50 protein-coding genes (2 of these 50 cut by a window edge) are annotated in these 57671 nt (G+C 54.6%); 8 read left to right on the top strand and 42 right to left on the bottom strand.

Annotated elements, in window-relative coordinates; genetic code table 11:
- The 4 genes in view from mltG to HCQ99_RS00530 are tightly spaced (at most 34 nt apart) and all read right to left on the bottom strand, a layout consistent with a single transcriptional unit that may run on beyond the window.
- Positions 1-806, bottom strand: partial view of an endolytic transglycosylase MltG gene (gene mltG, locus HCQ99_RS00545; RefSeq protein ID WP_166984632.1) — the 5' portion only. Its footprint begins 346 nt before the window's first position; 806 of the gene's 1152 nt are visible here — the first part of the coding sequence; the start codon lies at positions 804-806; its stop codon lies off the left edge, out of view.
- 34 nt (positions 807-840) lie between these two features.
- Positions 841-1344, bottom strand: coding sequence for a Holliday junction resolvase RuvX (gene ruvX / locus HCQ99_RS00540; RefSeq protein ID WP_166984631.1), 504 nt, complete (start codon positions 1342-1344; stop codon positions 841-843).
- 19 nt (positions 1345-1363) lie between these two features.
- A complete protein-coding gene (gene alaS / locus HCQ99_RS00535) occupies positions 1364-4021 on the bottom strand; it encodes an alanine--tRNA ligase (RefSeq protein ID WP_166984630.1) in 2658 nt (885 codons plus the stop codon).
- 31 nt (positions 4022-4052) lie between these two features.
- A complete protein-coding gene (locus tag HCQ99_RS00530; protein ID WP_166984629.1) occupies positions 4053-4226 on the bottom strand; it encodes a Na+ dependent nucleoside transporter N-terminal domain-containing protein in 174 nt (57 codons plus the stop codon).
- A gap of 69 nt (positions 4227-4295) precedes the next feature.
- On the opposite strand from HCQ99_RS00530, the gene thrC reads away from it, so the two are divergent.
- Positions 4296-5717, top strand: coding sequence for a threonine synthase (gene thrC, locus HCQ99_RS00525; RefSeq protein WP_166984628.1), 1422 nt, complete (start codon positions 4296-4298; stop codon positions 5715-5717).
- Positions 5718-5825: 108 nt separating this feature from the next.
- On the opposite strand, the gene rpsD is transcribed toward thrC, so the two are convergent.
- Positions 5826-6455, bottom strand: a complete 630-nt coding sequence (gene rpsD, locus HCQ99_RS00520) for a 30S ribosomal protein S4 (protein WP_166984627.1) — start codon at positions 6453-6455, stop codon at positions 5826-5828.
- Positions 6456-6667: 212 nt separating this feature from the next.
- Positions 6668-7960: a replication-associated recombination protein A gene (locus HCQ99_RS00515; RefSeq protein ID WP_166984626.1), complete on the bottom strand. Its 1293-nt coding sequence runs from the start codon at positions 7958-7960 to the stop codon at positions 6668-6670.
- 138 nt (positions 7961-8098) lie between these two features.
- Between HCQ99_RS00515 and HCQ99_RS00510 the strand changes: the two genes are divergently transcribed.
- Positions 8099-9313, top strand: coding sequence for a DUF349 domain-containing protein (locus HCQ99_RS00510; RefSeq protein WP_243854508.1), 1215 nt, complete (start codon positions 8099-8101; stop codon positions 9311-9313).
- 87 nt (positions 9314-9400) lie between these two features.
- Entirely contained in the window at positions 9401-9982 is a 582-nt protein-coding gene (locus HCQ99_RS00505; RefSeq protein ID WP_166984625.1) for a hypothetical protein, read from the top strand.
- Here the strand turns inward: HCQ99_RS00505 and HCQ99_RS00500 are convergent.
- The 27 genes from HCQ99_RS00500 to cydD all read right to left on the bottom strand — a co-directional run bounded on the left by HCQ99_RS00500 (position 9979) and on the right by cydD (position 43944).
- Positions 9979-12237 carry a RelA/SpoT family protein gene (locus HCQ99_RS00500; protein WP_166984624.1) on the bottom strand — a complete coding sequence of 753 codons (2259 nt, stop codon included), beginning with the start codon at positions 12235-12237 and terminating at the stop codon, positions 9979-9981. The two genes, HCQ99_RS00505 and HCQ99_RS00500, sit on opposite strands and share 4 nt — an antisense overlap.
- 55 nt (positions 12238-12292) lie before the next feature.
- Positions 12293-13366, bottom strand: a complete 1074-nt coding sequence (gene secF / locus HCQ99_RS00495; protein ID WP_166984623.1) for a protein translocase subunit SecF — start codon at positions 13364-13366, stop codon at positions 12293-12295.
- A 2-nt stretch (positions 13367-13368) separates the two neighbouring features.
- On the bottom strand, positions 13369-15159 hold the full coding sequence (gene secD, locus HCQ99_RS00490; protein WP_166984622.1) for a protein translocase subunit SecD: 1791 nt from the start codon (positions 15157-15159) through the stop codon (positions 13369-13371).
- A gap of 72 nt (positions 15160-15231) precedes the next feature.
- Complete coding sequence (locus HCQ99_RS00485) at positions 15232-15606, bottom strand: preprotein translocase subunit YajC (protein ID WP_166984621.1); 375 nt, start codon at positions 15604-15606, stop codon at positions 15232-15234.
- A gap of 42 nt (positions 15607-15648) precedes the next feature.
- Complete coding sequence (gene ruvB, locus HCQ99_RS00480) at positions 15649-16647, bottom strand: Holliday junction branch migration DNA helicase RuvB (protein ID WP_166984620.1); 999 nt, start codon at positions 16645-16647, stop codon at positions 15649-15651.
- 9 nt (positions 16648-16656) lie between these two features.
- Entirely contained in the window at positions 16657-17268 is a 612-nt protein-coding gene (ruvA, locus tag HCQ99_RS00475; protein ID WP_166984619.1) for a Holliday junction branch migration protein RuvA, read from the bottom strand.
- Between the two features lie 5 nt (positions 17269-17273).
- Entirely contained in the window at positions 17274-19016 is a 1743-nt protein-coding gene (leuA, locus tag HCQ99_RS00470; RefSeq protein ID WP_166984618.1) for a 2-isopropylmalate synthase, read from the bottom strand.
- Positions 19017-19248: 232 nt separating this feature from the next.
- The gene (era, locus tag HCQ99_RS00465) at positions 19249-20142 is read right to left on the bottom strand and encodes a GTPase Era (protein ID WP_166984617.1); all 894 of its coding nucleotides are present in this window, start codon (positions 20140-20142) and stop codon (positions 19249-19251) included.
- Positions 20132-21439, bottom strand: coding sequence for a hemolysin family protein (locus tag HCQ99_RS00460; protein WP_166984616.1), 1308 nt, complete (start codon positions 21437-21439; stop codon positions 20132-20134). The genes era and HCQ99_RS00460 overlap by 11 nt, the downstream gene beginning before the upstream one ends.
- Positions 21436-21861 (bottom strand): rRNA maturation RNase YbeY, encoded by a 426-nt coding sequence (gene ybeY, locus HCQ99_RS00455; protein WP_279586794.1) that lies wholly within the window; start codon positions 21859-21861, stop codon positions 21436-21438. Before ybeY ends, HCQ99_RS00460 begins: the two co-directional genes overlap by 4 nt.
- Positions 21862-21897: 36 nt before the next feature.
- Positions 21898-22851, bottom strand: coding sequence for a PhoH family protein (locus tag HCQ99_RS00450; RefSeq protein WP_208317131.1), 954 nt, complete (start codon positions 22849-22851; stop codon positions 21898-21900).
- A complete protein-coding gene (locus tag HCQ99_RS00445; protein ID WP_166984614.1) occupies positions 22841-23188 on the bottom strand; it encodes a histidine triad nucleotide-binding protein in 348 nt (115 codons plus the stop codon). The genes HCQ99_RS00450 and HCQ99_RS00445 overlap by 11 nt, the downstream gene beginning before the upstream one ends.
- Positions 23189-23205: 17 nt before the next feature.
- Entirely contained in the window at positions 23206-23982 is a 777-nt protein-coding gene (locus HCQ99_RS00440; protein ID WP_166984613.1) for a 16S rRNA (uracil(1498)-N(3))-methyltransferase, read from the bottom strand.
- 5 nt (positions 23983-23987) lie between these two features.
- Positions 23988-25106 carry a molecular chaperone DnaJ gene (gene dnaJ, locus HCQ99_RS00435; protein ID WP_166984612.1) on the bottom strand — a complete coding sequence of 373 codons (1119 nt, stop codon included), beginning with the start codon at positions 25104-25106 and terminating at the stop codon, positions 23988-23990.
- A gap of 49 nt (positions 25107-25155) precedes the next feature.
- Entirely contained in the window at positions 25156-26184 is a 1029-nt protein-coding gene (gene hrcA / locus HCQ99_RS00430; protein ID WP_166984611.1) for a heat-inducible transcriptional repressor HrcA, read from the bottom strand.
- A 75-nt stretch (positions 26185-26259) separates the two neighbouring features.
- A complete protein-coding gene (hemW, locus tag HCQ99_RS00425; protein WP_166984610.1) occupies positions 26260-27489 on the bottom strand; it encodes a radical SAM family heme chaperone HemW in 1230 nt (409 codons plus the stop codon).
- A 4-nt stretch (positions 27490-27493) separates the two neighbouring features.
- Positions 27494-28141 (bottom strand): DUF1990 family protein, encoded by a 648-nt coding sequence (locus HCQ99_RS00420; RefSeq protein WP_166984609.1) that lies wholly within the window; start codon positions 28139-28141, stop codon positions 27494-27496.
- Positions 28138-29991, bottom strand: coding sequence for a translation elongation factor 4 (lepA, locus tag HCQ99_RS00415; RefSeq protein ID WP_166984608.1), 1854 nt, complete (start codon positions 29989-29991; stop codon positions 28138-28140). The genes HCQ99_RS00420 and lepA overlap by 4 nt, the downstream gene beginning before the upstream one ends.
- Positions 29992-30111: 120 nt before the next feature.
- Positions 30112-30372: a 30S ribosomal protein S20 gene (gene rpsT, locus HCQ99_RS00410; protein ID WP_166984607.1), complete on the bottom strand. Its 261-nt coding sequence runs from the start codon at positions 30370-30372 to the stop codon at positions 30112-30114.
- A 143-nt stretch (positions 30373-30515) separates the two neighbouring features.
- Entirely contained in the window at positions 30516-32336 is a 1821-nt protein-coding gene (locus HCQ99_RS00405) for an ABC transporter ATP-binding protein (protein ID WP_166984606.1), read from the bottom strand.
- 51 nt (positions 32337-32387) lie between these two features.
- Positions 32388-33395 carry a DNA polymerase III subunit delta gene (gene holA, locus HCQ99_RS00400; protein ID WP_166984605.1) on the bottom strand — a complete coding sequence of 336 codons (1008 nt, stop codon included), beginning with the start codon at positions 33393-33395 and terminating at the stop codon, positions 32388-32390.
- An 8-nt stretch (positions 33396-33403) separates the two neighbouring features.
- Positions 33404-34627: a mannose-6-phosphate isomerase, class I gene (manA, locus tag HCQ99_RS00395; protein ID WP_166984604.1), complete on the bottom strand. Its 1224-nt coding sequence runs from the start codon at positions 34625-34627 to the stop codon at positions 33404-33406.
- A 5-nt stretch (positions 34628-34632) separates the two neighbouring features.
- The gene (locus HCQ99_RS00390) at positions 34633-37086 is read right to left on the bottom strand and encodes a ComEC/Rec2 family competence protein (protein WP_166984603.1); all 2454 of its coding nucleotides are present in this window, start codon (positions 37084-37086) and stop codon (positions 34633-34635) included.
- A complete protein-coding gene (locus HCQ99_RS00385; protein ID WP_166984602.1) occupies positions 37083-37838 on the bottom strand; it encodes a ComEA family DNA-binding protein in 756 nt (251 codons plus the stop codon). Before HCQ99_RS00385 ends, HCQ99_RS00390 begins: the two co-directional genes overlap by 4 nt.
- A gap of 180 nt (positions 37839-38018) precedes the next feature.
- Positions 38019-40526: a leucine--tRNA ligase gene (leuS, locus tag HCQ99_RS00380; protein WP_166984601.1), complete on the bottom strand. Its 2508-nt coding sequence runs from the start codon at positions 40524-40526 to the stop codon at positions 38019-38021.
- Positions 40527-40598: 72 nt separating this feature from the next.
- Positions 40599-42284 (bottom strand): thiol reductant ABC exporter subunit CydC, encoded by a 1686-nt coding sequence (gene cydC, locus HCQ99_RS00375; RefSeq protein WP_166984600.1) that lies wholly within the window; start codon positions 42282-42284, stop codon positions 40599-40601.
- Complete coding sequence (gene cydD / locus HCQ99_RS00370) at positions 42277-43944, bottom strand: thiol reductant ABC exporter subunit CydD (RefSeq protein ID WP_243854750.1); 1668 nt, start codon at positions 43942-43944, stop codon at positions 42277-42279. The genes cydC and cydD overlap by 8 nt, the downstream gene beginning before the upstream one ends.
- A gap of 192 nt (positions 43945-44136) precedes the next feature.
- On the opposite strand from cydD, the gene HCQ99_RS00365 reads away from it, so the two are divergent.
- Positions 44137-44346, top strand: coding sequence for a hypothetical protein (locus HCQ99_RS00365; protein WP_166984599.1), 210 nt, complete (start codon positions 44137-44139; stop codon positions 44344-44346).
- 129 nt (positions 44347-44475) lie between these two features.
- On the opposite strand, the gene cydB is transcribed toward HCQ99_RS00365, so the two are convergent.
- Complete coding sequence (cydB, locus tag HCQ99_RS00360; RefSeq protein WP_166984598.1) at positions 44476-45504, bottom strand: cytochrome d ubiquinol oxidase subunit II; 1029 nt, start codon at positions 45502-45504, stop codon at positions 44476-44478.
- Between the two features lie 12 nt (positions 45505-45516).
- Positions 45517-46971 carry a cytochrome ubiquinol oxidase subunit I gene (locus tag HCQ99_RS00355; protein ID WP_166984597.1) on the bottom strand — a complete coding sequence of 485 codons (1455 nt, stop codon included), beginning with the start codon at positions 46969-46971 and terminating at the stop codon, positions 45517-45519.
- 189 nt (positions 46972-47160) lie between these two features.
- Between HCQ99_RS00355 and HCQ99_RS00350 the strand changes: the two genes are divergently transcribed.
- Positions 47161-48207 (top strand): App1 family protein, encoded by a 1047-nt coding sequence (locus HCQ99_RS00350; RefSeq protein WP_166984596.1) that lies wholly within the window; start codon positions 47161-47163, stop codon positions 48205-48207.
- A 118-nt stretch (positions 48208-48325) separates the two neighbouring features.
- Here the strand turns inward: HCQ99_RS00350 and HCQ99_RS00345 are convergent, their stop codons facing one another.
- From HCQ99_RS00345 to HCQ99_RS00320, 6 genes are all read right to left on the bottom strand, one after another.
- Positions 48326-48886: a YceI family protein gene (locus HCQ99_RS00345; protein ID WP_166984595.1), complete on the bottom strand. Its 561-nt coding sequence runs from the start codon at positions 48884-48886 to the stop codon at positions 48326-48328.
- Positions 48887-49015: 129 nt separating this feature from the next.
- Entirely contained in the window at positions 49016-49744 is a 729-nt protein-coding gene (locus tag HCQ99_RS00340; RefSeq protein ID WP_166984594.1) for a type 1 glutamine amidotransferase, read from the bottom strand.
- The gene (locus HCQ99_RS00335) at positions 49738-51036 is read right to left on the bottom strand and encodes a Mur ligase family protein (RefSeq protein ID WP_166984593.1); all 1299 of its coding nucleotides are present in this window, start codon (positions 51034-51036) and stop codon (positions 49738-49740) included. Before HCQ99_RS00335 ends, HCQ99_RS00340 begins: the two co-directional genes overlap by 7 nt.
- A gap of 9 nt (positions 51037-51045) precedes the next feature.
- On the bottom strand, positions 51046-52065 hold the full coding sequence (locus HCQ99_RS00330) for an Fpg/Nei family DNA glycosylase (protein WP_166984592.1): 1020 nt from the start codon (positions 52063-52065) through the stop codon (positions 51046-51048).
- Positions 52066-52073: 8 nt separating this feature from the next.
- Complete coding sequence (locus HCQ99_RS00325) at positions 52074-52574, bottom strand: ribose-5-phosphate isomerase (protein WP_166984591.1); 501 nt, start codon at positions 52572-52574, stop codon at positions 52074-52076.
- 41 nt (positions 52575-52615) lie between these two features.
- Positions 52616-53254, bottom strand: coding sequence for a mycothiol-dependent nitroreductase Rv2466c family protein (locus tag HCQ99_RS00320; protein WP_166984590.1), 639 nt, complete (start codon positions 53252-53254; stop codon positions 52616-52618).
- A gap of 74 nt (positions 53255-53328) precedes the next feature.
- Between HCQ99_RS00320 and pepN the strand changes: the two genes are divergently transcribed.
- Genes pepN through HCQ99_RS00305 form a run of 3 tightly spaced genes read left to right on the top strand, consistent with a single transcriptional unit; the run spans position 53329 to position 57270 of the window.
- Positions 53329-55905 carry an aminopeptidase N gene (gene pepN, locus HCQ99_RS00315; protein WP_166984589.1) on the top strand — a complete coding sequence of 859 codons (2577 nt, stop codon included), beginning with the start codon at positions 53329-53331 and terminating at the stop codon, positions 55903-55905.
- A gap of 41 nt (positions 55906-55946) precedes the next feature.
- Positions 55947-56843: a mechanosensitive ion channel family protein gene (locus HCQ99_RS00310; RefSeq protein ID WP_166984588.1), complete on the top strand. Its 897-nt coding sequence runs from the start codon at positions 55947-55949 to the stop codon at positions 56841-56843.
- The gene (locus HCQ99_RS00305; RefSeq protein ID WP_166984587.1) at positions 56836-57270 is read left to right on the top strand and encodes a globin; all 435 of its coding nucleotides are present in this window, start codon (positions 56836-56838) and stop codon (positions 57268-57270) included. Before HCQ99_RS00310 ends, HCQ99_RS00305 begins: the two co-directional genes overlap by 8 nt.
- Before the next feature lie 28 nt (positions 57271-57298).
- Here the strand turns inward: HCQ99_RS00305 and HCQ99_RS00300 are convergent, their stop codons facing one another.
- Positions 57299-57671, bottom strand: partial view of a Trp biosynthesis-associated membrane protein gene (locus HCQ99_RS00300; protein ID WP_166984586.1) — the 3' portion only. The gene runs 266 nt beyond the window's last position; the window shows 373 of its 639 coding nt (coding positions 267-639); the start codon falls outside the window, past its right edge; its stop codon occupies positions 57299-57301.

Below are 57671 nucleotides of genomic sequence, written 5' to 3'. Positions count from 1 at the left end.
CGGTTGTAGAACACACGGGCAATCTTCGGGTAGTCGTCGGCATTTGCGCCAGCCTCACGCTGCACAAGCGCGGCCATAGTAAGAATCCGGAAGGTATCCTGCTCAGAGACCCCATGCTCGTTTAGCGCGACCCGCATTCGCTCAACCATTTTCCGAAGGATGGTTTCGGCGGTATCGTTCGGCTCAAATTCATAAGTTGCTGGGAATAGGAAGCCTTCAACAGTTGGAAATTCCGCTGGAATACCCAAAGCTTGCGGATCAGCTGCCGCAGTCTCAAACTCGGCAAGCGGAATCTCCGTCGCCCCTGAAAGCAGCTCCAAAACCGTCTGGTAGGTGTAACCCTCTGGGATGGTCACCCGCCCAGTTAGTTTATTACTGTGATCCTGCAGCGCCTCATACGCAGCCTCTGAGCTCATTTCGAGCCGCAACTTATATGTTCCAACATCAAAAACAGCTTCCGGGTAGCGCTGCACGAGCATCTGAGTAAAGAATTCAGCGCTCTTAATCACGCCGGCCTCTTCGAGTTTGACACCGATCGCAGCTCCCGTGTCACCGGGCTGCACCAAAATTTGGGCTTCGTCGTGCCCCTCCCCCTCATAGTCTTGCGGTTCCTGCCCGAAACCGAAAATGTTTGCGAGAGGCGCACCGTAGTGCCCAAACAGTGCCGTTGCTGTGCCACCGATAGCCAAAAAAATTGCAAGACTAACGGTTATCGCAATAATTATGCGACGACGTTTCTGCTTTTTTTTGCGCTGCGCTGCACGCACCTGGCGTGGCGTCAGTTGGGGTGTCGGTGTTGCGTTCAATATCTTTCGGCCTTCGTGAATTTCAGGAGTGAAATTAGTTCACCACTGTTCCCACCGGTTTACCGGCGAAGCGATCTGAGTCAAGCGCCTGCTGCAAGATCACAACAGCCGCCGCCTGGTCAATTACTTTACGGGAATTTTTTACGTTTTTGCCGGATTGATGCAGGTGTGCCTGAGCTGTCACAGTTGATAATCTCTCATCAACCAACCGCACCGGAATTTCTGCCCCAAGGTTTTTGAGATGTTGCTGCAGGGCCGAGGCGAACTTTTCAGCGTCATCGGTTGAGGGGGTGCGCTCCCCCTGCAAATTAAGCGGTAATCCAACAACAATATCAACTGCGCTATATTCTTCGGCGAGTGTTCTAATGCGCTCAAGATCGCTTAACTCGGTCTGTGCTGCGGCAATATCCGGATGTGTGTCAGCGTCGTAAATACGCGCAACAGTCTCGACGGGCACGGCGAGCATGCGCAGCGCATCACAGCGGGCAACGCCAATTCTGGCTCTGCCCACATCAATACCGAGTCGCGCTCCCAGCATTTTCAATACCGCCGAGCGATTATCGCTGACTTATCTGCTGCCGCAAGACAGAGATAGCCTCGTCGATGCGACTGGCGTCTTGCCCGCCGCCCTGTGCGATATCCGGTTTACCGCCGCCACCGCCGCCGAGAGTTTGGGCGGCAGCGCGCACGAGAGCACCAGCAGCAACACCCAAATCGCGAGCATTTTGGGTGGTTGCCGCAACAACCACAGGCTTCCCAGAGAGCGTTGCGAAAAGAACCGCAACTGCTGGGCGATCCGCAAAACGATCACGTATCTGAATTGCAAGCGAACGCACATCGTCAGCGCTTGCGGCCTCACCGATGTTTGTGAGCACCGCGCTAACACCGTTGAGATCCTCAGCGGCAGCAACCAGGGCCGGAATTTTTTCCTGTAGTTTTGCGGCCTGCAACTGCTGAATATTCTTTTCTGCGGCACGCAGATTTGCGCTGAGCTCTTGCACCTTCTGCACAATCTCACCACGCGGGGCTTTCAAGCTCGCCGCAAGCTCAGAAACCAGCGCCCGCTCAGCCGCAAACTGTTTAAAGCCCTCAAACCCGACAACCGACTCAACACGACGGTTGGTCGATCCAATCGAGCTTTCAGAAATAAGGTTGATAACACCCACCTGTGCGGAGTTGCCAACGTGGGTGCCGGCGCACAGCTCACGCGACCAGGGGCCGCCGATGTCGACAACGCGCACCCTGTCACCGTATTTCTCACCAAACAGCGCCATTGCGCCAAGTTCTTTAGCGGCGTCTAGCGACATTTCGCGTGTCACGACTTCAAAGGAGTTGCGAATTGCGCGGTTGGCGATATCTTCGATCTCGGTGCGCGTTTCAAGACTTAGCGCCTCGGGGTGCGCAAAATCTAAACGCATATATCCCGCTTTATTGTAGGAACCGCTCTGATGCGCCTGCTCCCCAAGCACCTGCCGCAGAGCTGCGTGCACAATATGGGTGGCTGAGTGCGCCTGCTGCGCTCCAAACCGATACTCCGCATCAACCTTAGTAACAACACGATCATCAACAGCAATGGTGCCGGTGTTAACGCGCACAGTGTGCACAATTAGACCCGGAACCGTCTTCTGCACATCAAGCACCTCAGCGCTAAAGCCGCTACCTGTAATGAAGCCCTGATCGGCATCCTGACCGCCTGATTCGGCCCAGAGCGTTGTTTCACGGGTTACGATCTCAACAGTCTGCCCTTCAGAAGCGGTAGAAACAGGCTTACCGTCTATCAGGATGCCAAGCACACGGGTTTCGGTTTCAAGCTCGTCATACCCTAGAAAGACCGTCTCACCCTGCGCACGCAACTCTTGATAGATCGAAAGGTCTGCGCGCTGTCCCTTCTTTTGCTTCGCGTCTGCTTTTGCGCGCTCACGCTGCTCCTGCAGAAGTTTCTGGAAAACCTGCTGATCAACCTTCAGCCCCGCTTCTTCAGCTATTTCACTTGTCAGCTCAATCGGGAATCCGTGCGTATCGTGCAGCATAAAAGCTGCGTCACCGGCGATAGCTTCGCCGCTCTGCTTTGCAATGCCAACAGCTTCATCAAGAATTTGCATGCCGCTGTTGAGCGTGCGCAAGAAGGTTTGCTCCTCTGCGTAGGCGGTGCGTGAGATGAAGTCAAACTTCTCTCGCACCTCTGGATACCCCTCCTGCATTGCGTCGCGCGAGACCGGGAACAGTTCCGGGAAGCACGGCTTGTCATAGCCGAGCAGACGCATAGAGAGAATCACACGGCGCAAAAGGCGGCGCAGAATATAGCCTCTGCCGTCTTTGCCGGGGGTGACACCGTCTGAAATCAGCATTAAACCTGAGCGCACATGATCGGCGATAACCCTGAGACGCACATCGGCAACCGGATCCGCACCGTAAGTAATCCCTACGAGCGCGGCTGCAGCATCAAGGACTGGGCGCACCTGATCGGTTTCATACATGTTATTAACGCCCTGCTTAATAAAAGCAACACGCTCAATGCCGAGACCTGTGTCGATATTTTTTCTGGGTAGCTCGCCAGAAATTTCAAAGTCAGTTTTCGACTTCACATCTTTAATCTGGTACTGCATGAAGACAAGGTTCCAGATTTCGACGTAGCGGTCGTCATCGGTTGCCGGGCCACCGTCAACACCGTATTCAGGCCCCATGTCATAAAAGATCTCAGAGCAGGGCCCTGCTGGGCCTGGCTGCCCGGTTGACCAGAAGTTGGTGTCTTTTCCTAGTTTTTGTATGCGCTCTTCTGGAAGAGTTGAGTGCTTGAGCCAGAAGTTTCGAGCTTCGTCGTCCTCTTCATAGACGGTAACCCACAGATCTTCTGCTTTGAAACCTAAACCGCCCTCATCTTCAGAGGTCGTGAGCAGCTCCCACGCCATCTGAATAGCTTCCTCTTTGAAGTAGTCGCCGAACGAGAAGTTACCGCACATTTGGAAGAAAGTCCCGTGCCGTGGGGTTTTTCCAACTTCTTCAATATCGTTTGTGCGAATACACTTTTGCACGCTCACAGCACTCGGAAACGGTGCAGGCACAATCCCCGTGAAGTATGGGATAAACGGCACCATACCCGCCACGGTGAACATCAACGCCGGGTCGTCGCTCACAAGCGAAGCCGAAGGCACCACTGTGTGCCCCTTCTTCTCGAAGAAGTTAAGCCAACGGCGCTGAATTTCTGCGGTCTTCATTCCGATCCTTTATTGCTTATTTTGAATGTGCTTAGTCGCGAGTTTCTTCTGCTTCTTTATAACCATTAACCGCGGCATCGACCAGCTCATCTACCGCCTGGTTAACGCGTTCAAAGAAACGCCGGCCGGTCGGATTTTTGTTCACCAGGTGAGCCAGAACAAAGCCTAGAACAATTCCACTAAGTAGCGCACGAATTTTTGCCACAGCTATTCCCCTCTCAGAGTTTCTTGTTTTATAGCCTACCGTTAGACACCTTGATGGCAGAATAGAACCATGGATTTTGTTTCAACCCGCGGCGGTATGCAACCGGCAAGTTTTGGTGAGATTTTAATTGAGGGCTTAGCTCCCGATGGCGGTTTAACGGTGCCTGTTGATCTGCCACGAATTGCGCTCTGGGATATTGAAGCTTGGCGCGGTCTTTCCTATTCTGAGCTTGCAGCCCAGGTAATAATGAAGTTCTGGACGGATATAGACCCGGGCGACCTCGAGGAAATAACCTACAACGCCTACCGCAATAGTTTTAACTCACCTGAGGTGGTGCCGGTCACAGAGCTGACAAGCGGTTTCGGTCTTGTCGGTCTCTCAGAAGGCCCGACTCTTGCCTTTAAAGATATGGCCATGCAGTTTCTCGGTGAGGCTATCCCCTACGTTCTGAAGCAGACCAATAGCCGCCTCAATATTGTCGGCGCAACATCTGGCGATACCGGATCAGCAGCTGAATACGCCTTCCGCTCGAAGCCGAATGTGTCCGTTATCATGCTCTCTCCAAAGGGGCGCATGAGCGATTTTCAGCGTGCGCAGATGTATTCACTCGATGATGACAATATTCATAACATTGTCATTGACGGTGTTTTTGACGACTGCCAGAATCTGATGAAGCAACTCAATGCCGACCTTGATTTCAAGAAGCAGGTTGCACTTGGTGCAGTCAACTCAGTTAATCTCGGTCGTGTAGTAGCCCAAAGCGTTTACTACTTCTGGGCGTGGCTGCGCATCACCGACAAAATGACAGAGCAGAAGCGTGCACAAACAAAGGTGTCGTTTGCTGTGCCGAGCGGCAACTTCGGCAACGTGCTCTCAGGCTTAGTTGCAAAGCAGATGGGCGTTCCGATTAACAAACTTGTGGTTGCGACGAACGAAAACAACGTGCTCCACGAGTTCTTCTCAACCGGCGTTTACCGCCCCCGCAGCGCTGCCGACACGCACATCACATCCAGCCCCTCGATGGATATATCAAAAGCTTCCAACGTGGAACGGTTAATTTATGACGTGCTCGGGCGCGATCCAGAAAAACTCTTGGCTGCGTTTAAAGAGCTCGATGAAACAGGTGTGATAGACCTCTCTCACGAGGTGTCACGTTTTAAAGATGAGTTCGGCATTTATTCAGCTACCTCAACGCACGCGGATCGCTTGCGCACTATTAAAGAGGTGTTTGAAAATACCGGAGTCATCATTGATCCGCACACCGCTGATGGGGTAAACGCCGCACTCGCGCATCGGGACGACGATGAAATTATGTACGTTCTGGAGACAGCTAAACCGCAGAAATTCGCAGAGACCGTGATCGAGGCAGTTGGAAAGCCCGCCGAGCTCACCGCCGCTATGGAAGAAATGCTCACCAAACCACAAAAGACTGTGGATATGGGTGTAGATATCGATGCACTGCGCGATTTTGTGTTAGAAAACGCGGTCTAGTTATATCCCGCGCTGCCAGCGCGAAAAATATTTGCACGAAAAACGGCGCCCACCCCAAACCGGGGCGGGCGCCGTTTCTGTAGGCGTGTCTAAGCACGCCGGGAAGTCTTAGCGACCTGAGTAGTACTCAACAACCAGCTGCTCTTCGCAGATGATTGGAACCTCAGCGCGCTTCGGACGACGCACGAGCTTTGCCTGGAGCTTATCCAGCTCAACCTCAAGGTAGCCCGGGGTCGGAGGCAGAACCTCAGCGTGTGCACCGGTTGCCGCAACCTGGAATGGCTCAAGAGCCTCTGAGCGTGGCTTGACGTGCACGAGTTGACCCGGCTTCACACGGAATGAAGGGCGGTCAACAATCTTGCCGTCTACAAGAATGTGACGGTGCACAACGAGCTGACGTGCCTGAGCCTGGGTGCGTGCGAAACCTGCGCGCAGCACCAGTGCATCAAGACGCATTTCGAGCAGCTCTACGAGGTTTTCACCTGTTAGGCCTGCCTGGCGGCGAGCCTCAGCGAAAACAATCCGCAGCTGCTTCTCGCGGATACCGTACTGTGCGCGCAGACGCTGCTTCTCACGCAGACGAACAGCGTAGTCGCTGTCGCTCTTACGCTTGGTGCGGCCGTGCTGCCCTGGCGCGTATGGACGCTTCTCGAGGTACTTAGCTGCCTTTGGTGTGAGTGCAATACCGAGGGCACGTGACTGACGTACCTTTGCACGGCTGCGAGTGGTCTTTGACATCGCATTCCTTTCTATTGTTTCTGCATTTCGATGCGCGTTAGGGTGTCGCGCCCCTGTCTCCTCGGCCTTTAGCCCTGTCCGCACGAGCTATCGTGCACGCAACAGAACCGAACCACCTAAGTGGTAAGGAAACGACCAGTTGCAGAAACTTTGAAAAGCTCTGCCACTGCGCTGGCAAGCCAGCATAAGATAGCCAGAAGCAAGCTTAGCAGTTATTCGCCTGTAATTTCGCGGATTGCATCTAAATTTGCGCCAATCTGCCCCTCGAAGCCGTGCGCAGATGGGTTGTAATAGCGCTTTCCTCTGAGCGTCTCTGGTAAATACTGCTGTTTTAGCACTCCGCGCGCATCACTGTGCGGATATTTATAACCTTTGCCATGCCCCAAAGCTTTTGCGCCCGGATAGTGCGCATCACGCAGGTGCGGCGGCACAACCCCACCACGACCGGTCTTAACATCTGCTATCGCAGCGTCAATGGCAGTAATAACAGCATTTGATTTAGGTGCGGTCGCCAAGTAAATAGTGGCTTCAGCAAGCGGTATGCGCGCCTCCGGCAGGCCAATTAGTTGAGTTGCCTGCGCCGCAGCAGTTGCAATAACAAGCGCCTGCGGATCCGCAAGTCCGATATCTTCTGCGGCGTGCACCATCAATCGTCGTGCAATAAATCGCGGATCCTCCCCCGCCTCAATCATGCGCGCTAAGTAGTGCAGTGCTGCATCTGGGTTCGAACCGCGGATGGATTTAATAAAAGCACTGATCACGTCATAGTGCTGATCCCCATTTTTGTCATAGCGCAAAATTGCCCGATCCACGGCTTGTGAGACCAATTCAGCGGTGATTTCAGGGGTGTCATTCTGGTCTGCAGCTGTCAGCGCAGTTGCTGCAACAGCTTCCAGAGTTGTCAGTGCCCGCCGCGCATCTCCGCTGGCCAATTGGATGATTGCCTGCAGGGCTTCGGGCGTCAGTTCCACACTCGCGTTAAGACCCTGCGGTGCGGCGATAGCGCGCGTAACAAGCTGTTGCAGGTCTGCATCTGTTAGCGGCTGCAGGGTCAGTAGCAGGGAACGAGATAGCAGCGGACTAATCACCGAGAATGACGGATTTTCCGTGGTTGCCGCCACCAGTGTCACCCAGCCGTTTTCAACACCCGGCAGCAGCGCATCCTGCTGCGCCTTCGAGAAACGGTGGATTTCGTCTAAAAAGAGCACTGTTTGCACACCATACAGGTCGCGATCATTAAGCGCTTTATCCATCACCGCACGCACATCTTTAATACCCGCTGTGACAGCTGACAGCTCTACGAAGCGGCGGCCACTCGACTGCGCAAGGGCCTGCGCGATAGTGGTTTTGCCAACGCCGGGTGGCCCCCAGAGAATGACCGACACAGCGCCGCTCTCCTCAGCGGCCAACTGACGCAGCGGTGAACCGGGGTGCAAAAGATGCTGCTGCCCGACCACTTCATCAAGGGTGCGTGGGCGCATACGCACAGCAAGTGGCTGCTGCATAGGCCCGCGCCGATCTTGATATTTGGAAGAGAGCATAGGCCTCCATAGTAGCGCTCATACTCCTAATGTAAGCTTGAAGAGTATTGTCAAACACGTGCGCACAAGGATCGTGCGCACCCCGAGCGAAAGATCGAAACGGTGACTGCAGAAAACACCTGGGGCCGCGTAGACGAAACCGGAAATGTATTCGTAAAGGACAGTGACAGCGAACGCCTTGTCGGCCAGTTCCAAGACGGCACCTCAGAAGAGGCACTGGCGTACTTTACCCGTAAATACGATGATCTCGCTTACCAGGTAACTCTTTTGGAGGCGCGCATTGCGCGCGGCACGGCTAACGCCAACGTCACCCAGTCTGTTGAAAAACTCGAGCAGCAGGTGGCAGAGCCGCACGCTGTGGGAGATCTGCAAGCGTTACGCGACCGTGTTGCCACTCTAAAGCAAAAGGCTAACGATTTCGCCGCCGCAGAAAAGGCGCGCAAAGAAGCAGCGCGTAAGGCAACGCTCGCCGAGCGTGACGCAATCGCAACTGAGGCTGAAAGACTCGCTGCCCAGCCGGCCGGCAACACCAATTGGAAGAAAACAGCCGCACAGTTTGAAGAGCTGTTTGCAAAATGGCAGCACTCGCAGCGCAACTCTGCGCCAATCTCAAAATCACAGTCTGATGCCCAGTGGCGTCGCTTCCGTGCAGCGCGCAGCACGTTTGAAACCACCCGCCGTCAGTATTTTCTGAAGATTGACGCAGAAAATAAAGAAGTGCGCCAAATAAAAGAGAAGCTAATCACAAAGGCTGAGGCGCTCGCTCCAAAGGGTGCAGAGGGTGTTGACGAATACCGGCTACTGCTCGATGAGTGGAAGACAGTCAAGCGCGCCAGCCGAAAGCTTGAAGACAGTCTGTGGGCCAGGTTTAAGGCCGCTGGCGATACACTTTTTGCAGCTCGCGCAGAAGAGCTGGCCGCGGTTGATGAGGAGTACAAGGCAAACCAGGAAAAGAAGGAAGCGTTGCTCGCAGATCTGGGCAGCCAAATAAAGTCTGAACCAAACTATCAAGAAGCACGCAAGCTGCTGGCAAACTTACAAGAGCAGTGGGCGGAAATTGGCCGCGTTCCGCGCGATCAAAAGCGCAAAATCGAGGATCAACTGCGTCAGCTACAGGATCATGTTGCAGATCTCGAGGCAAAGCACTGGGAAGAGACGGATCCAGAGCCGGAGGCGCGTGCGTCTGGTTTGCGAGAGCAGCTTGAGCAGTCGATAGCCCAGCTAGAGGCGGAGCTTACTACAGCTAACCCAAGCCAAAAAGTTGCGATCGAAGAAAAGCTCGCAACGCAGAAGGCTTGGCTTACCGCGCTCGGCTAACAGCACGATCCAACAAAATTACGGGAGTTTTCCACAGATTGAAAGCTCCCGTAATTTTTTGTTTCTTGCAGCGGGAATAATGTGTGTATGCGAAACGCTATCCCCCTTCCAAATATCCCGATTGCACAGTTGCAGGAGGCAATTGAGCGGCTTCCTGCAACACTGCTTAGCGCGCATCGAATGCACGGCGCACTTGAACACTGCGGCCTTGGCTACAGGCCGACCTGCGTAAAAGAATCAGCGGAGATTAGAGCTCGCTCACTTGCTTCATTTCTACCGCCGCACACAGTTATTTGTGGTGTAACAGCAGCTTGGGTTTGGGGAGCCATAGGCAAATTTCGCAGTCCGATTGAAGTGAACAATTTTGGTGGCTCCTGTCGCATTCCTGCAGGGGTGCACAATCGCACTGTAATCAGACACGCACGCATCACAGCTGATGAGGTCGTCTCGTTAGGCGGTGTTAGGGTCACCACCACCAGGCGCACTGTTTTTGATCTTCTATACTTCTACGAAGCGGCAAATACAGCACCCTTACAGTTAATGCTGCTGGGGCTCATGCGGCTCTCGCAGCTTACTCCCGATGATATTCTCGAAAGCCTATTAACACGCCAACATCCGCGCAAACAGCACGCACTACGCCTCGCACAGCAGGTGTTTAAACAGTCTTAAACCATGTTGACGCGATAAACGTCGTACACTCCTTCTAGACGGCGCACAGCATTAAGCACCCGCTCCAAGTGGGTGGTATTGACCATTTCAAAAGAGAAGCGACTAATCGCCAACCGTGAACTGCTCGTTTGCACAGATGCCTGCAGAATATTCACATGATGCTCAGAGAGCGTGCGAGTCACATCAGACAGCAGTCGCGAGCGATCAAGCGCCTCAACCTGAATATTAACGAGGAACACATTACGCGGATTTGCCGCCCACTCAACTTCAATCAGACGCTCTGACTGAGATTTTAGTGCAGCATAGTTCGAACAGTCTGCACGATGCACAGAGACTCCCGAACCTTTCGTAATAAACCCGCAAATCTCATCTCCCGGCACCGGCGTGCAGCACTTCGCCAGTTTCACCAGAACATCGCCAGCACCCCTGACAAGCACACCGCACTCAGATGATGCTTTAGCGTTAAGAGAGCGCGCAGTGTAAAGCGATTCCGCTATCGGACTGTCAACATCCGATTGCTCTTCTCGGGCGATTGCAGCAACAATCTTTTCCACCACAGAGTGGGCGGAAACATGACCCTCGCCGATCCCGACATAAAGCCCTGCGATATCCTCATAGTGCAGCTGCAGCACAACCTGCTGCAGCGCCTCAGACTGCATCAGCTTATGAATTGGCAGCTGCCTCCGACGCATTTCCTTAACAAGATCTTCTTTGCCCTGTTCTTCAGCGTCGGCGCGGCGTTCCTTCGTGAACCACTGGCGGATTTTATTCTGCGCGCGCTTACTCTTAACAAAGCTCAACCACCCCTGTTTCGGGCCGGCAGATTGATCGTTTGAGGTGAGCACCTCAACCACGTCACCGTTCTTCAGCTCTGTTTCCAAAGCCACCATTCGCCCGTTTACACGAGCTCCCATGGTGCGGTGACCGATCTCAGTGTGCACTGCATAAGCAAAATCAACCGGGGTGCCACCAGCGGGCAGACCGATCACTCGCCCCTTTGGGGTGAACACATAAACTTCCTTAGCGCCGATTTCAAAACGTAAGGCGTCAAGAAACTCACTCGGATCTTCGGTCTCGGCCTGCCAATCGTTAATGTGCGAGAGCCACGCCATCTCTTCGGTAGCGGTGCCCTTTTCAACGTCAGCAGCACTCTGCCCGGCCTTATACTTCCAGTGCGCAGCAACACCGTATTCGGCACGGTGGTGCATGTCTACTGTGCGCACCTGAATCTCAACGGCACGACCGTCAGGGCCAATAACCGTTGTGTGCAGTGACTGATAGAGATTGAATTTTGGCGTGGCGATGTAGTCTTTAAAGCGCCCCGGAATTGGCGTCCACCGTGCATGCACCGCACCGAGCACGGCATAGCAGTCACGGATAGTTTCAACGATGACTCGAATTCCCACCAGGTCGTAAATGTCGTCGAAATCTCGACCGCGCACAACCATTTTCTGGTAGATCGAATAGAGCTCTTTCGGGCGCCCGGCTACCTTACCGCGGATACGCGATTCACGCAGATCCTGCTGAATCGCATCAGTCACCTTTTTCACCAACTCTTCACGCTTCGGGTTGCGCTGCGTAACAAGATTCTCAATCTCGTTGTAAAGCTTTGGTTTTAGGGTTGCGAAAGACAGGTCTTCAAGCTCAGTCTTCAAGCCTTGAATACCGAGACGGTGCGCAAGCGGTGCGTAAATCTCAAGTGTTTCGGTTGCTTTTGCACGCGCCTTCTCAACGGGCATAAAACCCCATGTGCGCGCGTTGTGCAAGCGGTCAGCGAGCTTTATTAAGAGCACGCGAATATCGCGGGTCATAGCGACAATCATTTTTCGCACGGTTTCTGCCTGTGCGGCCTCCCCGTACTTCACCTTATCTAACTTCGTCACGCCATCAACAAGAAGAGCGATCCGATCGCCAAAATCGGCCGTCAGCTGTTCAAGACTGTAATCAGTATCTTCTACTGTGTCATGCAGCAGTGCGGCTGCAACAACGGTGGGCGCAACACCAAGATCTGCGAGAATCTGGGCGACCGCAACTGGATGCGTGAAATACGGCTCCCCGCTTCTGCGCGTCTGCCCCTCATGCGCTTTCTCACCGACTTTATAGGCGCGTTGGATCACGCTCACATCAGCACGCGGATGTTGCGATTTTACGGTTTTAATCAGCTGATCGAGACCGTCGGGGGTCTGCGAACGCGCGAAAACCCGCGGCACAAAACGGCGCAGCGAGTTACCAGAATGCTGCTGAGTGTTATTCATCACAGAACCACCTTTCTAATAGCCCTACGATACACCCGCACAACCGGGTTACACGCTAGCCGACGTTTGCGTATGGATCAACAGAGGTATCAGCCTTCTTTTTAACCACCCGCCGTGGTTTGCGTGCGAGAGTATCAACACCCCTCGCACGCGCCTTACGCACCTCGTCATCGTTTTCTACGATTGCGCTCTCCCGTTCACGCAGGTGCGAGTAGACGGGAGCGGCTATAAAGATTGTGGAGTATGCACCGACGAGAATGCCGATGAAAAGCGCCAATGCGATATCACGTAGCGTGCCCGCGCCGAGCACAGCAGCACCAATGAAAAGGATAGATGCAACCGGCAAAAGAGCCACAACTGAGGTGTTTATAGAGCGCACTAGGGTCTGGTTAACCCCAAGATTCACAGCCTCAGCAAAAGTGCGACGCCCGTTCATCTCTTCGGGTGCGGTGTTTTCACGGATTTTGTCGAACACCACGACGGTGTCGTAGAGTGAGTAGCCCAAGATTGTCAAGAACCCGATCACCGCTGCCGGTGTAATTTCGAAGCCTGACAGGCCGTAAACTCCCGCGGTAAGCACGAGGTCGTGACCCAGCGCAATAAGAGCTGCCAATGACATCTTCCAGGTGCGGAAGTAAACCGCCATCACAATTGCGGCGAAGATAAGGAAAACAACAAGCGCAATCAGCGCCTGCCTAGTCACATCCTGACCCCAAACAGCGCCAATAAATGAGGAGGTTACTTCGTCATTTGTAACTCCGTAGGCTGCTGCAAGTTCGTCAGCCAAGGCGATTGACTGCGAGGGCTCAAGCTGTTCAGTCTGCACCTGAATATCAGAGGCACCAACGAGGAGCACCCGTGGTTCGGTGCCCGGCAGCTGCTGCTGCACAACCTCAGTTGCTACCGCTGGATCACGATCCGCTCCCTCAGGCAAATGCACCTGGAACTGGCTGCCGCCCGTAAATTCGATACCGAGCTGGTAGCCACCGCGGATGAACGGACCGACCAGCGCAACAACGATGAGACCGAGAGCAATGAGATACCACAGCTTCCGGCGGCCAACAATGTTGAACGATTTTTTACCGCTGTACAGATCATTGCCGAGCTGACTTAAGGATTGTTTCGCCATGATTAGTTCTCCTCCTTAGCAGCAGCCGCAAGAGCTTTCCGTTCGGCAATAGTCATTTGATTTTTCACGCGCGAGCGGCCGCGACCGCGCTTCGCAACGCGCCGCCCCGGCGCATCCGCCAGTGAGCGAGGTTGTTTCTCTGTCTCTTCGGGTGTCTCTGCAGACTCCGCTGCAACCGCCTTCTCAGCAAAACGGCCGCGACCGCGATAGCTGGCTCCGTGCCTGCGCGGATCAAGACCGGAAGCCGGATGCCCATCACCGAAGAATCTAGTGCGTGCAAGCAGGGTCAGCACAGGGTGAGTGAAGAGTGAAACAACAACCAGGTCGATAAGGGTTGTAAGCCCCAGGGTGAAAGCAAAACCGCGCACGTTACCAACGGCGAGAGCGAAGAGGATCGCAGCCGCTAAGAAGTTGATCGTGTCTGAGGCCAGAATGGTTCTAAACGCCTTGCGCCAACCGGATGCCACAGCCTCCTGCAGTTGCAGGCCGTCACGTAGCGCATCACGCACTCGTTCGAAGTACACGATAAATGAGTCTGCGGTGATACCAATTGCCACGATAATACCCGTCACACCGGCGAGTGAGAGCCGGTAACCCTGTCGCCACGAGAGGTAGGTTAAGAGCAGGTAGGTCAGAAGGCCTGCTACCAGCAACGAAGCGACGGTGAGCAGACCAAGCGCGCGGTACTGGAAGATTGAGTAGATGACGACTATAGCAAGACCGATGAGACCGGCGATCAGACCGGCGGCTAGCTGGCTGCTACCGAGGGTTGCTGAAATATCTTCCTGACTCTGCACAGTAAAACTGATTGGCAGAGCGCCATACTTCAGCTGGTCTGCCAGAGTCTGCGCTGATTCCTGAGTGAATGAACCCGAGATCTGCGGGCGACCGTCAAGAATTAGGCCGTTCATTGCGGGCGCTGAAATCACCTGACCGTCAACAACAAAGGCAAACATGTTCAACGGCGCCTGCTTGTTTAGAAGACGCTGACTGACCTCACCAAAAATGCGAGTTCCCTCTTCATTGAACCTGATGTTTACACCCCATTTACCGGTGCTCGCACCGGAAGAGGTTGCAATAAGCCCGGCGCTAGCATCACTAATGGAATCGCCTGTTAGCTCAACAGGGCCGAGGATGAACTTGGTGCGGCGCAGGTCGTCACAGGTAAACACAGGCAGTTCTGGTTTAGCTGCGCTAACGGTTGCAAGGTTAGCCGCGGTGCAATCAAATTTTTCGAAGGCAGCGAGCAGTTCTTGAGAGACCCAGTCAGTTGAGCCGGGCTCGGGTGGCTGCGGCGAGGGCAAAAGTGCTGCATCCTGAGCTGGGTTTTGCCCGGCTTCCTCCGGTAGCTCAGGCGCAGTTTCGGATCGCAGCTCATTCACAACCGCTTCAGTAAGCCCGTTGCCCTCCATCAACACAGGGCGCAGATCTAGGCGGGCAGAGGCTTCGATACGCGCTAGTGTTGCCTCATCTACACGCCCTGGAATCGACACCAGAATATTGGTGCCACCCATGGTGCTAACCTCGGCTTCTGAAACACCTGAGGCATCGACTCGCTGCCGGATAATTGCAACTGCCTGCTGCACCTGTTCGGCAGACACAGTGCCGCCATCGTCGGTGCGCGGTGCGAGTAGAATTTGTGTTCCGCCCTGCAAGTCGAGCGCTAGCTTGGGGGTAATGGTCGCATCACTGCGTGTCAGGCCAAGACCTAATAGTCCGGCTAGCGCAACTAAGATCACGAGCAGACCGATTAATGACCGTCGCGCATTCTTAATAATTGGGGTTGCAGCCAACGTTGTTTCGCTTTCTTCTGGACGCAACAAACGCCCGACACAAAGGTGTGGGGCGTTTGCTGATTTAAGTTGCTAAATCTGTCGATTACCGTTTTCGTCGCTTGGATTGATGTCGTCTGTCACAGCAGGATCGCTAGCTTCTGTCTCTGTCAGACGCTCTGCCGCAGGAATATCAGCGGGGGCGGCCTCAGGAACAATCTCGCGGATTGCTTGAATATGAATCTCGATCGCAGCATCACCGCTTGCAATAGTCGCGCGATTGCTGTCACGGTCTACAGTTATGATTCGGCCGTAGATACCCGATGTGGTCATGATTTCCACACCCGGCTGCAAACCGCTGTTCATCTGTTCACGCTGTGCTTTAACACGTCGACTGTTGCGAAACATCATGAACACCATCAGGGCTAACAGGCCGAGCATGATTATCATAACTGGATCAAATGGCATTGGTTCTCCTGACGGCTTTACAGATAATACTTAACTATTCGACTATACGGCATCGGGCTGTGGAAGCCCTAAGATTGTGTATGCTTTAGCGGTTGCGATGCGCCCGCGAGAGCTCCGTGTCATAAGCCCTGCCCGGACGAGAAACGGTTCCACAACTGATTCAACGGTTTCCGCTTCTTCACCAACTGAGACCGCAAGTGTCTGCAGGCCTACAGGGCCACCGTTAAAGCGTTCAACAACAGCGCGCAAGACTTCGCGATCGAGGCGATCAAGCCCGAGTGCGTCAACATCGTAGAGCGCTAACGCTGCACGCACGCTCTGTTCATCAGCGGGTTTATCATGCACGAGCGCATAGTCGCGGGCCCGGCGTAATAGTCGGTTAGCGATACGCGGTGTGCCACGCGACCGCGAGGCAATTTCAGCTACCGCTTCCGCAGTGATCGGGAAGTTTAGGAGGTTAGCCGCGCGCGCAACCACCTGCTCTAATTCGCTGTCATCATAAAACTCCAGGTGAGCAGTAAAACCAAAGCGATCACGCAGGGGGTTCGGCAGCAGCCCGGCTCGAGTTGTTGCACCAACGAGAGTGAACGGAGCAATTTCTAAAGGAATCGATGTTGCGCCGGCGCCCTTTCCGACCATAATGTCGATGCGGAAATCCTCCATCGCGAGGTACAGCATCTCCTCCGCCGAGCGTGCCATGCGATGTATTTCATCAATAAAAAGCACCTCGCCCGGCGTGAGCGCAGACAACACTGCCGCCAAATCACCCGCGTGCTGAATTGCCGGCCCTGAGGTTTGGTGCAGTGGTTTATTAAGTTCCTGCGCCACAATCATAGACAGTGTGGTTTTACCCAATCCCGGCGGCCCGGCAAGCAAAATATGGTCGGGTGCTCTCCCCTGTATCTGTGCCGCCTGCAAAAGTAAGCGCAACTGCTCTCGCACTTTTGTTTGCCCGACAAACTCATCAAGGTTACCGGGGCGCAGCGCACCCTCGATCGCTAGTTCAGCGCTGCTTGCCTGTGGAGAAAGTTCGTTCGACATTGCGACCACCTATCGGTTCTGCAACAGCACCAGAGCCGCTTTTAACACTGCAGCGGTATCTTTCGCTACACCGGTTTGTAAAGCGTCGTCAACAGCGGTTAGGGCGGCGGTTTCATTAAAGCCCATTCCAGTGAGCGCGGCGACCACCTGATCGCGCATAGCTGGCGTTAAGCCGTTTTCAGCCACACCAGATGTTTGCGGATCGGCCGCAGCGCTCGCAAAGGAAGCGACTTTACCGGCGAGCGATACCATGATCATTTTTGCTGATTTCGGCCCGATTCCGCTAACTGCTTGAAACGGTTTCGGATCCTCGTGCGCGACCGCTGTGGCGATCTGCTGCGGGGTCAGGGCTGAGAGCACCCCGAGTGCGCTCCGCGGCCCCACACCGTTCACACTCAACAGCAGGTTAAACACCTCGAGCTGCTCTCGATCCGCAAACCCGAACAGTGTTTGCGCATCCTCCCGCACAATAAGCTGCGTGTGCCAAAACACTTTGTCGCCTGTGTGCGTGGTTGCAGCAAGGGGAGCCGGCAGCTCAACTCGATAGCCGAGCGCGCCGGTGTCTACCACAGCATGATCTGCAGCGCGGTGGGTGACCTCTCCCCTAATTGATGCAATCACAGCTGTTATTCACCCGCACGCACTGCGCGATTCACTGCGCTAATAATCGCCTTTAACGTAGACCGTGTTGTTGATGAGTCAAGCCCCACACCCCAGATGCGCTGCCCTGCGACTTTAAGATCAACGTACGCAGCCGCTACCGCATCGGATCCCTGCCCGAGAGCGTGCTCTGCATAGTCGAAGACGGTTGCTTCTAAGCTCGAATCGAGGGCGTTTAGCGCATGCAGGAAAGCATCTACTGGGCCGTTACCAATTCCGCTTAGTTCCACTTCTTCAGCACCGACGCGCATTTTTGCGATGAGTTGGGTGTCTCCCTCGTCAACGCTGGTAGTGCTCTGCTGCAGCAGCTCATAACGGCCCCAGCGCTCGGTAGCAACCGTGCTCGGCAGATATTCATCCTGGAAAATCTGCCAAATCTGCTCGCTGGTGAACTCGCCACCCTCAGCATCGGTGCGAGCCTGCACGACCTGGCTAAACTCGATCTGCAGTTGCCGCGGTAGATCGAGCTGATGGTCGGCCTTCAAAAGATAGGCCACCCCACCCTTGCCAGACTGTGAGTTCACACGAATAACGGCTTCGTAGTTGCGCCCCAGATCCTTCGGATCGATCGGGAGATACGGCACCGCCCACTCGATCTCGTCCACAGTCTTACCGGCGGCCAGAGCGTTCCGCTCCATGCGCTCGAAGCCCTTCTTGATAGCATCCTGGTGGGAACCGGAGAATGCTGTGTAAACAAGGTCTCCCGCCCAAGGGCTGCGCTCGTGCACCTTCATCTGGTTGCAGTACTCCGCGATGCGGCGAATCTCGTCAAGGTCTGAAAAGTCGATTTCAGGGTCTATGCCCTGCGAGAAAAGATTTACACCCAGTGCAACCAGGTCAACGTTGCCGGTGCGTTCCCCGTTACCGAAAAGGCAGCCTTCGATGCGGTCAGCGCCGGCCATGTAACCGAGCTCTGCCGCAGCCACAGCGGTGCCGCGATCGTTGTGCGGATGCAGCGACAGAATGACGTTCTCGCGGTGATTTAAATGACGCCCCATCCACTCGATTGAGTCGGCGTAGACATTCGGGGTTGCCATCTCAACTGTTGCTGGCAGGTTGATAATCACCTTGCGCTCAGGTGTTGGGCAAAAAACCTCAAGCACGGCGTTGCAGACTTCAACAGCATACTCAAGCTCGGTGCCGGTGTAAGACTCTGGTGAGTACTCGTAGTAGATCTCGGTATCTGGGCAGATTGATTCAAACTGCTTGCAGAGTTTGGCGCCGGCAACAGCGATCTCTTTTATGCCCTCTTTATCTTTGTTAAACACAACATCGCGCTGCAGCACACTTGTTGAGTTGTAGATGTGCACAATTGCCTGCTTGGCACCTATCAACGACTCGTAGGTGCGTTTAATAAGATGCTCACGCGCCTGGGTTAGCACCTGGATCGTGACATCATCCGGGATCAGATCCTCTTCAATAAGCTGACGCACAAAGTCAAAGTCTGTTTGGCTCGCAGACGGAAACCCAACCTCGATCTGCTTGTATCCCATCTTCACCAGCAGCTCAAACATCTTTCGTTTGCGCTCAGGGCTCATCGGGTCGATCAGCGCCTGGTTGCCGTCTCTGAGGTCAACCGCGCACCACAGGGGTGCCTTCTCGATACGTTTTGTCGGCCAGGTGCGATCCGGCAGCTCTACTTTGATCTGCTCATGAAACGGGCGGTAGCGATGAATCGGCATGCCTGAAGGGTTTTGCGTGTTTTGCACTGTTTTCTCCTGATATCTACAAAGAAAGTCAGACCGGAAATGAGAAACTCCGCGACGAGGGAGGTCTTATTGTCTAAGACTCGTCGCGGCGACTAAGCAGAAGAAATTTATGCACGCCTCTAGCCTAACAGAATTTGCTTCAGGATCAGCCCGTAAGCAACAGGCAGGCACCCGGCGCGTGCTGTTTACGGATCGCTCCGCAGGTCACAAACAGCAGATACTGAGGCGAAATTTAGAACCCAAGACGGTTCAAATGCTTCGGATCGCTCTGCCACTCTTTAAGAACTTTTACCCGCAGCGACAGGTACACTTTACGCCCGAGGAGCTGTTCAATCTGTTTCCGGGCAGCCTGCCCAATATTTTTGAGCTGCTGGCCTCCCCGGCCAATCACGATCCCTTTTTGACTGTCACGTTCGACGATCAAACTCGCATAAATTCGCAATTTACCCGTCTCTTCGTCTTCTTCATAATCGTCAACTGTGGCCGCCAGCGAGTGCGGCAGTTCTTCACGCGCACCGTAGATGGCAGCTTCACGAATGAGCTCCGCGATCCGATCGTCTTGTGATTCATCTGTCAGGTGCGTCTCTTCATAGAGCTGCGACGACAGCGGCATCTGCTCTATCAGGAGATCTGCGAGCTCGTCGACCTGGGTGCCGGCCACAGCGCTTGTGGGAATTACCGCCTCCCAATCACCGAGCGCATCAACCTCTGCCAATCGTTCAATTACCGTGTTCGGATTGGTTTCATCAATTTTTGTGATGATCGCGATTTTCTTTGCCTGTGTGAAGCGTTGCACCTGATCATAGATAAATTTATCGCCCGGACCAATTTTTTCGCCCGCCGGGAAGCACTGCGCGATTACATCCACCTCTCCGAGAGTGCTCTCAACAAGAGCGTTAAGACGTTTGCCGAGCAACTTCCGCGGCCGGTGTATGCCGGGGGTGTCAACAATGATTAGCTGGCCAGACTGCCGATGCACGATGCCGCGAATTGCCCGTCGCGTCGTTTGTGGCTTTGGGCTGGTAATGGCAATCTTCTGCCCCACAAGCGCATTGGTTAAAGTTGATTTACCGACGTTGGGGCGGCCAACAAAACTTACAAACCCGGCTCTAAATTCAGTCGTCATTAGATTCCTCAGTTTCCTCATCCACTTCCGGCTCGCCCACCCAGACAGCGCTCATTTGCAGAATACGATTGCGGCGATCAACCTGGGTTACTGTCAGTTCAATGCCGGCAACTGTAGCGGTGTCACCATCCTCGGCGAGGCGGTCCAACTCTTTCACCATGAGGCCAGCAACGGTATCAACGTCCTCATCTTCGAGTTCAATTTCAAAGAGTTCACCAAGCTCCTGCACGGTGAGACGCGGATTAATCATAAAGCTACCGTCGTGCTGCTCAGCGACTTCCTGCAGCTCACGGTCGTGTTCATCGTAGATGTCACCCACAAGCTCCTCAATCAGATCTTCTAGCGTGACCAGACCGGAAACACCGCCGTATTCATCCACTGTCAGAGCCAAATGGTTGTTTTCTAACTGCATCTGCTGCAGCAGTGCATCAGCACGCATCAGATCCGGCACAAACAGCGCTGGTTTCATCATTCGCGTTACCGGCGCCGTTAATGCTTCATCGCTGTGACGCAGCACAAATCCGCTTGCGTCACGCAAATGGATCACTCCGAGCACATCATCCGCGTCTTCGTTTATGACCGGCATCCGGCTGCGACGACTTGCAAGCAGCATCTCTAAGGCCGCCGCCATCGAAGTCTCAGCGTCGACAGTCATCATGTCGGTGCGCGGCACCATCAGTTCGCGCACGCGGGTATCACCGAAGCGTAACAGCGAGTGAATATAGTCTCGGTCTTCCTCTTCCAAAACATCGCGCTCAGCGGCACGATCAACAAGTGAGAGCAGCGCGCGATCCGCATCCAATTCCTGCTCTGTCTGCTGTGCGCGCTCACCGACAGCCGTATTGATTCGCAACATCCCAATTGCTACTGGCCCCACCAGTATGCGCACGGCACGCATCAACGGGGTTGCAAAACGCAGCACCTTGTCGGCGCGGTTTATGCCGTAGAGGCGTGGGCTTGCGCCAACCAAAATAAATGTCGAAATAATGAGGAACAGCGTGGCTGTGGCCAGTGACAGCCAAAGACTGTCTGTGAATTCAAAAATCACCAGTGTGATTAACACCGCTGCAAGGCTTTCGGCGCTGATGCGCGCAAACGACATAGCCGTTTGGTGTGCGGCCTCGTCTTCGGCAATTTTGCGCAGCGCACGATCCACACGAGACGAACCGACAGCGAGTTTAAAAATATCGGCGCGCGACCTGGCCGTCAGCGCAGCATCAGCTGCAGCGAGCAGCGCCCCCACCGACAGCAGCACAATCGCCGCACCAATAAACGCTAACGCTAACCCCAGACTCATGCTGCAAAACTCTCCAGCAGTGACCGTTGCAGCTTAAACATTTCCGCCTCCTCTAGGGGAGTGTGATGATCGAACCCGAGCAGATGCAGCAGACTGTGTGTGACAAGCATTGCAACCTCAGAGGCGAGACTGTGACCGGCCGCATCAGCCTGTTCTGCTGCAACCGGCAGACACACAACAACGTCTCCCAATACTCCTGGCCCCGCCGGCTGCGCCGGGCTGCCGGGTGTCAGCTCATCCATCGGAAAACTCATCACATCGGTTGCACCAGGAAGATCCATCCACTCTAAATGGAGGCGTTCCATCTCTGTTTCGTCAACAAAACTAATGCTAACCTCGCTGTCACTGTGCACATGCATCTCACGGAATACAAGCTCTACCAAAGCTGTCAAAGATTTTTCGCTTAAACCATTTTGTGACAGTTCTTTAGCGCTGAGAGAAAATTCAACAGCCAAAAATTATTCACCCACCCCGTATGCATCAACGATCCGACTAACAAGTTCGTTGCGCACAACATCGTCAGAGGTGAGACGGGCAAAGCCGATCCCTTCAACACCCTGCAGCACCTGCTGCGCGTGCGCTAAGCCGCTCCGCTTGCTAGGAAGATCCACCTGACTGCTGTCACCGGTAATCACCATGTGGGAGTCAAAACCGAGCCTAGTTAAAAACATTTTCATCTGCTCAGGAGTTGTGTTTTGGGCCTCATCAAGGATGATAAAAGACTCGTTTAAGGTTCGCCCACGCATGTAAGCCAGCGGCGCAACCTCAACGGTGCCGGTTTCTAACAGGCGGGGAACGGTTTCAGCGTCGAGCATTGTTGTGAGAGCATCAAACAGCGGGCGCAGATAGGGATCAATTTTTTCTTCAAGAGAGCCCGGCAGGTAGCCAAGACGCTCACCCGCTTCAACCGCGGGGCGCGTCAGCACAATCTTTGAAACTTCGCGACGCTGCAGGGCACGCACCGCCAGCGCAACTGCCAGATACGTCTTCCCGGTGCCCGCAGGCCCCGTCCCAAATGTGACGGCGTGCTCTTCGATTGCACGCACATACTCACGCTGCCCAGCTGTTTGTGGACGAATAGCCCTGCCGCGCACGGTCAGAATGGGTTCGGCAAGCTTACGCCCCTCTCCCGCTGCCGCACCCAAACGACTAAGGTGCGCAACATCGCGGCTGCCAGGCTGCGCCCGCAACCGAGCAATCTCCAACAGCTCAAGTATCACTCTCTCAGCAGCAGCAACAGCCTCCTGAGACCCCTCAAGGGTCAGCAGATAATCCCTGAGGTGAAAACTGACCGCCGGATGCTCAGTTTCGAGCTGCCGAATCAGTTTTTCATTGGGGCCCAAAAAATCGGGGAGGTGCACACCCGTTAAAAGAACCGAACGTTTGCTCAGCGCGGCATCGCTACCCGACAAGCGAACTCTCCCCAAGATCACCGGCTAGCACATGCGCGTGCACGTGAAAAACAGTTTGCCCAGCATTTGCGCCGTTATTGAAGATCAGGCGATAGTCACCGTCTGCGTATTTGTCAGCCAGTTCTTTTGCTGTCGCAACAATTTCAGAGAGCAAACTGGCATCTCCCGCCGCTAACTCAGTGACATTCTCATACTCACTAGTCTTTGGAATAACCAGAATATGCACTTTTGCTTGTGGGTTCATATCGGGAAACGCGAGCACACGCTCGGTCTCAGCGAGCTTCTCCACAGGAATTTCACCCGACACGATCTTGCTGAATACAGTTTCTTGCGCCATACGTCTATGTTAGCGACCTACCATCGGCCGAGACTGGTCTGAATCACAGCTAGCGCGGCAGCACCCGCGCTCGAGGTGCGCAAAACCTCTTCCCCCAGCCTGACGGAGGTTGCGCCGGATCCTAGCAGCAGGTCAATTTCAAAATCGCTAATTCCGCCCTCAGGGCCAACGATTAAGTAGATGCGCTGCAGCTCACCCAGCGCTAAAGAATCTTCTGCAACCTCCCGAACAACAGTGCTCAACTTCTCACTCGCCCAGGGATGCAAGATCAGCACCAGATTCTGCGAATCAGCCGCCCAAGCCGCAATTGCTTTAGCGTCAACCGGCTGCTGCACCGCAGGGATGCGGCTGCGCAGTGACTGTTTCGCAGCTTCTCGAGCGATTTTCTGCCATTTCTCAACCCCTCGCTGAATCTTTTGTGATCCCTCCCAGCGGCTCACCGAACGCTCAGCCTGCCATGGGATTACCGTTGAGACGCCAAACTCGGTGCTCTGCTCGACCGCGCGCTCATCGCGCCCCTGTTTTGCGAGCGCTTGTACGAGCACCAGCTCCACTTCTAACCCTTGCTGGTTTCTTACCTCAGAAACGGTTGCGGTGAAACTCGCCTCGCGGCCTGTTGTAATGGCCGTGACTGTTGCAGTAACAAGCGTGCTCACGCCGTCACCGAGCATTATTTCTTCACCCTGACGCAGGCGCGACACGGTCACGGCGTGGTGTGCCTCAGTGCCACGCACAATCAGTGTGTCACCGACTTGTGCACCAGCTACCGCAGGGTCGTAGTAGAGGTGGGCCATACCGGTTAGCCGTTACCGAAGAAACGATTGCGCAGCTTATCAAAGAAGCCCTGTTTGAACTCACCAAGTTGTGGCTGTGTGCCGGTGTTAAGCTCACGCAGCTCCTTATAGAGCTCCCGCTCACGCTTCGAGAGTTTAGTTGGGGTGAGCACTTGCAGGGCTATCTTCAGGTCTCCGCGACGGTTTCCGTGCAGCTCAGTGATTCCGCGGTCGCGCACAGTAATTATTTCACCCGATTGGGCACCCTCTGGCACGGTAACGAGCACCTCGCCGTCCAAGGCGTTAAGCGTCACCTCGGTGCCAAACACAGCGTCTGCCACCCCGAGGTCGAGCGTTGCCAGAAGATCGTTACCGTTCCGGCTAAAAACATCGTGGTGTTTCACACTGAACTCAATAAAGAGATCACCATTTGGGCCTGCGCCAGGGCCCACCTCACCGGCGCCCCGCATCTGCATACGCATGCCGTCTTCAACTCCGGAAGGAACATCAACGGTTATTGAACGCTTCTCACGCACCCGACCGCGACCGCCGCAATCGTGGCAGGGGCTGTCAATGACATCGCCGTATCCGTGACAGTTTGCGCAGGGGTGGTTGGTGACAACGGTGCCGAGGATTGACCGCACCTGGCGCTGCTGATGGCCACTGCCACCGCAGTGCTCGCAGGTGCGCGGCGAGGTGCCGGGCTGACTGCAGCTGCCGTTACAGGTCGGACAAACCGCAGCTGTGTTTATTGAAACCTCTTTTTGGGTGCCAAAAATAATCTCGTCAAGGGAGACACGCAACTGGATCAGGGCATCCTCACCGCGCTGGGTGCGACTCTTCGGCCGTCCCTGACCGCCGCCAAAGCCAAAACCGCCGCCGAACATGTTGCCCAGGAAGTCACCTAGATCTGTGAAGTCTCCCCCACCAAAGCCGTTCTCCGAACCGCCCATGTCGTAGTTGCGGCGCGCCTCAGGATCGCTCAAAACATCATAGGCGTGCGTCACCAGCTTAAACTGTTCAGCCGCTTCCGGGCTCGGGTTGCGATCCGGGTGCAGCTGCATCGCGAGTTTGCGATACGCCTTCTTGATCTCCTGCTCAGTTGCATCCCGGCCCACACCGAGTGTTTCGTAGTGGTCAGCCACCTAATAATCTCCTTGGATTCAAAATAAAAACTTGCGCTACACCGTCTAACTAGGTGCCCAAAATCTTGCTCAGATAGCGGGCGACTGCGCGCACCGCCACCATGTTTCCGGCATAGTCCATATTTACCGGCCCTAAAACTCCAAGTCTAGAGTCGGCGTTCTCACCAACCCCAAATTTAGTCGCAACAATCGCCGTCCCGGCAAGACCGTAGGGTTCGTTCTCAGATCCGATAGATGCGCGCACAGTTCCCTGCTCAGCCGCCAACTCGTTGAAGAGCTGCAGCAGCACAACCTGCTCTTCAAGCGCATCAAGCACCGCGGCGGCGTTCTCTCCCGGCAACTGCTGCCGCGAGAGGTTGGCAGTGCCAGCAATCGCCAACTTTGCACTACGATTTTGCCGCATCTGCTGTGCAGCGCCATCAAGCAGCGGGGCAAGAGACTCCCACTCCTTAAGCGATGACTGCTTTTCTAACTCTGCTCGCAGTTTCTGAACTGCCAGAAGTGCGGTGTCAGTATCTTTTCCGACAACAGCTGCCGCGATCCGCCCCTTTACCCCCGCAACGAACTCCTCGCTCACAGCGTGTGGCAAAACAAGCAGCTGCTGCTCTACTGCGCCAGAGCCGGTGATCACAACGCACAAAACTTTGTTGTCTGTGAGCGCCACCAAATCAAGATGGTGCACGAAAACATTCTGCTCTGACGGATACTGCACGAGCGCAACCTGTTTTGTCAGCTGCGCCAGAAGTCGCACAGTGCGCCCCAGCACCTCATCCAGGTCTTGCGCCTCCCCTAGAAAACGCTCGATAGCAGCGCGTCTTGCGCCTCCCAAGGGTTGCAGTTTTGAGAGGGTGTCGACATACAGGCGAAAACCTTTATCCGTCGGCACCCGGCCGCTCGAAGTGTAGGGCGCTGCAATTAGTTCAGCCTCTTCAAGCGCCACCATATCGTTGCGGATGGTGGCGGCGCTCACGCCGAAGGAGTATCTGGTAGCGAGGGTTTTAGAGCCCACGGGTTCACCTGCTGCGACATAGTCTGTCACGATAGCGTGCAAGATTTTTAGTCCACGCTCTGAAACCACAAGTCCACCTCCAATACCGCTTAGCACTCTAGTTGATAGAGTGCCAGTTTAGTCGATGAATATGGGTGCTTCCTCTCAACTCGCTAACAGCGTAGCAACCACGGTATCGGCCAATAAACGCCCGCGCAGAGTCGGCACAATGCGCTTGTGCTGCAGCGCGCTGACAGGATCCACAAGCCCGTTTGCAATCAGCTCCGCAACCCGCCGCGATTCGCTTGCAGTAAGTCGTGACTGCGGCAGACCGTCTGCGATGCGTGTCTCCAACAGCACCTGCTCTACCCGCCTAGTTTCAGCGTCTAACACCTCTCTGGCAAACCCGGGGCTAATACCCTGTGCAATGCGATCGGCGTAAGCGCGGGGGTGTTTCACATTCCACCAGCGCACTCCGCCAACATGACTGTGTGCGCCCGGCCCGTAACCCCACCAATCGTGCCCCTGCCAGTATGCGAGGTTGTGGCGCGACCTGGTGTCTAAAGTTTTGCTCCAGTTTGAAATTTCATACCAGGAGTATCCAGCAGCCGCAAACTCTTGATCGGCCAGCTCATACATTTCAGCGTGCAAGTCATCGTCGGGCTGCTGATACTCCCCCCGCGCTATTTGAGCAGCTAGCTTGGTGCCGGGTTCAACGATCAAAGCATACGCAGAAATATGGTGCGGATCGCAGGCTAACGCCGCTTTAACAGAACGGCGCCACTGCTCTAAAGTCTCGCCCGGAGCTCCGTAAATAAGATCAACACTCGTCTCAAGCCCCGCTTCTTTCGCCCACGCGACAACCTGCGGCACTCGCTCCGGTGTGTGCGTGCGATCGAGCACCTGAAGCACTTCGGGCACAGCAGACTGCATCCCGAAACTCACCCTGGTAAATCCGGCATCTTTAAGCGTCTGCAGATACTCCCTATCAACCGAATCAGGGTTAGCTTCGGTGGTTACTTCAGCTCCCGCAACAATTCCGAATGTTTCACGAAGTTTCGCCAGCATCTGCGCTAAATCTGTTGCCGGCAGAATTGTCGGGGTGCCACCCCCAAAGAAAACGGTGCTGAGCTGCCGCGGTTTGATGCCGCTGTCATCCAACGCCCTGGCAGAGAAGCTAATTTCATCGCACACCTCACTCGCATAGTGACTGCGACTGGTGTTCCCGAGTTCCTTAGCTGTATAGGTATTGAAATCGCAATAGCCGCAGCGCACACGACAGTACGGGACGTGCACGTATGCACCAAAATTGCGTGTGCCCTGCGCTACGGCAGCCTGTTGTGGCAGTCTGCCGTCTGCGGGCACCGGGTCACCCGGCAGCAGAGCGCTTGGCACTGTCTCACTCCCCGGTCGGCTGCAGTGTTTTAAGCACGCGCTTTAACGCGGTTGTCGCCCGGTCGGCTGTCTGCTGCTTACCGAGCCCAAGAAAACCTGTGGCGTGCACATGCCAAAATCCGCGGGTTAGTGCCCAGACGGTTTCATCTTCACGCAGCTCAACAGATAGCGCGACTTCGCCGGTTGTATCGCCCTCATCTGCGGTGCCCAAGATCATCCCACCGCGCTCAACAACCTGACGCTCCTGTTCGAGCTGCTCCAATTGCGCGCCCTCAAGCACACGCACAACTTCAAATCGGCGCGCCGAATTATTATCGTCCGGTGTCAACAGCACCCGTGCCCCGCGTCTGAGAAACGATTCGCCCTGCGCTGAATACACCGCTTCCCCGCCTCTGACACTCGGGCTCTCACCGGCAGACTCTTCTGTTACCACATAGCCTGCTGCACGGTGCGCTTCCCAAGTCATCAACTGCTCTAACGCTGAGTTGAAGCGATCCACACCCTGCCCTATTTGCACCTGCTCGAAAAAGGGCACCGCATCATTCGGCGGGAACTGAAGCAGATCTGGCGCCTGACTAACACCAACTTCGATGTATGACAGTCTTGCCGGCTGGAAACTATCGCGCCTCGCTGCCTGCTCAACGCCGCTCACTTTTTAGCTTCCTTACCCTCAACATCTCCTGACAGCGCTGCGATGAATGCTTCCTGCGGCACCTCGACCCGGCCTACCATCTTCATGCGCTTCTTGCCTTCTTTCTGCTTTTCCAGCAGTTTGCGCTTGCGGCTAATATCGCCGCCGTAACATTTAGCGAGCACATCTTTCCGAATCGCACGAATAGTCTCTCGTGCAATTACTCGAGCCCCGATCGCCGCTTGAATAGGCACCTCAAACTGCTGCCGCGGAATCAACTTACGCAGTCGTTCAGCCATCATCGTGCCGTAGCTGTAGGCACTGTCTCGGTGCACAATGGCGCTGAAGGCGTCCACCTTATCGCCCTGCAGGAGGATATCCACCTTCACCAGATCTGCGGTCTGCTCACCATCTGGTTCGTAGTCGAGGGAGGCATAACCCTGCGTGCGACTCTTCAGCTGATCAAAGAAGTCAAACACAATTTCACCCAGCGGAATACGATAGCGCAGTTCAACGCGGTCGGTGCCGAGATACTCCATCCCGAGCAGGTTGCCGCGCCGCCCCTGGCACAGCTCCATGATCGCACCGACATAGCCCTTCGGAGCAAGAATTGCCGCCTTCACCATAGGCTCGTAAACGTCGCGAATTTTTCCCTCTGGATATTCGCTCGGGTTGGTCACAACGACCTCGCCGCCATCTTCTTTTACAACGCGATATATAACACTCGGCGCGGTAGCTATAAGATCAAGATCAAACTCACGGCGCAGACGCTCACTAATAATTTCTAGGTGCAACAGCCCCAGGAAACCGCATCGGAAACCAAAGCCCAAAGCGACTGATGTCTCCGGCTCATACTGTAGCGCAGCATCCGACAGTTTCAGCTTGTCGAGCGCTTCGCGCAGCACCGGGTAATCACTGCCGTCAATCGGATAAAGACCAGAGAACACCATCGGTTTTGGATCGGTGTATCCGGCAAGCGGTTCAGCAGCTGGGGCGCGTTTCGTGGTCACCGTGTCACCAACCTTTGATTGGCGCACATCTTTCACACCGGTAATTAGATAGCCCACCTCACCCACTGCGAGACCCTTGGTGAGCTTAGGTTCTGGAGCGGAAACACCAATCTCCAAAGCTTCGTGCTCGGCGCCAGTGGACATCATCTGAATACGCTCACGCGGGGTGAGCTTGCCGTCTACCATACGGACATAGGTGACAACGCCCCGGTATGGATCATAAACAGAATCAAAAATCATTGCCCGAGCAGGTGCTTCAGTGTCACCCACCGGAGGTGGCACCTTGCGCACAACACGATCAAGCAGTTCTGCAACACCGGCGCCCGTCTTCCCTGAGACGGCAAGGATCTCTAAAGGGTCTATGCCGATTAGTTCAGAGATTTCTTGCGCCCGGGCTTCCGGATCTGCGGCGGGCAGGTCAATTTTGTTGAGCACCGGGATAATTTCAAGATCGTGTTCCATCGCCAGGTAGAGGTTGGCGAGTGTCTGCGCCTCAATTCCCTGTGCCGCATCCACCAGCAGGATCGCCCCCTCGCACGCCGCAAGCGAACGAGACACCTCATAGCTAAAGTCGACGTGGCCGGGGGTGTCGATCATGTTTAGTGCATAGGCCTGCCCGTCCACCTCCCAGTGCATGCGCACAGCCTGTGACTTAATAGTGATCCCGCGCTCGCGCTCAATATCCATGCGGTCAAGGTACTGTGCGCGCATCTCACGCTCCGGCACCGTGCCCGTGATTTGGAGCATCCGGTCAGCAAGAGTTGATTTACCGTGATCGATATGCGCGATGATACAAAAATTACGGATAATTTCCGGATCGGTGCTCGCCGGGATCGGTGGATTCGAAGCGCGTGGTGCCATAGTGCTGTTAATTATTCCAGAGGTTAGAATGCGCCGAGCTCAGGCGCTTGCATAAACAACGCACGCACGCCCCAAAAATGTGAGCGTGCGTGCGCAGGGTACCGCATATGCGGTAAAGCTTTAGAGAGCTGCAACCTTCTTAGCAAGCTTTGACTTGCGGTTAGCAGCCTGGTTCTTGTGGATTACACCCTTGCTCACAGCCTTGTCGAGCTTCCGGCTAGCAACTGCGAGAGCAGCAACAGCTGCGTTCTTGTCTCCTGCAGCAATTGCTTCACGGGTCTTGCGAACAAAAGTCTTCAACTCGCTCTTGTAAGCACGGTTGCGTTCCTGTGCCTTACGGTTTGTGCGAATGCGCTTAATCTGCGACTTAATATTTGCCACGTTTGTGTCCCTTAAAAATTTGGTGTCGAACTTCTTGTTCCGCGTGGCGGGAGAGGGCTGCCAACACGGTAGGTGTGGTTATTAAAAACTCACACGCAAGCCAATAGATAACTTTAGCAGAATCTCAAGCGATTTGCCGGCACCTATTCATGGATTCCGAATTTCTCGCGCAGCAGCTCCTTACTGCGCGCTGAGCCCTCGGTTTGCAGTGTTAATAATTCAGCATATATGCCGCCGCTCGCGGCTAGCTCTTGCGGAGTTCCAACTTCTGCAATACGCCCATTTTCCAGTGTGATAATGCGATCAACATTCTCGATGGTTGATAGACGGTGCGCAATAATCAGGCTGGATCTGCCCTCCATCAAAGCTTCAAGACTGCGCTGCACCTGACGCTCACTCTTCGTATCAAGAGCGCTCGTAGCCTCATCGAGGATCAGCACAGGTGCATCCTTCAACATTGCGCGCGCCACTGCGACACGCTGTTTTTGCCCTCCAGAGAGCTTCAAACCACGCTCGCCAATAACGGTGTCGAGCCCGTCGGGGAAAGCATCAATAAAGTTCCAAGCCTTTGCACGCTTAGCTGCGGCAATAATCTCAGCTTCGGTCGCATCCGGGCGACCGTATGCGATGTTCTCACGAATAGATCCACTAAAAAGTGATGGGTCTTGAAAAACAACACCAATCTGCGCCCTGAGCTCAGGCATCTGCAAATTCGCAATATCCTGCCCAAAGAGTTCGATTTTGCCCTTATGCAAACTGTAGAAACCGAGCAGTGTGTTCACAATCGTTGACTTGCCACCGCCGGAGGTTGACACAAGGGCCAGCTTTTCGCCGGGTTCAATTGTGAAGTTGATATCTTGCAAAACAGGATTTCCCGGATTGTATTCAAATGTCACATCAGTGAACCTAACCGGTGTGCGACTCGTATCAACCGGCTTTGGTTCTGCCGCGGCACGTGGATTGCGCAGAGCTATGCCCTCCCGCTGATCCGACCTCAAATTGATAACAGAAAAATAGTCGCGCGATCCTGCGATCACTTTTTGTGAGGTGTCAACGATCCAGCTCATCATGCTGACAGGGTTTCGCACCATGCCCACCAGCTGAATTAACAAAACAAGTTCACCAATCGTGTGGGAGCCGTTCGCTGTCTGCAGAAACAGCACCGTATAAACAATGCCAAAAATGATCGTTAACGCACTGCGGCGCAGCACATCCATACTGTGCCACCAGCGGGACTGTGCGCGAGTTATACTAACGGTGCTCTGCAGATGCTCATCAAAACTCTGCCATTCTGTGCGTTCACGCGCGAAAGAGCGCACCGTTGCAAGCTGCCCAACCACTTCGGTGAACCGACCACGAGACACGTCGATGTGATCGTTCTTTTGATGCTCATAGGCTTGCCAGCGTTTGGATGTCAGGGCTGTTAACCAGACATAAAGCGGGATCATCAGAGCGATCAAAACTGCCAGCGGCCAAGCGTAGAAAGCCATTACGGCAAGCACCGCAAAGGTTGTCAGCAGCATTGAAAAAATATTGTTCGCGAACATGCGCGCGAAGTTGGTGACCTCAGTAATCGTGCGATCCAAACGCGACACAATCGCACCAGTCAGCTCGTTATCAAAATAGCGTTGGGGCAGCTGCAACAGTTTATCGTAGTAGCGAGACGACAGCAGATGCCGCATTTTCATACTCATTGTGTCGCCCGCACGGCCGCTAACTGCGCCCAGCACCACAGAAGTAAGCTCCACCAGCAGGTAAGCACCAACCAGTATGAGAATAGTTGTAATCCCGGAATCACGGCTGATAGAGCCGTTCAAAAGCCCCACTATCGTGTCGGTTGCACGACCGATCAGAAACGGAACGGCAATAGTTGCCGCACTCGTCAGCAGCGTGCAAACGATAATTATGAAATAGAACCTATTAAGTTCTTTTGTAAAACGAAACAGCTGTCTAATTGATTGCACGCGGATACTCTACCCCTCCGTTTAAAGCTCGGAGGCAAGTTTCGCTGATGGCTAAATTCTGCCGCGTTTGGCAACCGCTAAAACAAATCTTTCGATCACAAACTCTTTGTTTCGCGCGCCACCCTTCAGCTGCCACTCCGTCTCAGCAGCGTAATCCAGCATCTTTGCTAGATCACCTTCGCGCCAATTACGCGCATCACGACGCGCAAGTTTCACCGAATACGGGTGCTGTTTCAGACGTTTCGCAAGCTCAGCATCGGAGTCACCAAGCCCGTAAACCTTCGCCATCAGACGCAACTTGTTTGTCAGCAGAGAACAAATTGCGATCGGCTCTTGACCTGTGTGCAGGCCGTGTCTTAACAGGGTGAGGGCAAGGGCACCGTTACCGCTCGCCGCCGCGTCAGCAATCTTCATCGAGTTGGTTTCAACGCGTCCGGCTGTCAGCTGGTCGACCTGCCGCAAAGAGATTGTGCCACTCGCATCGCGTGACAACTGCTCTGCGATCGCAATAAGTTCGGCAAGATCTTCAGCGTACGCTGTGATTAAACTGCGCAGCGCCTCAGGTTCTATGCGCTGTGATCTGCTCGCGAGAAAATCCGTCACAAACCGGCTGCGCTCACTGTCTTTAAGCACATCACACACCACTTCAATAGCAGTAGTTTGACTCCGAATTAGTGCCAGCGCAGCTTTACCGCCGTTACCGCCAGAATGACGCAGCAGCAGGGTGGTTGCCTCATCGAGCAGAGGAATTACCGCCTCAAGGTCTGCCATAAACGCAGCACTCGGGGCATTCAGGTTTGCGATCCGAATCAACCTCGCTTCACCAAACAGCGAGGGGCTTGCAAGAGTCATAAGCTCTCCGGCTGCGGCTAGCTTTGCGTCTATATCGTGTATCTCAAGCTCTGGATGCTGGGAGCGCATGCCGCGCCGCACCGTCTGTTGGGCAAGGTCAGCGATCGCACCCTCTTTACCGCTGAGCAAAATAAGCGGAGCCGGGCGTATCTGCCACACGCTAAGCACAGTGTGAGCTGATCGCCCACCCCGTTTGCCAGCAACCATCATGTCTCCTAAATTTGCGCTGCCGGGGCGTCACACCCACGCAACGCACCGCTTGCAAGAAATGCCTCACCCGATCCTGTCAGCTTAATAGCGCCCTCTGGCAGAGCAAAAGTCTGCCCTGTCTTAATTTGCAGCGTTTTATGTGCCCCAGCCGCATCGGTTATTTCAACAGTGAAAGACCCTGAAACAACCAGAATGCAAGAGACTCCCGAAGTTACAAGTTCAACATTTTTGAGCACCCGCACCAATTCAAACGGTGTGCTGTGCTCCCCCGCCGCATCAGGGTTAAAACGCTGCGCCGCTGCTTCTGCTGCCACAGCGGCAATGGGATCAGCGGATCGGGGGTCAAAATTCAACACCTGAAGCAGTTCAGCTGTATCAATGTGTTTTGGAGTGAGACCGCCGCGCAGCACATTGTCGCTCGGCCCCATAATTTCAATACCGTAGCCTCTTAAGTAGGCGTGTGGCGTGCCCGGCGGCAGCCACAAAGCCTCACCGTGCTTTAAGCAAACAATATTCAAGAGCACAGCCACTAGTATTCCGGGGTCGCCGGGATACTTTTCTGTCAGATCAGCGATGAGAGCACACAGACGCTTCAGGCCGGGGGTGTCTGCCGTAAAGTTTTTTTGCGCTGCCAGAGCAGCCACATATAAATGCTCGATTGTCTCGCTAACGCCAGCACTGTCTGCGCTAAGTGCCCAACGCACAACTTCCTCTACGCCCTGAGTAACAATCCGGTCAGCAAACTGCCGCACACTGTTGTGAGCATCTCCCGCAAGTTCTGTCAGAAGCGCAGCCGAAGCTTGCGGATCGCGAAACCCGCAGAGTGCTTCAAACCCGGTTTCGAGCGCGACGATTAACTCAGGTTTTGCGTTGCAATCCCGGTAGTTGCGACTCTCGGCAGTTATTTTAACCCCGGCGGCTTCCTCAGATGCAAACCCAGCCCGCGCACACTCTTTCGTGGGGTGCGCTTGAATCGAGAGAGCCTCATTAACGGCCAACATTTTTAACAGGAAGGGCAGCTTTTCGCCGCTTGCCAGTTCATAATCCAGCAGAGTCTGCCCGTCGTTAAAACGGCTGGGCGCTTTGGGGTGCGATCCGATCCAAATTTCTGCCTCTGCAGCTCCGGAAGGCGCAAGATTCAAGCGCTTACTTATGCCGTCAAAAACACCCCACTGATAAGCCATCACAGAATTGGTGATGCGCTGCGGAAGTTTTGGGCGGGTTTTCACTCTCTCTACCCTAGCTCTTCCTTCCCCCTGATGGGAGTGCGGCGCGCGTATTTTATCTCCGCTATTGCAGCCCCCGAGTGGCTCTGGTCAAGAGTCTGACTAACCCACGCTTTACCCGCTGCTGTCAGCACAAATAAACCGTGTTTGTCTGTGCGCAGTGTAATCGCCCCAAGCTGATCTAGTTCGTCAAGCACCTGCCTGCTGGGATGACCGTAGCTATTATCTGCCCCGACACCGATCAGTGCCCATTTAGGAGACTGCGCTTGCAAAAGTTCTGGTAAGAAGTTTTTTGACCCGTGATGCGCAACCTTAACGATGTCAACATCCAAAACGGCAGAATCTAATGTCTCAATGAGTTCCTGCTGTTCCGCTTCTCCCGTATCAGCCATAAACATTGCGGTCAGATCGCGGTACTTGATGCGCACCACCAAGCTCATCGAGTTGCTATCGAGACTAATTTTGTCGCGGCGCGGAGCAAGCACCTCCCACTCAACTCCCCCTAGTGTGCCGTGATCTCCAGCTGTAGCAATTGCAGCTGCGATGCCCGCACGATCTAACTCATACAAAAGCGGTCGCTCTGGTTCTAAGGTTGGGGGCGATATGAGAGCCGCCCTCACAACCCCGGAAACCTCTTCCAAAGCCCCAACATGATCTCTGTCGTCGTGGGTTAAAACTAACATTTGAATGCTTTTTACCCCGAGCTTGGTCAAACAGCTGCGCAGCTTATCTTTATTGTCACCCGTGTCAATTAACATCACAGTTTCTGCCTCGACTGGATCTCTGACCACAAATGCGTCGCCCTGCCCGACATCACACCCTGCAATCACCCAATCTGTTGGAACTACCTGAGTAGCTAACACAGGGCGAAAAACAGTGTTTGCGAACACTACTGCTGTCGCCACAAATAGCGGGGTCAAAACCAGCAGCTTGGCGAGCGGCGTTTGCGTGCTTATGAGCTGCCAGGGCTGTTTGCGTTTCCTGAGCACCCGATGCAAACGCAAACCGTGCTTTGCAACATTGTGGGATGCGAAAATGAGCGCGTAACAGAACACTAACTGTATGGCACCGCCCGCCCCCTCTGGCCATGCAAGTGCTGTAACAGGCAGCTGCACGCTAAACCTTGCGATTTGTTCAATTAGTGCGCACGCGCTACTAGCGAGGAAAAAACAAAAATCCCCGAAGCCGAAATTAAGCCCCAACTGGATAAAAGCTAATAACCCCAAACCTGTCGCAAATGGCGCAAGTGGCGCAGCCAGTAGGTTGGCGAGAATCCCGGCAAGCGGCAGATCTCCCTGCAACAGCAGCAGTAGCGGCGCACACCCGATTTGTGCCGCACAGGTGACGGCCAGTGCAAGCGCTAAAAATTCAGGTAAACCCCAGCGAGTGAGGCGACGTTTTAACGGCTGCGCAAGCAAAAGAATGCCGCCGGTGGCCGCAATCGACAGCGCAAAACCTGCCCGCACGGCCTGCCATGGGTCACAGCTTATTAGAACAAGGGCGGCAGCGCCGAGAGATGCAAAACTGCTGTGTTTAACACCACCGAAATTGCCGATAAGAATAACACCCGACATAACGGCGGCGCGCTGCAGTGATGAGTCCGACCCCACTGCGAGCGCGAAGAGCGCCAGCCCACCTGCTTGCAGCAGCAGTCTTGCTGTTTTCCGGCATCCGAGGAGGCCTGCAGCCCAGGAAACTCCGGCAAGCACCAGCGCACAGTTACCGCCTGATACGGCTGTCAGGTGCAGGAGCCCTGATGCACGCAGCACAGAGAAGTCTTGCTCATCTAACAGTGCGGTGTCTCCGACAGCGAAACCCGGCACATATTTTGCACCGCTATTAATGAATGCAGAAAATACGCTTTTTTGGGTTGCAAAGTTTTTGCTGTGTGTGCTTAAGGCACTGCGCGCCTTGTGCAGTGTTTGTTCAAGTTTTGTTGCCGGCGCTGTGATCAAGGGCGCTGTGTTGGTGTTTAGTTCAAAAGCTTCTGGGGAGTCAAGCAGCTTCCGTTTAACCAGCCCTGTCACGCTGACCGTTGTGCCCGGTGCGAACCCGGCGGTATCAGTGTCTTCTGGCAGCCAGACTCTAACGGCTGGCGCGTAGGGCGTATTGCTAAGTCGTCCGGTTGTCCACTGGCTTTTAGTAGCTCCTTGGAGTTTAGATTTTGGATATTCGATAATTTTTAAGGTTAGGGTTTGCTGCTGTGAGTCCATGCTCAGTGCGGCGATATCTCTAGCCTGAATTTGCAGCATCAGTTGCGCTCCTAGAAAAGCGCTTAAAAGCGCCACCACACTGGCCGCACGAATGTTTCGCGCTGTCAAGCAAACCAATACTAGACAGATTGCGCCCGCAACAAACACCCAGTGTTTTTCAGTCAGCAGTGTCGCTGCGGTAACCGCCCACAAACCCAATCCAGCCAGCAGCAGAAAATAGCTGTTGCGCTTGTTTGGAGTCAGGGTCATAAGGTAACCACTTCTGCGAGCAGCTCAAAAGTTGACCCTCCGATCCCTTTAACCTGCAACAGGTCTTCAATTTTTTTGAAACCACCGTTTGTTTCCCGCCATTCAACTATTCGTTCTGCGAGTGCGGGGCCAATCTTCGGCAGCGCTTCTAACTGTTGTGGAGTGCTTAAGTTGATACTTATTTTGCCCTGTGACTGTGTGGGGCCAGTTGCAACCGCAGCGTTACCGTTTGCTACTTCCTGCTCGGTGGGGATTAGTATCTGCTCGCCGTCGACAAGCTGACGCGCTAGATTAACCGCTGCGAGCGCAGCATCAGGGGTGGCTCCCCCGGCTGCTTTCAGAGCTTCTTGCAGTCTCTGCTCGGCGTTTATCTCATAGACTCCCGGCTTTGCAACAGCCCCGACAATGTGCACAGTAACCGTGTTCTGCGACTGGGCTTTGTCTGTTGCGGCTTCAGACTGCGCCGTGAAACTCTCGTTTGCTTGAGTTGCGGAGCTGGCAAATTTCACTGTTTCTGCAGAGGGTGCTATTTCGGTGCCGCGAGTGCCGTTCCAAACCAAAAATACTGTGACGATGGCAACGAGAACTGCCACCCCAACAACAGCGGTGTTGGGCACTCTTAACAGTGGCTTAACTCGCTCACGCAAACTTAGCGTCGGCAACTCAGTTTGCTGCTCCCGCAAAATCTGCTCTGGCTTCTGCTCAGGCTCAGACCTGTTAGATGTTTCTGTTTTTATTGGCAGATCAGCCATTTTCGCAAATTGTTTTAGATATAGCTCGTTGCGATTCATAACATGAGGGTATTGAGTTACACAGCCACGATGACTTGCAAATATGAATTTGGGGATAACCCTCTAATAAAGCAATCACCCCCAGCCTGTTACAAACAGAGCTGGGGGCCTCGCATTCAGAGCGTGAACTAGATCTGCGCGCTAGCTGATCGGTTTTGCTGCGATGCTCACAATCTTTGGCAGGCGGACGATTGTCTTTACTACATCCATCCCTTCAAGCTGGCGCTGCACTTTTGCAGAAGCTAGTGCTGCTGCAACTGCATCAGCCTCGCTAATATCGGCCGCAACCTCAACAGTGTCGCGCACTTTTCCGTTAACTTGGATAGCGAGTTTAACAGTGTCAGCAACTAACAAACTCTCATCAGCCTGCGGCCACAGTGCGAGCGCAACTGATGGTTCGTGACCGAGATTTACCCACATGTCTTCTGCGCAGTATGGCGCAAACATATTCAGCATGAGCGCGATTGTCTCAACCGATTCACGCACCGCAGGGTCTGCTGGGCCAGCAGCCCCATCAACCGCTTTACGAGTAACGTTGACCTGCTCCATAAGACGGGCAATTACAACGTTAAACTTGTAGCTTTCAACCAGACCCGGCACTTCTTTGAGCAGCTTGTGCGTGTGACGCCGCAGCTCTTTGTCACCCGCTGCCGCATCAGCATCTACCGGCGCTGACACTTCGCGTGACAGACGCCACGCCCGCGCCAAAAACTTGGCTGAGCCCTGCACGGAAATATCTTTCCAGTCGATATCATCTTCTGGCGGGCCGGCAAATACGAGTGACACACGCAGCGCGTCAGCACCGTGGTCGCGTAGCTGCTCAGCAAACTCAACCAGATTGCCTTTTGACTTCGACATTTTTGCGCCGTCAAGCAGCACCATGCCCTGATTCAGAAGCTTTGTGAATGGTTCATCAAACTCTAGCTGACCAAGGTCGTAGAGCACTTTAGTGATAAACCGCGCATAAAGCAGATGCAGAATTGCGTGTTCAACACCGCCAACATAGTGATCGATTGGCCCCCATGCATTCACAGCGGCAGAATCAAACGGCTGCGTGTTATCTTGGGCGCTCAAGAATCGCAGGAAGTACCATGAGCTGTCCACAAAAGTGTCCATGGTGTCGGGGTCGCGGGTCCAGCTTTCACCGTCGATTTCAACGGTTGCCCACTCGGTGGCAGCACCGAGCGGTGAAGTGCCCTTCGGCTTCAAATCAAGCCCCTCAGCAACCGGCAGCTTGACCGGCAGCGCACTCTCGTCAACCGCACGCATTTCACCGGCAGCATTGTGCAGGATCGGAATTGGGGTGCCCCAGTAGCGCTGCCTGCTGATCAGCCAATCACGCAAACGGTAGGTGGTGGCTGCGCGTCCTTTGCCAGACGTCTCGAGCAGCTCAATCTGCTTCGCAATCGCCTCAGCTTTGTTAAGACCGTTGAGCTCACCAGAGTTGATGATGATGCCGTCCCCGGCCACTGCCTCGCGAGTTTCCTCCGGGTTCAAAACATTGCCATCTTCGTCGTGCACCTCAACAACTGTGCGCACCGGCAGGTCAAACTTATTTGCGAAGGCCATGTCGCGCTCATCGTGTGCCGGCACGCTCATAACCATGCCGTGACCGTAGTCGGCGAGCACAAAATCACCGGCCCAAACCGGGATCCGCTCACCGTTAGCTGGGTTGATTGCCCAGCGCTCCAGGAAAACCCCTGTCTTTTCTTTGTCCGTTGCCTGCCGCTCAATCTCCGTTTGGCTCTGCGTCTTAGCCAAATATTCGGCAAAGCTGCTCTGCACTTCTGCAGATGCTCCGGCAGCAAGTTCAGCGGCTAAATCACTGTCAGGCGCCACAACCATAAAGGTTGCCCCGTGCAGAGTGTCGGGACGGGTTGTGAAAACAGTTACCGGCTCATCACGACCCTCAATTTCAAACTCAACCTCAGCACCGCGCGACCGGCCTATCCAGTTACGCTGCATCTGCAGCACCTTAGCCGGCCAAGCACCCTCAAGCTTGTCGAGATCATCGAGCAGTCGGTCTGCATAGTCTGTGATTTTGAAATACCACTGCGTCAGCTTTTTCTTTACAACAACAGCACCTGAGCGCTCTGAGGTGCCATCTGCTAGCACCTGCTCGTTTGCAAGCACTGTCTGATCTACCGGATCCCAGTTAACCCAACTCGCCTTCCGATATGCGAGGCCACGCTTATACATCTGCAAGAAAATCCATTGATTCCAGCGATAGTATTCAGGGTCGCTGGTGTGCAGCACACGAGACCAGTCAAAGCTGGGCGCATACTCCTTAAAACTCGCTTTTTGCTGCGCGATATTGTCGTAAGTCCAAGCACGTGGATCAACACCGCGCTTAATCGCAGCGTTTTCAGCGGGGAGACCGAATGAGTCCCACCCGATCGGATGCAGCACAGCGTAACCCTGGCCGCGCCAATAGCGAGCCATCACGTCTCCCATGCTGAAGGCCTCGGCATGCCCCATGTGCAGGTCACCGGAAGGATACGGGAACATATCTAGCACGTATTTACGCGGCCGCTCAGATTCTTCGTTTGATACTTCGAAGGTTTTATTATCTTCCCAGTACGGCTGCCAGCGTTTTTGGATCTGGCGAAAATCGTAAGCTTCTGCTGCTTCGTTCACGGTGTTCCTCATATACAGATAGAAAAACGCAGCACGCCCCTGCTCGGTTTACGCTGCGTCGTCGTAATAATCCAATGTTACTAGCTACAGCACGATTTCACCGGCAGCGCGAGCCCTAACCGCAGGTGGCACGGTGTGACTAATCAGCAGCAGTGCTCTGTCTTGCGGCACAGCAGCAACAAGCTCTTGCAGCAGGGTGTCAGCCCGGTCACGATCAACGCTGGCGGTCGGTTCGTCCAATACAACGATGGGAAACTCCGCCAAAAGCACACGCGCCAAAGCTATCCGTTGCGCCTGCCCGCCTGATACGAGGGCGCCGCGATTGCCGATACGCATCTCTAAGCCACCGCGTGCAGCAACCCACTCGTGCAAGCCCACCCGCTTAAGCATCGACATTAACTCAGCATCACTTGCGCTGGGTTTAGCAAACAACAGGTTTTGCCTCAGGTTTGTGTCAAAAAGGTGCGGCCGCTGTTCGCACAGCCCGATCAGTTGCCTAACTGTGGGGCCACCGAGATCACGAGCTGCCACTCCAAACACTTGCAAAGATCCCGCATAGTCAAGAAATCTCACCAGCGCCGCAGCGAGCGTAGATTTTCCGCTGCCGCTCTCCCCTGTAATCAACAGAGTCTCACCAGCGTGCAGCTCAAAAGTTAGATCCTTAATTTGCGGATCGCCACTGCCGGGATGTTTAATCGTGAGGTTGGATGCGGCGATGAGTGGCTCTCCCTGCGGCAGTTGTGCGCGGAGGGTCACCGCAGCCGAATGACGCTTTTCTCCGCTGTCATCGGGGTCTGAAATCTCTAAATCTTGCGCGGTCTGTGGCAGCTCGGCAGGCAGTTCAGAGGTTGTGAGCCGCGCAACCCGGGCAGCGCTTGATTGCACTCGTCGTCTAGCGTTTAACGCAAGCGGCACCGCTAAAAACACTTCCGCGATCGCCGCCGGCACTATAACAGTTAAGCCAAACAGGCCGGCTCCCATATCCGGTTGCACAAACAGCAGGATCATTACTGTTGCTAAACCAGCACCGAGTAGCATCAGCCCTGCTGTCAGCCCGGCAGTCGTCGCTTGTTTGCGCTGTATTTTAGAGAGCTGCTCAGCTGCCGCAAACACCTTCGCATCTGCATTCTGGGTTGCGCCGAAAGCTGCAAGTACCTCAGCTGCTTCAGCTCGCTCGAGTATCGCATCCTGTAGCTTAGCCCGCGCCGCAGAAAGCGCAGACTGTGATCTTCCGGCGATCCGATCTGTGAGCCACACCGCGATAACCGCTGCTCCCCCGATAGAAACTGCTGTCATGAGCGCAGCCAGCGGTGAGATTAAAGCGACCAATATCAGCGACAGCAACACTACTACCGAGCTGACAATGAGCGGCTGGCGCACCCTGAGTGCCTCATCTTGCAGCTGATCAACGTCATCGACAAAGGCCGCAAGCACTTCGCCGCGTCGATTAGTTTCAACACCGCCGGGAATGCGCGGCAGCAACCGCTGAAATGTCACTCCGCGCAGCACAGCAAGCTGCGCAAATGCAGCATCGTGACTCGCCAATCTTTCAACATATCGAAATGCTGCACGACCGATAGCGATAGCGCGCACACCCACAATTGCAAAGTTGAGGTACAGGATCGGCGGCTGCTCCGCCGCCCGCACGATAAGCCACATTGAGAGCGCTAAGAGCCCCACAACGCAGGCATCTGCGAGCACCCCGAGCAGCACTCCGGGGGCGCGCGCAACAAAACTCGGCACGGCGGCCGCGCGCAGATCCTTAACCATGCGCAACCTCCGCAATTCGCACTGCACGGTCAGCGCTTTCAATCAGCGCCTCGCGATGCGAAACAATCAGCACAGGATGCCCCACAGCAGCACGCCGTCTGAGAGCTAGCGCAACAAGTTTTTCACTCGCAGCGTCAAGGGCACTGCTCGGTTCGTCCATGACAATTCCGCAACCGGGAAAACGCTTAGCAAAAAGGAGTGCGCGCGCGATCGCAATACGTTGCGCCTGCCCGCCCGAAACACCGTGATCGAGAGCACCCAGCTGTTTTTCTAACGGCAGCGTCGCCAAACCGAGCTCTTCCAACACAGCGCGGGCGTCAGATTCAAGCACAGCACCGCCGAGGCTGAGGTTTTCAAACACGCTACCCTGCAGCAAACCTGGTTTCTGGCCAACCCAAGCCAGCTGCGCGGTGCGCTGCACTTTTCCGTTAACAGCTGGCACAAAGCCCATCAAAACATTTAACGCGCTTGTTTTGCCGCTCCCGCTCGGGCCGGTGAGTGCAACATACTCCCCGGGGGCAACACTAAGGTTGAGAAGCGGCCCCGCACCATGACCATAATCGACGCTCACACCATTAAGTTCGAGGTGCTCTGCCTCTGTCGCAGGGTGCGGCTCGGCTTCGTACACTGCGTCGCTATCAATTAAGGCGAAAACGTTATTCGCCGCGGCCAGACCCTCAGCTGAGGCATGATATGCAACACCAACCTGTCGGATCGGGATGAACACTTCAGGGAGCAAGAGCAGCACAAACAAACCGATCCCTAGTGGAAACAGGCCATCTACCAGGCGGGTGCCAACAGTTACCGCAACCAGGGCGACAGAAAAAGTGCCCGCCAAATCGAGCACGAAACCAGACAGGAATGTGACTCGCAAAACCTGCATTGTGCGTTTGCGATAGCCCTCAGTTGCATCTTCAATATTCTGTCGCTGCTTCCCCTCACGCCCGAAAATTTTCAGCGTTCCAAGCCCAGAAATTGTGTCGAGAAAACTGTTTGAGAGTCGGTTTAGTTCCTCCCATTGCTTATTTTGCACGAAGCGTGTGGCAATACCAATCAGCACCATGAACAGGGGGATCACCGGAAAAACCACAATTACGATCGTTGCGCTCAGCCAATCCGCCCACAGCAGAACTGCGATCAGGATGGGGGTTGCAACCGCTGTTAATAGCAGCTGCGGAATGTAATTTGAAAAATAGTTGTCGAGCGCATCAAGCCCGCGCCCGAGTGTTGTTGGGAGGTGTGCGCTGCCCTCCTCTGCCGCAGAAAATCGAAGCGGTGATTGCTTTTCTAGCGTGTTGAGGGCGGATCTGCGCAGCTCGTTTTTGACCCGCACAGCACCGCGGGCTGAGACTGTCTCCATGGCCCATGTTGTGCAAGCTCTAACAATTACCGCTGCTAACGCACACACCACAAATAAAGGCGTTTGAGAAGCCGGTTGCAGAGCGTCTAATACCAGCCCAAAGCGCGGCCCGCCAAGCACCGGGGCGACCGCTTGGGCGAGCAGCATTGCGACGCACCAACTCCAAACTATGATGGCGACGGTGCGAAAAAAACCGAGGATCACCCCCTGTAACAGGATGCCCCTGGTAGCGCCTGCATAGCGCAGTAGGCGGGGATCCAGCGGTTTCAAAGCACTCCTAGAAAGATCTGATGAAGTCACTAACAGTCTAGCTGTATTAGACAGCAGAAACCGGTTAACAAGCACGTCGGTGATTTTGCCGCCGAACCGGTAGAGCGCAGACGGCAACTGCAATTACTGCTACTTCTTTCGGCGATATTCCAGTGCCGGAATTCCAACATTTTCAGCATATGATTGAAGGAGACAAGTGCCACACAACTTTTCGGAGGCAAAATGCATTACTTAGAAGCGGTCGCACACGAACCCGCAATTTTAAGCACTGTTTGGACACCAATTGTGGTTGTCGCATGCGCCATTATCGCTGTGCTGTTCATCTTTTTTGCGGCGGTGCTCATCAAGAGCTTTTTTGTGACCGTCAATCGGCGTAAGGCAGCTGGGGCAGCAGCTGTTGGAGCGGTAGCAGCCGATACACCCGGCCGCTAACCAAATCCGGCCACTCCTCGCTGTAAATTTTAATTTTCTTCCAGCGGGTAACGTAGAAAGACCGATCCAAAATTTTTCGGATCGGTCTTTCCTTGTTTTGGGATCAGCGCCCCGCCACTAAATTTTTACTCAGTGTGCGCTAGCGGTGACAGTGTCTCTGCTAATGCGCTTGCGGAACACCCAGAATGTCCACGCCTGGTAGGCGAGCACAAACGGGAGGGTGAACACTGCAACCCAGGTCATCAATTCCAGTGTTTTCTGCGAGCTCGCAGCGCCAACAATAGTCATTGACTGCGCCGGATCGATGCTTGAGATCATCAGGTTCGGGAAGAGGGCTGCAAAAATTGTCAACAGTGCGAACGCAATAGTTGCTGTGTTGAACGTGAACGCCCAACCCTCCCGGCCTTTCAGGTTTAACACCCAAGCCACGATAGCGGCGACCGCGGCCAGCGCAGCGCAGGCGATAATAGCCGGCAGCATTGGATTGCTAAGGTGCTGGAGGATCGTCCACACCAGGAACAGCGCTGCTGCCACGATGGTTCCCGCACCAACCTTTACTGCGAGCGCCTGTGAGCGCTCTTTCACCGCACCGGTTGATTTCAGTGCCAAGTAAACCAGGCCGTGAGTGAAGCAGAGCAGCATCACCACAACACCGCCGAGCAAACCGTATGGGTTGAGCAGCGTTAAAAGCGTGCCCTCATAGAGCCAGCCGCCGTTGTCCATCTTGCTAATCGGGAGACCCTGAATGAGGTTCGCAAAAGCGGTGCCCCACAGAAGTGGCGGGAGGAACGATCCGATCATAATGAAGCGATCGAACCAGGCTTTCCATTTTTCGCTCTTGCCCTGGTGCCGGTACTCAAAGGAAACACCGCGCAAAATCAGCGCAACCAATATAAGCAGTAGCGCGAGGTAGAAGCCGGAGAACATTGTTGCATACCATTCAGGGAAGGCAGCGAAAAGGCAGGCACCGGCGACAATTAGCCAGGTTTCGTTGAGATCCCAGACAGGGCCGATTGTGTTGATAACAACACGGCGATCGGTGTCATCTTTGCCGACAAACGGCAGCGCCATACCGACACCGAAGTCAAAGCCGTCGAGCACAAAGTAGCCGATGAGCAGGACGCCAACGATTAAGAACCAAACTGTTGTGAGTTCCATTGTTCTAGCCTCCTAGTAAACCGTTGCGTAACGGGTGTTGTCGGTTGTATCATCGTGCGCCGCAGCTGCGTCATCCTCGGTAATTTCTTCAGGCCCCGCCTTTGCCGCTTTGGTTATGAGTTTGAACTCAACAACCGCGAGCGCGCCGTAAACGAGTGTGAAGACAATCAGGCTGATAAGCACCGCCCAAGCTGGCACCCCAGGGGAAACACCCTGTTCGGTTGTCATTACCCCAAATACGAGCCACGGTTGGCGCCCCATTTCGGTGAAAACCCAACCGATGATGCTTGCGAGCATCGGGGTTGCAGCCGCCCAGATGGCGACTGTATAAGCCCATTTTGGTGCTGTGCGACCACCGCGGGTCAACCACAGGCCAACAATAGATACCAGTGCTGCGATAACTCCAAGGCCGATCATCCAGCGGAAAGCCCAGTAGGTGATCCAGATAACTGGCGCAAAGTTGCCGTCTGATGGGCAGGTTAGTGCCGAATCAGCACCGCAGTACAGCGCCTGATAGTCAGCCTGCAAATCGCGGATACCTTCAACCGAACCGTCAAAGTTGCCGTTCGCGAGGAATGAGAGCAGGTACGGAATCCGCACCGAAAAAATCTCTGCTGAGCCGTCTGGGGTGCCCAGGCTAAACAGCGAGAAGCTCGCATCAGCCCCCGAGGCGCTCTCGTACATTGCTTCTGCGGCAGCCATTTTCATTGGCTGGGTTGCGGTCATAACAATGCCCAATTCGTGCCCGGTTACACCAACACCAACAAACGCCAGCAGGTTAGCCCAGATGCCGAAACGCAAAGCGCTAAGCATTTGCGCATGGTGCTGGTTGCGCTTTAGGTGCCAAGCTGCGGTGGCGATAATTGCGGTGCCCGCAAACATAATTGAAGAGAAAATAGTGTGCGGGAACTGCAGCAGAGCAACCGGGTTTGTGAGAACGGCGATGAAGCTTTCTAGCTCAGCACGACCGCGCTCTTCGTTAATAACGAAACCCTGCGGGTTTTGCATGAAAGCGTTTGCCGCGAGAATAAAGTAGGCGCTAATCCATGTGGCGATTGCTGTTGCCCAGATAGACACCAAGTGCACTTTCTTCGGCAGTTTATCCCAGCCAAAGATCCAAACGCCGATGAAGGTTGCCTCCAGGAAGAAAGCAATCAAACCCTCCATAGCGAGTGGTGCGCCAAAAATATCACCATTAAAGCGTGAGTAGTTCGACCAGTTCATGCCGAACTGAAACTCCTGCACAATACCTGTCACGACGCCCATGGCAAAGTTGATCAGGAAGATCTTGCCGAAGAGTCGTGTGAGTTGCAGCCATTTAGCTTTCCCGGTGCGCACCCATATGGTTTGCATGATGGCAACCAGGAAGCTCAGACCGATGGTGAGTGGAACAAAAATGAAGTGGTATGCCGTCGTCAACCCAAACTGCCATCTGGCTAGGTCAACAGCATCTAGTGTTGCGAACACTTCTACCTCCGGTTAGGGAGCGGGTGCGCACACTGTAAACGTGCTGCGCACGCCACTGTGTATCGCTCCCGAGACGCAGTGCTCGAAAGCTCCGGCCGTCGACCGGACACTCTAATCTTAAACTAAACTGAGAATTTCCTGCGAATTAGCTTTGATATCGAACAAAATAACGCCGTTAGACTTATAGCAATGTCGAGCTCTACTAACAACACCCGCCCACACCGCCTAATGCGGCTCGATCTCTGGGTCAACGCACGCAGGGAGCGGCGGGCACGGAAACACGGCAAGGTTCCTGTCATCGTCCCCTCTATCAGCTACGGGGGGAAAGGCTGGGTGCGGCTGCTCGGGCGCACACTTTTAATGTCACCGACCGACCGTAAATTTAGCTCGCAAGACCCCGCACCATTTGCAGCTGGACAGGTGCGCGGCTGGCGCTCCTTTACAAGCGTTTCCGCCCCAAAAGAAACTGTTACGGTGTATAACGAAGGCACTGAGGTAGCTAGGATAGCCACCGATACCGGCGGTGTGTTAGATGCGCATATCAGTATTGATCTGCCCGCCGGTTGGCATCACATTACCCTCGAAACAAGCAGCGGTGACCGCGCAGAAAGCCCGGTATTCATTGTTGACGCAGCTGAAACTTTCGGCGTTGTAAGCGACGTCGATGACACTATTTTGAACACGGTGCTGCCGCAGCCGTTTGTTGCCGCTTGGAACAGTTTTGTGCGCAGTGAATACGCACGTTTGGCCACCCCGGGCATGCCCGGCTTGCTGGATCGTATTCGCCGTGCACACCTCGCCTCACCAATTATTTACCTCTCAACGGGTGCATGGAATGTTGCACCGGCTCTGATCCGCTTTATGCATCGCCATCTGTGCCCGCGCGGTCCGCTGCTTTTAACGGATTGGGGGCCCACGCATGATCGCTTCTTCCGCTCCGGCCGCAAACACAAGGAAACTGAGCTGCGGCGACTAGCGCAGGAGTTTCCTGATGTTAAATGGCTGCTGATCGGCGATGATGGCCAACACGATGAAGAAATATATTTGGCCTTCACGCAGGAGCACCCCGAATCTGTTGCAGCGGTGGCGATTCGTCAGCTAACACCTGGTGAGGCGATGCTCGCGGGTGGGCGCTCCAAAGCCGAAAAACACCATGCGGTCAGCGGTGTGCCTTGGGTGTACGGCGGCGATGGCGGCAGCCTCTATCACCAGCTGAAGCAGATTAATATCCTCTAAAGCCCGAGATAGCGTCATTAAAAATATTTCACGACCTTCTAGAGTCTGCGTCAAACTTTCGCGGCTCTAGAAGGTCGCGAAATAGGCTCTAACAGTATTGTTGGCGACTGCTAGTAACTTACTTCTTTAGCGCTTGCAGTTCTAGTGAAATTGTCACCTTATTACCCACTACAAGCTGCCCGGTTTTCTCAACAGCTCCGCCGAAGCTGATCCCGAAATCGGTGCGGTCAATGTTTGTGTGTGCGCTCAAACCAATGCGGGTGCCACCGTATGCATCGGCGCCGATCCCGGTAAGCTCAACCTCGAAGGTTACCTCCTTAGTAACACCGCGCATGGTCAGGTCACCGGTTATTTCACCGTGCTCTGCATCACGCAACTGGAACTCTCGCCCAACAAACTCAAAGGTTGGGTGCTCATCAGCTGCGAAAAAGTCGCTGTTGAGCAGGTGCGCGTCACGGTTCGTCTCACCCGTGCTCACAGATTTTACCTGCACTGTTGCGGTCACAGTTGAATCTTTAGGATCTTCGCCGGTGACAATTTCCCCGCCAAACTCATTAAAGTTGCCCCGGACTTTGCTAATACCGAGGTGGCGCACAGTAAAAGCTACTTCTGAGTGAACAGGATCAATCTCCCATGTTCCCGCCTCGTAGTTTTCGATCTGCTCTGCGGTTACTGCCATGCTAGTCTCCTTCTCGTTGTATTGTTACTCTTCGCACGAATGCGTGTCATAACAGTGCAACGACTGAAAACACAAGCTATTCCTGTTTATATTAAGCTCTCAGGAAACTTGAAGCCTTAGCAGCTCGGCTTATCGCGGGCGGTTTCTAGCGCTCTGTCTGGCTGCTGCAATCACAGAGTCATCTATTTCCCGCGGCTCAAACTCACCGTATTTGCGCTTCGCAGCGGTTGCAATAAGAAAGTCACTAACCGCAGGATTTTTTGGGAGCAGCGCACCGTGCAAATATGTGCCGATCACATTCTTAAAACGCGCACCTTCGTGCCCATCATCTGGATTATTCCCAGCCCCCTGTTTTACCCTGCCGAAGGGCTCGCAGCCGTCCCCCAAAACAGTGTTACCACTGTGATTTTCATAGCCAATAATCTCACCAAACTCATCACTTTCAAGGACGATATTGCCGATCATGCGCGTATCTCCGCCGCGAGTCTCAACGTCTAACACACCGATGCCCCGCATATCGTCACCTCCGACGGTGAGAAAGCGATGACCAAAAAGCTGGTAGAGGCCGCAGATCATCAACATCGGCACCCCATCGTCAGCTAAGCCGCGCAAAACTTCCGATTTCAATTGCAGATCTGCCGCAACCTTCAACTGCCCAGAATCTTGGCCGCCACCGCCGAGGAAAATATCAGCATCAGCGGGAAGCGGATCCCCCGGGTTCACAACAACTGTTTTCGGCTGGTAGCCCTGCAACCGGATGCGCCGCTGTAGTGCGATCACATTGCCCTGATCGCCGTACATATTCATCTCGCGCGGATACAGCGAGACTATTACCAGCTCTTTACCGGCGTCTACCATACGTCCTCCACATCAGTGAGCTCGGCAAGATATTTGCGAATCTCGAGCATCGCGGTGTAGCTGCAGTAAATACGCCGCGGCACCCCGGCTGTGCGCTCCCGAAAACTGGCCACCGCTGTGCGCAGATCTTCGATTGTCTGCCCCACCGCTACCTCATCATGCTGCAGTCTTAGAGTCATGTCCCAAGCGCGCACACCCGACACAGTATCAACCCCACCAGCTTGCAGTGTTGAAAAATCGACATCCCACAACCATGACATGTCACGGCCATCGGCGTATTGATCGTTGATCGCAATCATGACAGCAACATTCTCGGGCGCAAATGAAGCCAGGCCGAGCCGGAATCCGGCCGGATTTTTCACCAACACAAGCTCAAGTTTTTCACCGTCCAGCTCCAGCTGCTCGCCTCTGCCAAAGGCCGGGCGGATCTCTGCCAGATCATGCAGCAGTTTATCGGATGCAACCGGAGTCGCATTGTGCGCCAAAATCGCACGCACTAGCGTCATCGCAGCAGCCGCGTTAAAGAGATTGTAGAGCCCTTCAAGCCGCAGGGTTGTTTCAAACTCTGCCCCGTCGATGAGATACTTAGCCCGCTGCTCCCCAACCGCTGTGAGCATAACGTCAGGCTGTTTATGCCCGGCCTTTACAGCTATCTCAGTCGCAGCCCCATAAAGATCCTGGTCGTTTGGAAAAAGCTCCCTAAGCGACTCAGACAGCCCGAACTCAAGCACCCTAACTCGTCCGGCTGCGCTAAGTTGCACCCCGATCTCATGCAGCAGCGGGTCTTCACAATTTACGACCACAGTATCCTGCGTGGCGTCAGCGAGTTTCTTTAACAGGCTAGCGGTGTAGTCGAGCTCACCGAACCGATCAAGCTGATCACGGAGCACATTTAGCAGCAGGGTGTGACGCGGCCGCACCCTATCTATAACGTGCATCGCATGCGCTTCATCAAGCTCCAGCACCGCAATATCGGCCTTCAGTTCACCCTTCCAATTCACCTCGCCCAACGCCGCAGCAACAATACCGCGCGCAAAGTTAGAGCCGGTTTTGTTAGTGAAAACCTTAAGCCCCTGCGCTGACAGCAGCTCCACCACCATTTTCGTTGTGGTTGTTTTACCGTTCGTGCCGCTAATTGCCACAACACCGAACGGTAACTGCGCCATCAGGCGCGGCAAATATTGCGGATCGAAACGCTCAACCACTAAGCCAGGCAGCGCAGACCCTCCCCCGCGCAGCCGTGCAGCAGCGCGCACGATCCGACCGACAAAGGTAGAGAGCAAATGACGCATAAAGTTATTCTAATGTTGGCACCCGGGGCACCAGTAGAGTTTTCGCTTGCCGAACTCTTCGAGCTGGATCTCAGCGCCGCAGCGCTCGCACGCAGTGCCCTCCTTTTTGTAAACCCAGTGTCTAGCGTCTCGGTCTCGTAACGCCAGAGCGTACGCGGAACCGGTCAAACCGTCTTTGGTGATCATCTGCCCGACGCTAATTCCTGTTTCTAACAGATGCACCCAATCGTCCCACAGGTTCTGCAGCGTTTCACGCGGCAGCTGATTTGCTGGAGTGTGCGGATCAAGCGCTGCACGAAACAGCATTTCGGCACGGTAAACATTACCGATACCCGCAATAATCGCCTGATCCATCAAAACCAACCCGATAGGGGTCGGTTTTTTTGCGGCGCGCTTAATGAAACGCTCTGCTGCAGCCTGGGAAGCATCGTTTGCAGGATCCGGGCCGAGACGGTTCAAAACTCCCTGCAGCTCAGCCTCTGTCAACACTTCACAGGCCGTAGGCCCCCGCAGATCCGCGCAGACTGTCTCGGTTAACAGCCGCGCCCGCACTTGGCCCACCGGGGGTGGCGGCCATAAGCTGCCAACATCTCCAGTTTTGTCATTTTCAGCCATGCGCACTCTAGCGCGTCTTGGGGCTCCGATACTGGTCACCGAATCTTCTGCCTCGCCGTCTATTGGCGCAACAACGCCGGCCATTTGGGTCTGCCCGAAACGGCGTGCCCCACTTGCCGCCTGCTGGCCGCTGGCAGCGGTCACCCCGTGCACCTGAATAGACGGGTGCACAAGCACCTCACCGCTGAAATCCCAGGCCCCGTAGATTCCCAAGTGCACGCGCAACCACAGTTGATTCTCAAACTGTAGAAACATTTGTTTCCCGACGGCTGTCGCACGCACCATTCGCGTTCCGCTGATGAGCGCAGCGCCGTCAGCAAAACGCCCCTGCGGGCTTGTGACTTCTGTCACCCGACCCACAAAATTCGCCTCAAACTGGCGGGCGATACGGTGTACTGAATGCCCCTCAGGCACAGAAAAACCTACTCAGCCGCAGGCTTGTTGACGCCCTTACCGGCAATATCACCGGTGGTTTCGTACTCGCCGAGCTGGCCAATGCGGCGCACGTGCCGCTCGTCACCTGAGAAAGGCGTAGCAATAAACCTGTCAATCAAGGCGATGGCCTCTTCGGCGGTGTGTTGCCGGGCACCGATCGAGATCACATTTGCATTATTGTGCTCCCGAGCCAATTCTGCGGTGGAGAGGTTCCAGACCAAAGCAGCCCGAATCCCCCGCACCTTATTTGCGGCCATTTGCTCACCGTTGCCTGAGCCACCAAACACAACACCAAGCGCTTCAACTCCGGCAGCCGCATCAGCTGCTACACCCAGTGCAGCGTTAATGCAAAAGGCTGGGTAGTCGTCGAGCGCATCGTATTCCTGCGGACCGTGGTCAATCACCTCATGCCCCTGGGCAGAAAGATGCTGCTGCACTAGCTGGCTGAATTCGAGCCCCGCGTGGTCGGTTGCTACGTGAATTCGCATTTCTTACTCCCTAAAATGTTTGCGCCGTTTGCACGACGAGACTAGAACTGTGGGCGCGCGGTGCGGGTGCGCTTTAACTCATAGAAACCTTCGACCCCGGTCGCAAGCACGAGTGCGTCAAAGAGGTCGAGTGCCGCCTGCCCCTGCGGTGCGGGAGTTACAACAGGCCCGAATAGCCCCTTACCGTTGACGGCAACAATCGGGATCCCAACGTCTTTACCAACTAGCTTTAGCCCAGCAGCTGTGCTGTCACGCAGCGCCGCATCAACGCCCGAATCACCGGGCGTAAACGAGGTTTCCGCATCTGCGTAAGCAGCCAGCTCACTCGGCAGATCGAGAGCGTCGAGCGCCTCAGCGATAATTGCGTCATAATCGGTGCGCCCACCCGGGTGAATGCGCTCACCTATTTCGGTGTACAGCGCACCAACCACTTCTGCTCCGTGCGCCTGTCGCGCGGCCTCAATAACCCGTAGCGTCTGCAGACCGCCGGCGTGCATAGTCTTATGGCGGTCGCTAATTTTGTCGCGCCCCTCGTTTAGGATTTTGAGGCTAAATGGACGCCAGTTCACTGTGAAACCGCGCACTTCACTAACCTCTGTGATCCAGCGGCTGGTCATCCAGCACCACGGGCAAGAGGGGTCAAACCAAAACTCAACCGACTCGGGGTTTGCGACTGTCATACCCTCGATTCTATCAGTGAGTGTGGGATAGGCTTAAGGGGTATTTGCACGCACCTATCAAAGGAGACTAACCCGTGCCAGGAACCAATCTCACCCGTGAAGAAGCCCGCGAGCGCGCCGGTTTAATCAGCGTTTCGGAGTATCACATCAAACTTGATTTAAATCAGGGTGCAAAGCAGTTTATCTCTGACACTAAGGTGCTGTTTAGCGCTAGCAAGGTTGGTGCGGAAAGCTTCATTGATTTGATTGCAGATTCTGTCGAGGAAATCACTTTAAACGGGGTTGCGCTTAACGCTAATGAAGTGTTTGCTGATTCGCGGATCCGCCTACCTGAGCTTGCTGCCGAGAATGAACTGCACATTGTGAGCCGCCAGGCGTATACCAACACCGGTGAGGGGCTGCACCGTTTTGTTGATCCGGCTGATGATGAGGTTTATCTCTACACCCAATTTGAGGTGCCGGATTCACGTCGCGTGTTTCCAGTGTTTGAGCAGCCTGATTTAAAGGCACGTTTCTTTTTTACGGTTGAAGCTCCCGCCCACTGGCTCGTGGTTAGCAATCAGCCGACCCCTGAGCCTGAGGCAATCGGTGTCGCGGGCGCACAGTCGCACAAGCCCGGCGAAGCGATCGCACGCTGGGTGTTTGAGCCAACTCCGATCATGTCTAGCTACATCACTGCGATTATCGCAGGCCCTTACGAGGGTGAACGCGGGTCGCTCACAAGCAGCGACGGTCGTGAGATTCCTTTGGGTGTGTTTGCGCGCAAATCCTTGGTGGAATACCTTGACGCTGATTACATCATGGAAAAGACTCGGCAGGGTTTTGAGTTCTTCGAGAAAGAATTTGACTACCCGTACCCGTTTGCTAAATATGATCAGGTTTTCTGCCCTGAGTTCAACATGGGCGCGATGGAGAACATCGGCGCGGTAACACACACTGAGGCTTATGTGTTCCGTTCAAAAGTGACCGATGCAATGCGCGAACGTCGCGTTGTCACAATCGAGCATGAGCTTGCGCACATGTGGTTCGGCGATCTTGTCACAATGCGCTGGTGGAATGATCTGTGGCTCAATGAGTCATTTGCCGAATACACCTCAACGGTGTGCACCGCCGAGGCAACAGAGTGGCAGGATGCTTGGACGACCTTCGCTTCTCTCGAGAAAAGCTGGGCTTACCGGCAGGATCAGCTGCCTTCAACCCACCCAATTGTGGCGGAAATTCGCGACCTGGAAGATGTGCTGGCAAACTTTGATGGCATCACTTACGCTAAGGGTGCTTCGGTTCTAAAAGCGCTGGTGGCCTATGTTGGCCGCGATAACTTCCGCCGCGGTGTTGCACGATACTTTAAGAAGCACGCCTACAAGAACACCGAACTGGTTGATTTGCTGACGGAGCTTGAGGCTGAGAGCGGTCGTGATTTGAAGGCTTGGTCGAAAGCCTGGTTGGAGACTGCCGGCGTGAACACTCTGCGAGCTGATTTTGAGCTTGACAGTGACGGAAACTACACCTCATTCGCAGTCACACAGAGCGCGACCGAAGACTACCCAACAATTCGCCCACACAGCATTGTGATCGGTTTCTACAATCTAGTAGACGGCAAACTAACCCGCACCGATAGCGTGGCTGCAGATGTTGTTAGTGAACGTGTTGAAATTGCTGAGCTTGTTGGCAAGCAGCAACCTGACCTGTTGCTGCTAAACGATGACGATCTCACATACGCGAAACTCCGTTTTGATGAGCGTTCGCTACAGACGGCGCTTAAAGCAGTCAGCACTCTCGATGATTCTCTCGCGCGAGCTGTTATTTGGGGGGCGCTTTGGGACACCACGCGTGACGGTGAACTAGCCCCGCAGCTCTTTATCGACGCTGTGCTCGAGCACATTGGCGGTGAGGATCAGTCGAGCACGCTGCGTGTTGTGCTGAGTCAGCTGCGCACCGCAGCAACACTTTATGTGAAACCAGAAAACCGCGCTAGCGTTGCTGAGCGTGTAGCTGATCGCCTGTGGGTGCTTGCCAAAGAGGCTCCAGCTGGTTCGGATCGCCAGTTCCAGTTCTTCACCGCTTTTGCAGGTGCGGCAGTTTCGGCTGCGCATCTGGATACTGTTGAGGCGTTGCTTGCGGGTGAAATTGAGCTTGCAGGAATGCCGCTGGATACCGATATGAAGTGGAATCTATTGCAGGCGCTCGTAGCTGGCGGCCGTGCGGGTGAGGCTGAGATTGCAGAAATGCTCGTCTCCGATAAGACCGCAAACGGCGAACAGGCGGCTGCAGCCTCTCGTGCTGCTGCACCAACCACCGCAGGTAAGGAGAAGGTGTGGCACGACATCTTTGAAACTGCGGGGGTTGCTAACCTGATAATTCGCTCGAGCGGCACTGGCTTTAAGCGTGCAAGCGATGTTGAGGTGCTCCGCCCATTCGTTGCTAAGTTCTTCGACGGCCTAAATACTGTGTGGGAGACGCGTAGTTACCAAATTGCGGAGGAACTCATCACAGGTTTCTTCCCGCTGCCGTTGGCTGACGAAGAGCTGCGCGATGCTACTGCGGCATGGCTTACTGCAAACGCAGATGCAGCCCCAACTCTGCGCCGTCTTATCACGGAAGAGCTCGCTGATGTTGAGCGGGCACTGCTCGTGCAGCGCGCTGACGTCTAACCCTTCTTAGAGGTTTCGTAGGAAACCGTTTGGAGTGACCCGTGGAAGCAATCTGGCTCGCAATCAGAGATTTCTTTACCGACAATGAAACAGCGTGGCGCATTCTGTTTATTCTCGTACTCGCTTTCTTCCTCTGGTGGGGTTTGCGTTTCGGAATTAAGCAGGCGGTTGATCGTTTTGTGCACGGCGTAAAGAAAGCTCAGGCAACCGATTCAACAGCCGAAATCTCCACCTCAGGGCTGGTGCGGGAGCGCGCAATTCAGCGCACCCGCACCCTCGGCGCTGTTGGGCGCAGTGTTATCACATGGATTATTGTGGCCGTCACACTCGTGCTTGTGCTGCACGAGTTCGGAATAGACCTAACCGCTATTTTGGCCTCAGCAGGCTTCATCGGCGCCGGCCTCGCATTTGGTGCGCAATCTATTGTAAAAGATGTCTTAAACGGCATATTTATGGTTTTTGAAGACCAAATTGGTGTCGGCGATTACATTACAGTGGGTGAGGTCTCAGGCACTGTTGAAGATGTGGGCGTCCGAATAACGCAGGTGCGCGCACTCGACGGCACATTATGGTTTGTGCGAAACGGTGAGATTCTAACTCTGGGTAATATGTCGCAGGGTTACGGTCAGGCTGTGATTGACATCACCGTTGCAGCAAACACCGACCTTGAACGAGCCCAGACTGCAGCCCTGGAGTCAGCCAAACAGGCGATCCAAATTCCAGAAATCCGCCGGAAGGTAACCGGCACACCAGAGATGTGGGGTGTGCAGGCACTCGCGGGTGATAGAGCGACAATACGGCTGACCATCCGCACTCGCCCTGAGGTGCAGGGCGCTGTTTCGCGCGCTGTACGCCTGCAGATTCAGAAGTACTTCCAAGAGCAGGGTTTGGAACTCGCACCACAGACGGTAAACATTTTAAGGCCCGGGAATGCCTAACACACCAAAACCACAGCTAACACTGCGCTCTAGCGCGACGGGCGATGCTGTCTTAGATACGGTGTGGTCACATGTTGGTGGCAGTGAAACTTTCGAAAAAATTGTGCGGGAATTCTATCGCAGGGTGCAAAATGATGAAATTTTAGCTCCGATGTATCCCGATAACGATTGGGAGGGCGCTATCTGGCGTCTCCAAAAGTTTCTCGAACAATACTGGGGTGGGCCCACCACCTACTCTGAGCAGAGAGGCCATCCACGGCTGCGTATGCGGCATGCCGCCTACCCTATCAACGCTGTCGCCCGCGACCGCTGGCTGTTACACATGAATGCTGCTTTAGATGTTGTAAAACTACCCCCGATGCACGATACAGCCATCCGCGACTACGTTACACGGGCGGCAACCGCGCTCGTTAACCGCGCCGACTGAGGAGGCGTGTCGTCTCAAACAGCTGCTATCAAAGGGAAGGATCGTGGCCGTCGCTGATTGCATCCCAATCTGAAATACGGTCGTCAGAGCTTACAGGATTGTCACTTCTACCCCGTTTTTCGCTCTGCACAGTAGCTGCTTCCCGCCTCTTTTTAGAGTCTGCGACGGTGTCATATTTTGAGCGTCCAGACTGCCAGCGACGATTTCCAGCAAGCCCTAAAACAGTGGCGAGAACCAGCAAAGCTGCGCCAACGTATGTGAGCGCGACAACACCGGATGTTGCAATTTCAGTAACGGCGTATGTGGCACCTTCACCGGTAATGCCTGTCAGTTCTGCAAGCTGTTTACCACCGGCAGTAACCGGCATAATTACAAACGTAGTTACGATATATAGGCAGGCA

It is taken from the genome of Canibacter zhoujuaniae (assembly GCF_011752015.1).
GTDB classification, from domain to species: Bacteria; Actinomycetota; Actinomycetes; order Actinomycetales; family Microbacteriaceae; genus Canibacter; species Canibacter zhoujuaniae.
Note: the sequence above shows the minus strand (reverse complement) of the source record. Positions and strands in the feature narration are given on the sequence as shown.

What these genes read in the sequence shown, in the direction of transcription:
- holA (WP_166984605.1), bottom strand. Translation starts at nt 33,395, where the DNA reads ATGGTTGCTGGCAAACGGGGTGGGCGATCAGCTCACACTGTGCTTAGC.
- ruvB (WP_166984620.1), bottom strand. Translation starts at nt 16,647, where the DNA reads ATGTCGAACGAACTTTCTCCACAGGCAAGCAGCGCTGAACTAGCGATC.
- era (WP_166984617.1), bottom strand. Translation starts at nt 20,142, where the DNA reads ATGACGACTGAATTTAGAGCCGGGTTTGTAAGTTTTGTTGGCCGCCCC.
- HCQ99_RS00500 (WP_166984624.1), bottom strand. Translation starts at nt 12,237, where the DNA reads ATGAATAACACTCAGCAGCATTCTGGTAACTCGCTGCGCCGTTTTGTG.
- thrC (WP_166984628.1), top strand. Translation starts at nt 4,296, where the DNA reads ATGGATTTTGTTTCAACCCGCGGCGGTATGCAACCGGCAAGTTTTGGT.
- HCQ99_RS00325 (WP_166984591.1), bottom strand. Translation starts at nt 52,574, where the DNA reads ATGCGAATTCACGTAGCAACCGACCACGCGGGGCTCGAATTCAGCCAG.
- lepA (WP_166984608.1), bottom strand. Translation starts at nt 29,991, where the DNA reads ATGGCACCACGCGCTTCGAATCCACCGATCCCGGCGAGCACCGATCCG.
- HCQ99_RS00340 (WP_166984594.1), bottom strand. Translation starts at nt 49,744, where the DNA reads ATGGTAGACGCCGGTAAAGAGCTGGTAATAGTCTCGCTGTATCCGCGC.
- leuS (WP_166984601.1), bottom strand. Translation starts at nt 40,526, where the DNA reads ATGAGGAACACCGTGAACGAAGCAGCAGAAGCTTACGATTTTCGCCAG.
- secF (WP_166984623.1), bottom strand. Translation starts at nt 13,366, where the DNA reads ATGGCGAAACAATCCTTAAGTCAGCTCGGCAATGATCTGTACAGCGGT.
- HCQ99_RS00335 (WP_166984593.1), bottom strand. Translation starts at nt 51,036, where the DNA reads ATGCGTCATTTGCTCTCTACCTTTGTCGGTCGGATCGTGCGCGCTGCT.
- HCQ99_RS00350 (WP_166984596.1), top strand. Translation starts at nt 47,161, where the DNA reads ATGTCGAGCTCTACTAACAACACCCGCCCACACCGCCTAATGCGGCTC.
- cydC (WP_166984600.1), bottom strand. Translation starts at nt 42,284, where the DNA reads ATGGTTAAGGATCTGCGCGCGGCCGCCGTGCCGAGTTTTGTTGCGCGC.
- HCQ99_RS00320 (WP_166984590.1), bottom strand. Translation starts at nt 53,254, where the DNA reads ATGACAGTCGCAAACCCCGAGTCGGTTGAGTTTTGGTTTGACCCCTCT.
- HCQ99_RS00485 (WP_166984621.1), bottom strand. Translation starts at nt 15,606, where the DNA reads ATGCCATTTGATCCAGTTATGATAATCATGCTCGGCCTGTTAGCCCTG.
- HCQ99_RS00505 (WP_166984625.1), top strand. Translation starts at nt 9,401, where the DNA reads ATGCGAAACGCTATCCCCCTTCCAAATATCCCGATTGCACAGTTGCAG.
- alaS (WP_166984630.1), bottom strand. Translation starts at nt 4,021, where the DNA reads ATGAAGACCGCAGAAATTCAGCGCCGTTGGCTTAACTTCTTCGAGAAG.
- HCQ99_RS00305 (WP_166984587.1), top strand. Translation starts at nt 56,836, where the DNA reads ATGCCTAACACACCAAAACCACAGCTAACACTGCGCTCTAGCGCGACG.
- HCQ99_RS00445 (WP_166984614.1), bottom strand. Translation starts at nt 23,188, where the DNA reads ATGGCGCAAGAAACTGTATTCAGCAAGATCGTGTCGGGTGAAATTCCT.
- HCQ99_RS00460 (WP_166984616.1), bottom strand. Translation starts at nt 21,439, where the DNA reads ATGAGTCTGGGGTTAGCGTTAGCGTTTATTGGTGCGGCGATTGTGCTG.
- ruvX (WP_166984631.1), bottom strand. Translation starts at nt 1,344, where the DNA reads ATGCTGGGAGCGCGACTCGGTATTGATGTGGGCAGAGCCAGAATTGGC.
- HCQ99_RS00515 (WP_166984626.1), bottom strand. Translation starts at nt 7,960, where the DNA reads ATGCAGCAGCCACTTGCTGTGCGTATGCGCCCACGCACCCTTGATGAA.
- HCQ99_RS00385 (WP_166984602.1), bottom strand. Translation starts at nt 37,838, where the DNA reads ATGGCTGATCTGCCAATAAAAACAGAAACATCTAACAGGTCTGAGCCT.
- rpsD (WP_166984627.1), bottom strand. Translation starts at nt 6,455, where the DNA reads ATGTCAAAGACCACTCGCAGCCGTGCAAAGGTACGTCAGTCACGTGCC.
- cydB (WP_166984598.1), bottom strand. Translation starts at nt 45,504, where the DNA reads ATGGAACTCACAACAGTTTGGTTCTTAATCGTTGGCGTCCTGCTCATC.
- HCQ99_RS00390 (WP_166984603.1), bottom strand. Translation starts at nt 37,086, where the DNA reads ATGACCCTGACTCCAAACAAGCGCAACAGCTATTTTCTGCTGCTGGCT.
- HCQ99_RS00365 (WP_166984599.1), top strand. Translation starts at nt 44,137, where the DNA reads ATGCATTACTTAGAAGCGGTCGCACACGAACCCGCAATTTTAAGCACT.
- HCQ99_RS00440 (WP_166984613.1), bottom strand. Translation starts at nt 23,982, where the DNA reads ATGGCCCACCTCTACTACGACCCTGCGGTAGCTGGTGCACAAGTCGGT.
- HCQ99_RS00345 (WP_166984595.1), bottom strand. Translation starts at nt 48,886, where the DNA reads ATGGCAGTAACCGCAGAGCAGATCGAAAACTACGAGGCGGGAACATGG.